A 56,767-nucleotide genomic window follows, 5' to 3' on the forward strand; every position below is an offset into this window, starting at 1 on the left:
CGGCGCTGTGACTGGTCGTGCCTGCAATCCGTAACCGCGAAACGTGAAAAGGCTTGCAGGCAATAACAGTATCTACAGTTGTAGCCCGGATAAGGCGAAGCCACCATCCGGCATCAGACAACAAATCAACTAAAAGCAGTGGCCTGCCTCAACGGCAACCGCCTCTTCACCCGCTTTAAAGATATACGTGGTGTTTGGGCCGCCAAGCACGGATTGACCGTTGCTCACTTTGATCCAGTTCCCTTCCGGCAGACCAATCACCGTCAGTTCCGGCGCCACAACCAGCAGTTCGCGAATACGCTGTTCACGCGTTTCGCCTTTGTGGCCTTCCGGCAGCGCGTTGGTAAAGTGCGGATTAATTTGCAGTGGGAACAGACCCAGGGCATCAAAGCCTTTTGGATCGACAATCGGCATGTCGTTGGTGGTGCGGATGGTCTGGCAGGCAAGGTTGGAACCCGCGCTCCAGCCGATGTACAGCGCACCACGTTTGACGACATCGACAATCGGTGCCAGCAGCCCGCGCTCACGACTCTCTTTCAGCAACTGGAAGGTGTTACCCCCGCCAACAATCACGATGTCTGCGTTTTCAATTGCCGCCACCGGATCGGCAACGGTATGAATACCGGTGACGTTAACGCCCATTGGCGCAAAGATGGCAGCCGTTTTCGCCGTGTACTCATCCCAGGTTTGCGTCACGCCGGCAAACGGAATAAACACCGCCGTGCGGCGACCATTCAGTTGCTCTGCGATCAGCGGCAGCGCATGTTCCATCCAGCCTTTGCCCGGCAGCGTCGAGTTACTCAATAAAAGCAGTTCCATCATTTCTCCATGTAATCAGAAAATTACAAACCGCGGTCATGCTAACACTATCAATCTAACGCCTTCCTGATATGGCTCACGATGTTGGAAGTGAGGTTCTGGAAAGCGGCTCGCAGACTGGCGTTTTAATTCGACTGAAAGCGAGATTGTTGATTTATTCTTCTGGCGGGTGATGGAGTTTTATACCTATATGGGTATAATCAAGGAGGAGGGATGACGAAACCACTTTACTGGGTTGGGCATGCCAGGAAAGATCTGCAGGGAATGCCTGAACATGTTCGGGATACGTTTGGGTTTGCTCTTTGGCTGGCGCAGGAGGGTAAGCAGCATTCGCAGACTAAACCGTTAAAAGGATTTGGTGGGGCGGGGGTTCTGGAAGTTATAGAGGATTATCACGGCAACACATGGCGGGCTGTTTACACTATCCAGTTGAAAAATGCAGTTTATGTTCTGCATGTTTTTCAGAAAAAATCTGTTTCCGGGAAGGCAACGCCGAAACCCGAAATTAACTTGATTTACCAGCGGCTTAAGGCTGCACAGCGGCATGCGCAGGAGAATGGATATGCCACATGATGTCGAAACCAGTAGCGGCAACGTTTACGCTGATTTGGGTGAGTATGATGCAGAACAGATGCAGTTGAAGGCGCAACTGGCAATGGTGATTGGTGAAATTTTGCAATGCAAAGGGTTAACACAGCACCAGGCTGCACAGATGCTGGGGATAACGCAGCCCAAGCTTTCCAACTTATTACGCGGGCAGTTTCGTGGCATCAGTGAAGCAAAGATGCTGGAGTGTCTGGTGAAACTGGGCCGCGATGTGGAGATTGTGGTAGGAAAAGAGGGGAATGTGCAGGGCACGCTGAAAGTAAGCTTTGGCTGATATCCTCATTCAAGCTTTAACGGTCAATCCAATACCCAGCGCCTTCATCACTGCCAGCGTGGTTTTCAGCGTCGGATTACCTTTCTCACTAAAAGAGCGATAAAGCTGCTCGCGGGATAATCCCGTTTCTGCCGCAATGTTCGCCATTCCCTTAGCGCGAGCCACCACGCCCAGTGCTTTTGCAATGTACGTTGCATCGCCTGTTTCGAGGGCATCGGCCATAAACACGGCAATTTCTTCATCATCAACCAGCGCAGTGGCGGGATCGTACTGAGTTAGTTTATTCATGGCGGAAGATCTCCTGATAATCCAGTGAACGGGCGAGCATTTTTGCCAGAGTAATATCGTTGGCTTGTGAGCTTTTATCGCCCCCGCATAACAAAATGATGATGCGGCAGCCTTGCTGTTTAAAGTAAATCCTGTAACCAGGACCGTATGAAATGCGCATTTCGCTGACGCCTTCTCCAACAGGTTTGACATCACCAGCTAAACCATTCGCTAAACGAAAAAGGCGTGTAGCAATGAGCGTTTTAGCTCTCCTGTCCCGTAGGTTGTGCTCCCAACGCTGGAAAACCATTGTCTGAAGAATTTCCATGAGTACGTTCCATGTATTTTATAAACTACATTCTGAATTGACAAGTTGAGACTAGAGAATAAAAAAATGGGGAGTATGGGGAAATGTTGGATGGAGGAAACAGGAAAGCGCCTCGCAATAATAGGTAGTTTTTCAAGACGCTGCGGTTGATACGAGAAACAATAACAGGGGACAGGGGCTGCTTTGTGCCAGAAGCGGAAGTTAACTACTGATAAAATTCAGCGCCTCACACCCAGAGCCGCTGCATAACGGCAATAAGCTACACTTGTTCATTATTTCCAAAACAGGAAAGCCTTCCGCTGCTTCAACGGTGTGTGTTTGACATCGCGCTGTTGGGACATTTTGATCAACAACGAGCAAGGCCCGCTAACGATGAAATTGATACTTGTTCGACACGCAGAAACAGAGTGGAATTTGGAAGGAATTATTCAGGGGCACAGCGATAGCTCCTTGACCTGTCGGGGTTTGCGTGAAACATCCGTCCTAATAGCAGCGTTTAGTGCAAGTGAGTATCAAATAGAGCGTGTTTACGCTTCTCCGCTTGGACGTGCCTGGCAAATGGGACAAAGCCTGGCTGAACACTTTCGCTGTTCACTGAAGGCTGAACCGGCCCTTAAAGAGCAGGCCTTTGGTCAGTTTGAAGGTATGCCGTTAGAACTACTCAAACAAAAACATCCGAACGATGCAAATGCGTTATTCAGGCTTGATGCAGAGTATTGTCCACCTGGGGGGGAGTCATTGGCGCATGCTTCTCAGCGAGTTATGCGTTTTTTACAAAACCTGGAAGATACTTCATCACATCAACAAACAATATGTATTGTGTCTCACGGGCATGTCAGTCAGGGCACTCTGGCAATTCTTAAAGAAGGGACTATCAATAGTTTCCCTCGCTATGCTCACCCCAATGCAAGTTATTCTGTTATCGACCTGATTAATGGAAAATGTATCGGCCTAAAGTGGGGGATTGCTACACATTTACGTCACCTGAATTAGTGGTCACCTTGCAATCATTGAACCCCCATTCTGTCAGAGCCATCATTATTTAAGCACAATGTCAGCTCCTCGCTCTAAACAGACCTTCAGAAAACGATACATAATGCCGACCACTAGACTTGAATCCCTTTCTGTTTCAGCTCTTTCCTGATCACACGTTTAATCCAGGCTGCCAACGATTCATCGCCATCCTGCCGCTGTGCTTCTTCCATCGCTTTGCGCAGTTCCGGATCCAGACGGAATTGAAACGGGGGATTGCCTCTTCTTTCGTTCATGTGTGTTGACACCTTAATTACACAGGAGTAGTGTGAGTATGTGTGATGACACATTACTCTCACACACCAAAAATGACAACGCCCCGAAAGTGCGGGAACACGATCAGGGCGTCTAACCACAACATTATACGAGGTAATGCTATGGCTGATGCTAATAGTACCACTAACGCCTGTTTTGCGTCTTCTTCTCCTATTCCGCAAGCCGATCTGCTTTATTTTCCACTCGCCGAGGCGTTCCGCCATCTTGATTGTAGCCGTCTTACTAGCGAAGAAAATCTGGCGCTATCGTTTGGCTGTGAAGAGGCGCTGGCAGGGTTGTACCAGACGCTGAATTTTATGGGCGAAAGCCTGCTGACCATGGCGGGTGAAGGCCAGGAACATTTTGCGTATGAGAGCATATGCCAGTTAGGACACAGTCTGGTCAACATCAGCCAGTTGATTCCCGCGCTGGCGCAATTGGAAGCGAAAGCTGACCAGCAACTGTTTGTCAGCGACTCCCTAAACTAATCTGGAAAGCGCCTCGCAGACTTCTTCTTCGGGGCGTGACAGACCTGAAAAAGCGGCATAGTTTCAATCGCACATTTACACGCTATTCTTTTTTATCGCTCGCAAGGTAGGGTATATTTCGCTTTTAATACACAAAATCATTCAAGTTGTATCAAGGCGGTAAGGGAGCGAATCCCTGGGAGCATAGATTGCTATGTAACCTGGGTGAGTGAGTGCAGCCAACGCAGAGACAGCTTGAAGGATGCAGTGTATACAGGAGAAACTATGCTGCCCGACTCATCCATCCGACTAAATAAATACATCAGTGAAAGCGGTATCTGCTCGCGTCGCGAGGCGGATCGCTTTATCGAACAAGGGAATGTCTTCCTGAATGGTAAACGCGCCACCATTGGCGATCAGGTCATGCCTGGCGACGTCGTAAAAGTGAATGGTCGGTTGATTGAGCCGCGTGAAGCGGAAGATCTGGTTTTTATCGCGCTGAACAAGCCGGTAGGAATTGTCAGTACCACCGAAGACAGCGAACGCGACAACATTGTTGATTTCGTGAATCACAGCAAGCGTGTGTTCCCAATCGGTCGTCTGGACAAAGATTCCCAGGGACTTATCTTTCTGACCAACCACGGCGACCTGGTGAATAAAATCCTGCGCGCCGGTAACGACCACGAAAAAGAATATCTGGTGACGGTTGATAAGCCTGTCACTGATGACTTTATCCGTGGGATGGGGGCCGGTGTGCCAATCCTCGGCACCGTCACCAAGAAATGTAAGGTGAAGAAAGAAGCGCCGTTTGTGTTTCGTATCACGCTGATTCAGGGGCTGAACCGTCAGATCCGTCGTATGTGCGAGCACTTTGGCTATGAAGTTACCAAACTAGAGCGTACGCGTATCATGAACGTTGGCTTGTCCGGCCTGCCGCTTGGTGAATGGCGCGACCTGACGGATGACGAACTGATCGATCTGTTCAAGTTGATTGAGAACTCGTCCTCAGAAGCCAAACCGAAGGCGAAAGCGAAGCCAAAAACCGCAGGCATTAAGCGCCCGGTAGTGAAAATCGAAAAATCTGCGGAGAAAGAGAAATCGCGCCCGGCAGCAAACGGTAAACGCTTTACCTCACCGGGGCGTAAGAAGAAAGGGCGTTAACGTCTGCCGCGCGTGGGCGTATTCGCTGACCAGGAAAACGATGCTTCCGCATCCGGTTTATAAGCCTGCTTTTTCTTTAACTGGCGGGCTTTTTTCGCTTCCGCTTCGCGCAGGGCCATCAGTTTATCGATGTACTCTTTCTTGATGCTGTTGGTCTCTGCGTTGGTCAGCAGCCGACCATGCGCAATGCGCGCGCGGTCAAGCAGCGTTTTCAGTTCACGCTGTTCGCGCTCGGTCATCTCTTTTTGGGTAATGCGGGGGAGTGCCATAGGGGTGCCCTCTGTTAGCCGATATCCTCAGTGTACGGCAAAGTGCAAAGGCTTGGTAGGCCGGATAAGGCGTTAGCCACCATCCGGCGACGTGCACGCATTAGGCCTGATGGCGCTTCGCTTATCAGGCCTACAGCCGACAATTAGCGGCGTTTTTTCTCATCAATCGGTTTACCGGACCAGTAACCCGCCAATAGCGAACCAGAAAGGTTGTGCCAAACGGAGAACAGCGCACCGGGTAGGGCGGCGAGCGGGCCGAAATAGATTTTGCCCAGCGCAGCGGCCAGCCCTGAATTCTGCATGCCAACTTCGATAGCTAACGTACGGCAGGTCGACTCGTCGAAACCAAACAGTTTTCCACCCCAGTAGCCGCCAAGCAAACCGATGGTGTTATGCAGGATAACGGCGATAATCACCACAAAGCCGACGGACGCAATGTGCGAAGCGGAGCCTGCCACGACGGCGCTGATGATCGCCAGGATGCACACCATAGAAAACGCGGGCAGATACGGCTCGACGGCTTTTACGACGCGTGGGAACAGATGGTGAATGACCAGTCCCAGGGCAATCGGAATGACCACGATCTGCAGAATACTCAGCAGCATACCCATCACATCCACCTGAATATGCGCATCGACATACAGCCGTGTCAGCAGCGGTGTGGCGACAACGCCAACCAACGTTGAAACGGATGAAATAGTCACGGAAAGCGCCACATCACCTTTTGCCAGATAGATCATGACGTTAGAAGCTGTTCCGCTGGCGACGCTACCGACCAGCACCATGCCTGCGGACAGTTCCGGCGGCATATTAAAAGCCAGCGCCAAAATCCAGGCGGCGAGCGGCATCACCAGATAATGCAGGAAAATACCCGCGGCGACCGGCGCAGGACGTGAGAGTACGCGTTTAAAGTCATCCACCTTCAAATGGACGCCCATGCCGAACATAATCAACATCAGTAACGACGGCACGAATGGCCCGACAGGCGTAAAGGTGGAGGGCGTGTAATACGCAATAACAGAGAGCAGCAGCGCCCATAATGGGAACAGCCGCGTCAGAGTAGCGAGCATGTTATATTCCTTGCGATTGAAATGTGTTGTGTTGTTATAAAAAAGCCGGGTTCGAGCCCGGCTATAGTTATTGTTTATCGCGTGATGAAATATTATTCAAACAAATTATGATGCAGCTTCTGTACCACCTGTTCGGCTTCGGTACCGGGCACCAGGAAGCACAGGTTATGGCTGGATGCGCCGTAGCAAATCATGCGGATGTTGAACGGCTCCAGTACGCCGAACACCTCTTTACCCACGCCACAGGCTTTGGACAGGTCGTTGCCAATCAGCGCCACCAGCGCCAGATTCTCTTCCACTTCAACCCGACACAGGGCAGACAGTTCCATCAGCAGAGACTGTGTTAACAACGTATCGCCGGTGGACGTTGAACCGGTGGTATCCAGCGTCAGCGCCACGCTGACTTCGGATGTAGTGATTAAATCTACCGAGATGTTGTGGCGCGCCAGGATGCCGAATACTTCCGCTAAAAAACCGCGAGAGTGCAGCATATTCAGGCTATGCAGCGTTAGCAGCGTTTGCTTGCGGCGTAGCGCCAGGGCACGGAACAGCGGTGGATTTTGGGTTTTATTGCATACCAGCGTACCGCCGGCTTTTGGATCCTTACTGGAGCCAACAAACACCGGGATATCGCTACGTACGGCAGGTAACAGGGTGGCCGGGTGCAGCACTTTCGCGCCGAAGGTCGCCATTTCCGCGGCTTCTTCGAAGGCGATTTCATCAATACGTTTAGCGGCTGGAACGACGCGCGGATCGGTGGTGTAAATGCCGGGAACATCGGTCCAGATATCGACGCGCGTTGCGTGCAGCGCTTCAGCCAGCAGGGCGGCCGTATAATCACTGCCGCCGCGTCCCAGCGTGGTGGTGCGGCCTTTGCTTTCGCTGCCGATAAAGCCTTGGGTAATCACCAGACCTTCGCTCAGACGGGGGGCCAACTGGAGCGTTGCCAGCTCGGCCAGCGCCGCGACGTCGGGTTCTGCACGTCCGAAACGATCGTTAGTGCGCATCACTTTACGCACGTCAAACCACTGCGCCTGCACGTTGCGCTCACGCAGGATCTCAACAAACAGTAGGGTAGACATCAGTTCACCGTGGCTGACCAGTTCGTCGGTCAGCGCGGTTGAGGTCGCCAGTGACGCCGCCTCTGCCAGCGTGGTGATGTTTTCCAGCAGACGTTCGATCTCTTCACGAATCACGTTTGGATAACGCAGTCGTTCCAGAATATTGAACTGAATTTGGCGAATGGCATCGAGTTTTTCGAAGCGCTCGGTTGGCTCCAGCCCTTCCGCCAGCGCAACCAGCAGGTTCGTAATACCTGCCGATGCGGAGAGCACCACTAATCGGACGTTCGCATCAGAAAGCACCACATCAGCGCTGCGATTCATGGCATCAAAGTCAGCCACGCTGGTACCGCCAAACTTGGAGACAACTACATCAGTCATAACTACCTCGTGTCAGGGAATGAATAGAGCGACCATGGCACATAAGGCAGAACGGAAACCGGTGCAGGCGCAAATGCAAATACCGTATTTATAAATAAAATGTGTAGCTTGCACTGTCAACGCTGGGATTATGCGGATTTTTCATGCTGCAACTGTGTTGAGTAACGGTACTAATAACAACGCTGATAACGGCTATACTTTTTAGCCTCGTTTGGCGGATGCCCTGGCAATGGCATTAAAACAATCACACTTTTCTGTGACTGGCGTTACAATCGATCTCAGTCACAATTCTCAAAATCAGAAGAGTATTGCTAATGAAAAACATCAATCCAACGCAGACCTCAGCCTGGCAGGCACTACAAAAACACTTTGAAGAGATGAAAGACGTTACTATCGCCGATCTGTTCGCGAAAGATAGCGATCGTTTCACCAAATTTTCCGCGACGTTTGACGATCTGATGCTGGTGGATTTCTCCAAAAACCGCATCACTGAAGAGACGCTGGCCAAACTGCAGGATCTGGCGAAAGAGACCGATTTGGCAGGCGCTATCAAGTCCATGTTCTCCGGTGAGAAAATCAACCGTACTGAAGACCGTGCCGTGCTGCACGTGGCGCTGCGTAACCGTAGCAATACCCCAATCATCGTTGACGGCAAAGATGTGATGCCGGAAGTGAACGCGGTGCTGGAAAAGATGAAATCCTTCTCTGAAGCGATCATCTCCGGAAGCTGGAAAGGCTATACCGGCAAAGCCATCACTGATGTAGTAAACATCGGTATCGGTGGTTCCGACCTTGGTCCATTCATGGTGACCGAAGCGCTGCGTCCGTATAAAAACCATCTGAATATGCACTTTGTGTCTAACGTCGATGGGACGCACATCGCTGAAGTATTGAAGAAAGTGAACCCTGAAACCACGCTGTTCCTGGTCGCTTCTAAAACCTTCACCACCCAGGAAACCATGACCAACGCCCATAGCGCGCGCGACTGGTTCCTGAAAACCGCCGGTGATGAAAAACACGTTGCCAAGCACTTCGCAGCCCTCTCCACTAACGCGAAAGCGGTCGGCGAGTTCGGTATTGATACCGCCAACATGTTTGAGTTCTGGGACTGGGTAGGCGGTCGTTACTCCCTGTGGTCAGCGATTGGTCTGTCGATCATCCTGTCCGTCGGTTTCGACAACTTCGTTGAGCTGCTGTCCGGCGCGCACGCAATGGACAAACACTTCTCCACTACCCCCGCGGAGAAAAACCTGCCGGTGCTGCTGGCGCTGATCGGTATCTGGTACAACAACTTCTTCGGTGCCGAAACCGAAGCGATTCTGCCGTATGACCAGTATATGCACCGTTTCGCGGCCTACTTCCAGCAGGGCAATATGGAATCCAACGGTAAATACGTGGACCGTAACGGCAATGCGGTGGATTACCAGACAGGCCCAATCATCTGGGGTGAGCCGGGGACTAACGGCCAGCATGCGTTCTACCAGTTGATCCACCAGGGCACCAAAATGGTACCGTGTGATTTCATCGCGCCGGCTATCACTCACAATCCGCTGTCGGATCACCATCCGAAACTGTTGTCTAACTTCTTCGCTCAGACCGAAGCGCTGGCGTTCGGTAAATCTCGTGAAGTGGTTGAGCAGGAATACCGCGACCAGGGTAAAGATCCGGCAACGCTGGACCACGTTGTGCCGTTCAAAGTGTTCGAAGGCAACCGCCCGACCAACTCCATCCTGCTGCGTGAAATCACGCCGTTCAGCCTGGGGGCGCTAATTGCACTGTATGAGCACAAAATCTTTACTCAGGGCGCTATCCTGAACATCTTCACTTTCGACCAGTGGGGCGTGGAGCTGGGCAAACAGCTGGCAAATCGCATCCTGCCGGAGCTGAATGATGATAAAGAGATCACCAGCCATGATTGCTCAACTAACGGTTTAATTAACCGTTATAAGTCCTGGCGTTAATCTGCTTCTTCCTTCGAACCGCAGCGGTGTTGGCTGCGTTCGCTAACCCCGGTCACATAGCTATCTATGCTCCCGGGGATTAACGATCTTGCCGCCTTGCTGCAATTCGCATGAATTTGCAGATTACTTATAAAAAAAGCCGATATTAATATCGGCTTTTTTTATAAGATTGCTCCAGGATATCTACGTTGTTACTTCACTCCTTAATTGAGCTTAATCCTAAAGTAATTAACTTACCGGAATTCCATCTCTGTTATTTTCGGAATTTACGGATATTGCATATCTGGCGTGTATATTTTAACTGATTGATTTTAATGTTTAATATTATTAATTAATAATGACGGTTTGCTTTCTTTTCTAATTATCCTAAATTCCCGCCTGACGTAATTTGCACACTTTGGCTTGTGTATACTCGATCTCGCCCGAAATTTTTTTGGGTAAATCTCCATTCATTAAATGAAGGGAATTTGTGATGAAAAAAGTTCTGTATGGCCTTTGGGCTATATCTGCGCTTGCGGCGACCTCTGTCTATGCTGCCCCCGTTCAGGTGGGTGAGGCTGCAGGGTCGGCTGCCGCGTCGGTTTCGGCAGGAAGTTCCTCTGCTACCAGCGTGAGCACCGTAAGTTCTGCGGTGGGGGTTGCCCTTGCGGCGACCGGTGGTGGTGATGGTTCTAATACCGGAACGACAACCACGACAACCACCAGTACCCAGTAATACCGGTACGTAGCCCCTAAATAATTCGCGTTGCAGGAAGGCGGCAAGTGAGTGAGTCCCCGGGAGCATAGATAGCTATGTGACCGGGGTGAGTGAACGTAGCTAACGCATCTGCAACGTGAAGTATGACGGGGATTAATTCTAACCACACTTCGGTGTGGTTATTTTGCCCTCTGGAGAAGCGTCGTGAAGCGACCAGCGCTCATATTGGTTTGCCTGTTACTACAGGCGTGCTCAGCCACCACCGAAGGGCTGGGTCATTCGCTGTGGGATAGCGTGTTTGGTACTCCCGGCGTTCAGATGACGGATGATGAAATCCAAAACATGCCCTATGCCAGCCAGTATATGCAGCTCAATGGTGGTCCACAGCTGTTTGTCGTACTCGCGTTTGCAGAAAACGGACAACAGAAATGGGTGACTCAGGATCAGGCCATTCTCGTTACGCAGCATGGGCGCATTGTGAAAACGCAGCTCGGTGGGGACAACCTGATTGAGGTGAATAATCTGGCGGCAGACCCGCTCACCAAGCCCAATCAGATAGCCGATGGCGCAACATGGACCCGCACGATGGGCTGGACTGAACATCAGCAGGTGCGCTATGCCACCGCCCGCTCGGTATTCACATGGGATGGCACTGACAGCATTAAGGTCGGCAGCGATGAAACGCCAGTGCGCATCCTTGATGAAGAGATAACGACCGATCAAACACGCTGGCATAACCGCTACTGGATCGACAGCGAAGGGCAAATCCGTCAGTCGGAACAGTATCTGGGAGCTAACTTCTTCCCGGTGAAAACCACGCTGATTAAGGCGGCAAAATCATGATGAAACGAGCCTTAATGGCGCTGGTTTTTAGCCTTTGCGCACCCTCTGCTTTTGCTGCGGGCAATGTCAAAGTCATGATTGCAGGCAGCGCTGAACCCAAAATATTGACCGGTGCGGAGCATCTGATCGATCTGGTTGGACAGCCGCGGTTGAGTAATAGCTGGTGGCCCGGAGCGGTCATCAGCGAAGAGCGGGCAACGGCGGCGGCAGAACGCCAACAGCAGGCATTGCTGGCTCGTCTGGCAGCGCTGAGTGCTGAAGAAAGCGGTGACGATGCCGCGGCTATCAACACATTACGCCAGCAAATTCAGGCACTGAAGGTGACCGGTAGACAGAAAATCAACCTTGACCCGGATGTGGTGCGCGTCAGCGAGCGAGGCAACCCGCCGTTGCAGGGCAATTACACGCTATGGGTTGGATCGCAGCCAACGGATATTACATTGTTTGGCTTGCTAAGCCGTCCGGGCAAACAACCGTTTGTGCCCGGGCGTGATGTTGCCAGCTATCTCGATGGGCAAAGCCAGCTCAGCGGCGCGGATCGCAGCTACGCATGGGTCATTTATCCCGATGGACGCTCGCAAAAAGTTCCTATCGCTTACTGGAACAAACGTCACGTTGAGCCGATGCCCGGCAGCATCATTTTTGTCGGCCTCTCTGATGCCGTCTGGAGCAGTACCCCGGATGAAATCAATGCCGATATTCTTCACACCCTGACCCAGCGGATACCTGAATAATGAGAAAAACTTATCTGCTCAGCTTACTGGCGTTGGGCGTAAGCGTTGCCTGTCACGGTGAAACATGGCCTGCGCCCATTGGCCCATCCCAGTCCGATTTTGGCGGCGTGGGTCTGCTGCAAACCCCGACCGCACGTATGGCGCGTGAAGGGGAAATGAGCCTCAACTACCGTGACAACGATCAGTACCGCTACTACTCTGCATCGGTACAACTTTTCCCCTGGCTGGAAACCACGCTGCGCTATACCGATGTGCGAACCAAAAAATACAGCAGCGTGGAGTCATTTTCTGGCGATCAGACATACAAGGATAAAGCGTTTGATCTCAAACTGCGGCTGTGGGAAGAGAGCTACTGGATGCCGCAGGTGGCCGTTGGCGCGCGGGATATCGGCGGGACAGGCCTGTTTGATGCGGAGTATGTTGTGGCGAATAAAGCCTGGGGGCCGTTTGATTTCTCGCTCGGTCTGGGCTGGGGATATCTTGGCACCAGCGGTAACGTCAGCAATCCGTTTTGCTCATACAGCGATAAATTCTGTCATCGCGATAACAGCTACAAGCAGGCCGGTTCTATTGACGGCAGTCAGATGTTTCATGGTCCGGCATCATTATTTGGCGGCGTGGAATATCAGACGCCCTGGCAGCCGCTGCGCCTGAAGCTGGAGTATGAGGGAAATAATTACCAGCAGGATTTTGCGGGCAAGCTGGATCAGAAGAGCAAGTTTAACGTCGGCGCTATTTATCGCGTCACCGATTGGGCCGACGTTAACCTCAGCTATGAGCGCGGGAACACCTTTATGTTCGGGGTCACGCTGCGGACTAACTTTAACGATCTGCGACCAAACTATAACGACAATGCCCGCCCGAAATATCAGCCACAGCCGCAGGATGCGATTCTGCAACATTCGGTAGTGGCGAATCAGTTAACGCTGCTGAAATATAACGCCGGGCTGGCGGATCCTAAAATTCAGGTGCAGGGCGATACGCTGTATGTGACCGGCGAACAGGTGAAATACCGGGATTCACGTGAAGGGATCGAACGCGCCAATCGGATCGTGATGAACGATCTTCCCGACGGGATCCACACGATCCGAATTACCGAAAATCGCCTTAATTTACCGCAGGTGACGACCGAAACGGAGGTTTCCAGCCTTAAGCGACACCTGGAAGGTGAGCCGTTGGGTCATGAAACAAAACTGGCGCAAAAACGCGTTGAGCCCGTGGTGCCGAAAACGACCGAGCAGGGTTGGTATATTGATAAGTCTCGCTTTGATTTTCATATCGATCCGGTGCTCAATCAGTCGGTGGGCGGCCCGGAAAACTTCTATATGTACCAGTTGGGCGTAATGGGAACTGCGGATTGGTGGGTGACCGATCATCTGCTGACCACCGGGAGTTTGTTCGCCAACCTCGCCAATAACTATGACAAGTTTAACTACACCAACCCGCCGCAGGATTCGCATTTGCCACGCGTTCGTACCCACGTGCGTGAGTATGTACAAAACGATGTTTACGTAAATAACCTGCAGGCCAACTACTTCCAGTCACTCGGAAACGGGTTCTACGGACAAGTTTACGCTGGTTATCTGGAGACCATGTACGGCGGGGCGGGGGCAGAAGTGTTGTATCGTCCGTTAGACAGCAACTGGGCGTTTGGCATTGACGCTAACTATGTGAAACAGCGTGACTGGCGTAGCGCGCAGGATATGATGAAATTCACCGACTACAGCGTGAAGACCGGGCATTTGACGGCTTACTGGAATCCTTCATTCGCCCAGGATGTACTGGTAAAAGCCAGTGTGGGTCAGTATCTGGCGGGAGATAAGGGTGGCACGCTGGAAATTGCCAAACGCTTCGACAGCGGTGTGGTGGTGGGCGGCTATGCGACGATTACCGACGCCTCGCCGGATGAATATGGCGAGGGTGATTTTACCAAAGGGGTGTACGTTTCCGTGCCGCTGGATCTCTTCTCTTCAGGCCCAACCCGCAGCCGTGCGGCGATTGGCTGGACGCCGTTGACGCGTGACGGTGGACAGCAGCTTGGACGTAAGTTTGGTCTGTACGATATGACCAGCGACAGAAGTGAGAACTTCCGTTAATGCTTGAGCGCCCGGTTACCGGGCCTACAGTGCGGTTGTAGGCCGGATAAGGCATTTATGCCGCCCTCCGGCAATTTACAAACGACGCAATAATTTTGCCGGATTGCCCGCGTACACGCCTTTCTCGGTAATCGATTTTGTCACCACGCTTCCCGCGCCGATGACTGCGCCATCGCAGATTGTGACTGCCAGAATGGTCGCCCCACTGCCGATCGAGACATCATTGCCAATAGTAATTCTTCCCCAACTGGTGCGGTCGGCATTGGGTTTTCCTTGCCGAAACATATCGTTGGCGAACATCACGCCATGTCCGATAAAACAGCGGGAACCGATGGTGACATATTCGCAGATGAAGGTGTGGGACTGAATTTTGCTGTCTGCGCCAATCTGCGTGTTGCCCTGGATTTCCACAAATGGCCCGACAAAAACGTTGTCTTCCAGTATGCAGTCGTACAGGTTCGCCGGTTCATAAACCACTACATTCTCACCGCACGTGACGTTGCGGACAGCAGATTGTCTTAGCTGCATAATTCATCCTGTGAAATGTGACGTGACATTCATCATTCCCCGCTGACCTTTCTTGCACAAAACATAAACAAAAAATGTAGATCTCTGTCACATTTTTGCGTTATACAGGAACCTTGTTACTGAACAGGAGGGGCCGTTATGACGTCGTTATCTCGTCCGCGCGTGGAGTTTATCTCCACCATCTTACAGACCGTGTTGAATCTGGGGCTGTTGAGTCTGGGCCTGATCCTGGTCGTATTCCTGGGGAAAGAAACGCTACACCTGGCGGATGTGCTGTTCGCGCCTGAACAGACCAGCAAGTATGAGCTGGTGGAAGGGCTGGTGGTTTACTTTCTCTATTTTGAATTTATCGCGCTGATTGTGAAGTACTTTCAGTCAGGATTTCATTTTCCGCTGCGCTACTTTGTTTATATCGGGATCACAGCGATTGTGCGGTTGATCATCGTCGATCATAAAGCGCCGATGGATGTGCTGATCTATTCTGCAGCGATCCTGCTGTTGGTGATCACTCTGTGGCTGTGTAACTCTAAACGGCTGAAGCGAGAGTAAAAGACAACACGCCGCAATTCGGCTGCGGCGTGTTGCATGTCAGGGTTACTGCGCAGAGGCTGGCTGGGTTTTCTCTGCTGCGGGTTCCCACAGTTCTTCAAGTTCTTCCAGCGTTTTGCCTTTGGTTTCCGGCACGAACTTCCACATAAACAGCGCCGCCAGGATACCCATACAACCGTAAATCCAGTAGGAGAAACCGTTGTGGAAATGGGAAACCAGCCACGAATTTTTGTCCATCATCGGGAAGGTCCAGGAGACGAAGTAGTTCGCCAGCCACTGAGCGGCGACGGCAATGGCGAGCGCTTTGCCACGAATCGCGTTCGGGAAGATTTCAGCCAGCAGCACCCAACAAACCGGTCCCCAGGACATGGCGAATGCGGCGACGTAAAACAGCATCGACAGCAGCGCTATCAGCCCGGAAGCCTGGGTGTAAAACGCGGTACCGAGGCTAAACATACCGATAGCCATACCCAATGCGCCAATAATTTGCAGCGGTTTACGACCAAATTTGTCCACCGTCATGATTGCCAGCACGGTGAAGCTCAGGTTGATTACGCCGACAATAATGGTCTGCAAGAGCGCCACGTCGGTGCTGGCCCCCAACGTTTTAAACACTTCCGGCGCGTAGTAGAGCACGACGTTAATACCGACAAACTGCTGGAAGATGGACAGCATCACGCCGATGACGATAACGCCCACACCAAACATCAACAGGCGCCCGCCGGTTTTACGACCATGCTCCAGAGACTGGTTGATCTCCTGCATGGCCTGGGTGGCGAGGCTGTTGCCCATAATTTTGCGCAGAATGCCTTCCGCCTGCTCGTGTTTGCCACGCGCCATCAGCCAGCGCGGGCTTTCCGGTACGGTATACAGCAGCAGTAAAAACAGCAGGGCGGGAATACTTTCGGAAGCAAACATATATCGCCAGCCATCGGTATTTAGCCAGTTAGCGTCCCCGGAACGGGCAATGAAATAGTTAACGCAATACACCAACAGTTGACCAAAAATAATGGCGAACTGGTTAAAGGAAACCAGTTTCCCACGAATATGCGCTGGAGCCAGTTCTGCAATATACATCGGTGAGAGCATTGAGGCTAAACCAACGCCAATACCACCAATGATGCGATAAATAACAAATTCGGGAACGTATCCGGCCAAATAAACAGGCACGGCATTATCTGGGTTAATCGTGGTAAATCCTAATTCTGGCCACGCGGAACCAATACCGGAAATAAAGAACAGCAGGGCGGCGATTTTCAGCGAGTCCCGACGACCAAAGCGGTTACTGCAATAACCGCCCAGCGCACCGCCGATGATGCAGCCAATCAACGCGCTGGCGACGCAAAAGCCCAATAGCGAGTTAGCGGCGGATTCACTTAAATGTTGCGGGGCGACAAACACGGTATTTAAGGATTCTACCGTCCCGGATATGACGGCAGTGTCGTAGCCGAATAATAGCCCTCCTAATGTTGCTACTAATGTAATCGAAAAAATATAACTGGAATTATATTGGGTGTTCATTCAGACCTGCCTTAGAGGATACAGCTCTTTTGATCAGTATCGTGATGGTGGATTTAACAGGCAGGGAAGACAATTATCATTTTTTACATTGCAATTATGTTTTGTCTTTTCTGTGATCTTAATTCTGTTTAATTTGTCTGTTTTCAGGCGGTAAATATAATTGCAGTGATGGGGGCCACGAAAGGAAATAATCGTAACAGCAATGCAAAATAACATAAAAAAGGGCGCTCCGTAGAGCGCCGAATAACAGTCACAGGTTGGGATAACATAAGTTGAGGGTTGCAGTGGCATTGCCCGTTGCCGGGCAGGTACTTCGATAAAACTTAACCTTTCACACCACCCGCCGTCAGGCCGTTGACCAGCCAGCGCTGTGCCAGCAGGAACACCAGAGTAATCGGAATGGCTGAAAGTACAGCTGCGGCGGCAAAGTCGCCCCACAAGTAGTTCTGTGGATTGAGGTACTGCTGCATACCTACCGCAAGGGTGTAGCTGTTCACATCACGCAGCAGCAGTGACGCGACCGGTACTTCGGTAATAGCGGCAATGAATGACAGAATAAACACCACCGCCAGAATCGGTACGGAAAGCGGCAGCAGTACCAGGCGGAATGCCTGCCACGGCGTGGCGCCATCCAGCGCGGCCGCTTCTTCCAGCGAACCGTCGATGGTTTCAAAATAGCCCTTAATTGTCCACACATGCAGAGCGATACCGCCGAGATAGGCGAAGATCACCCCGCCGTGAGTGTTCAGGCCGATAAACGGAATGTACTGGCCCAGGCGGTCAAACAACGCGTACAGGGCAACCAGCGACAGTACCGCCGGGAACATCTGGAAAATCAGCATCCCTTTCAGCAGGGTCGCTTTACCCGGGAAGCGCATACGGGCAAAGGCGTAAGCACAGGTGGTGGAAAGCGTCACAATACCAATCGCAGTAATGGTGGCGACTTTCACCGAGTTCCACAGCCACAGCAGCACCGGGAACGGCGGCGGAGTGACGCGGCCGTCGGCGTGCTCAACGCTGAAGCCCAGCGCCAGTTTCCAGTGTTCCCAGGAGATTTTTTCCGGGATCAGGCTGCCGGTAGCAAAGTTACCTTCACGCAGCGAGATAGCGATAACCATCAGCAGCGGGAACATGATCGCCGCGATAAAAATCAGCAGCAGCAGGTGCGTGGTCAAGAGACGCAGTTTCTGAGATTTGGGTTGTACCATAGCCATGTTCGTTGTCTCCCTTAATCAAACTTCATACGCGTGGCTTTCAGGTTCACGATGGCCAGTGCGCCTACCAGCAGGAAGATCAGCGTGGCAATCGCCGCCGCCAGACCGAAGTCCTGACCGCCGCCGCCTTCAAAGGCGATACGATAGGTGTAGCTGACGAGCAGGTCGGTGTAACCGGCTGGCGTGGTGGTGCCGAGACGGTCCGGACCGCCGTTGGTCAACAGTTGAATCAGCACGAAGTTATTAAAGTTAAAGGCGAAGCTGGCGATCATCAGCGGTGTCAGCGGCTTGATCAGCAGCGGTAACGTAATTTTAAAGAAGTTCTGAAACGGGCCCGCGCCATCCATTGCCGAGGCTTCATACAGATCGTCAGGAATCGCTTTCAGCAGCCCCATGCATAGGATCATCATGTACGGATAACCCAGCCAGGTGTTGACGATGATAATCATCGAACGCGCGGTGGTTGGATCGCTGAACCAGGCTGGCTTGATACCAAACAGCGCGCTGAGCATCATGTTGATTTCACCAAAACTCTGGTTGAACAGCCCTTTGAAAATCAGAATCGAGATAAACGACGGTACGGCGTAGGGCAGAATCAGCAGGACGCGGTAAATCGCTTTGCCCTTCAGCGATTCCCACTGCACCAGACAGGCCAGCACCATACCCACAGCCACGGTCAGAATCACCGTCAGGACTGAGAACACGACCGTCCAGACAAAGATGGCGAAGAACGGTTTCTGGATGCCCTCGTCGGTAAAGACGCGGGTGAAATTGTCCCAGCCGATGGTAACGGTATAGCCCGGGCTGAGTTTTTCAGTACCCCAGCTACCGTCAGCGTTAATGGCCTGATAATAACCAATATCGTTATTAGCGCGGTACTTCACGCCGCTTTGGTTGTTGGTGAGCGTCCCATCATCGGCCAGAGAGTAGAGCGGCTGCGTACCGGAGAACTGACGCAGTGAACTCATGATGACTTTGCTTTCATCCGGCAGAATGGCCGTTAGCTGGGTCAGCGCCTGACGATTCTGGGTGATGATGCGCAGCGTCGCACGTTCGCCCGCTGGCAGCGCTTCGATTTCTTTTAACTGCAGCTTCTGTTCGCCGCCAAATTTAAAGGCGTCGGAAACATAATTTTTTCCCGTTTCACCGTCGGTGAGGGCCAGTTGCCACTCATCACCCACCGGATACAGGCCAAAGTTGTAGGTTTTACCTGCCTGATAAGAACGATCCATCAGGACTTGTTGAGCACGTTCAAAGGTCAGCTGGTTGGTGCTGCTGTAGTTGGTAAAAGCAATGGCGATGGTACAAATGAGCGGAAACAGGACAAACAGCCCCATACCGGCCACGCCAGGATAAACATAGCGCCAGGCATAGGCTTTACGGTTAGCGAAAATATACAGGCCAACAGAGCTTAAAATCAGCGTCATGATGGCAAACAGGTACTCCCCCTGAGCGTACATCAAAACAACAAGGTATCCGACCAGCAGACCAAGCAGACCCATCACTGACCATTTCAGCATGTCGCTTTGCCACCAGTGTTTCTTTTTAATGACATCCATGGGGATCTTCCTCTTTACGCTTTATCCTTCGCACTACCTCTTTGTTGGCTGCGGAAGCTCACCCCAGTCACTTACTTATGTAAGCTTCTGGGGATTTGCCTCCTTGCCGCCTCGATGTAGCGCGAATGATTTCGCGTAACAACGTATTCAATAAACCTGATTCCCTAAGAAATAAGGGAAACCGTATTACTTGGTGATACGGCCCTGCGCATCTTTCAGCGCGGCATCGACGGTCTGACGACCGCTGGCGGCGTTGATCACTGCGGTACGAACGGCATACCAGAATGCGGACATCTGCGGGATGTTCGGCATGATTTCGCCTTTCTGGGCGTTATCCATGGTGGCCGCGATACGCGGGTCTTTCGCTAACTGATCCTGGAAGGATTTCAGCGCAACCGCGCCCAGCGGTTTGTCCTTATTCACTTCATCCAGACCCTGGTCGGTCAGCAGGTAGTTTTCGAGGAACTCTTTCGCCAGCTCTTTGTTCGGGCTGGCGGCGTTGATACCGGCGCTCAGCACGCCAACGAACGGTTTAGACGGCTTGCCTTTGAAGGTCGGCAGCAGCGTAACGCCGTAGTTCACCTTGCTCTTATCGATGTTGGACCACGCCCACGGACCGTTGATGGTCATCGCGGTATCGCCTTTGTTAAAGGCTGCTTCAGCGATGGAGTAGTCGGTATCCGCGTTCATGTGTTTGTTCTTGATCAGGTCAACCAGGAAGGTCAGGCCCGCTTTCGCGCCAGCGCTATCCACGCCCACGTCTTTCACGTCGTACTTGCCGTTTTCAAACTTGAACGCGTAACCACCGTCGGCGGCAATCAGCGGCCAGGTGAAGTACGGTTCTTGCAGGTTGAACATCAGCGCGGATTTACCTTTCGCTTTCAGCTCTTTATCCAACGCCGGAATTTCTTCCCAGGTTTTCGGTGGGTTCGGCACGAGGTCTTTGTTGTAAATCAGGGAGAGCGCTTCAACCGCGATCGGGTAAGCAATCAGCTTGCCGTTATAGCGTACGGCATCCCAAGTGAACGGATAGAGCTTGTCCTGGAACGCTTTGTCTGGGGTGATTTCAGCCAGCAGGCCAGATTGTGCGTAGCCGCCAAAACGGTCATGCGCCCAGAAGATAATGTCCGGGCCGTCGCCAGTCGCGGCAACCTGCGGGAACTTCTCTTCCAGCTTGTCCGGGTGCTCAACGGTAACTTTGATACCCGTGTCTTTCTCGAATTTTTTACCCACTTCAGCGAGGCCGTTATAGCCTTTGTCGCCGTTAATCCAGATGACCAGCTTACCTTCTTCAATCTTGGCGAGAGCCGAGGCGGAAAACATCATCGTCGTTAATGCAGACAATGCGAGGATGCGTGCGCCAGTTTTGATATTCATAGTTCCCATCCTGTTTGGTGATTTTGCAGAGGTGGCTTAACGGATACTAGTTTCTTTATACGGCAACCTCTTTCCATCCTCCTTACTCCTACGCCCCACCCGCTCTTTATGTGATCTGTGTTACATAAATGTGAGTATTGCGCACTGGCGCACATAAAAACCCACCCATTTTTGCAAGCTGCATCACGAAATTCCTCTGAGGCGTACGGTCCGGGTCTCAGACGCTGTTCTCTCATCCTCCCGCCTCCTCCCCCATAAAAAAGCTGGGGGGTGGAGGATTCACGCCCGTAAGGGATAACGCATAGTCAGTCCATCATGAATGTTGCTGTCGATGACAGGTTGTAACGAAGGGAGAAGGGCATGGCGAGCGTACAGCTACGAAATGTAACGAAAGCCTGGGGTGACGTGGTGGTATCGAAGGATATCAATCTCGACATTCACGAAGGGGAATTCGTGGTGTTTGTCGGACCGTCAGGCTGTGGTAAGTCGACCTTGCTGCGTATGATCGCCGGACTTGAAACCATCACCAGTGGCGACCTGTTTATCGGGGAGACCCGGATGAACGACATTCCGCCCGCCGAACGCGGTGTGGGTATGGTCTTCCAGTCCTATGCGTTATACCCCCATTTATCCGTCGCGGAAAACATGTCGTTCGGCCTCAAACTGGCCGGTGCGAAAAAAGAGGTAATGAACCAGCGCGTTAATCAGGTTGCCGAAGTTCTGCAACTGGCGCACCTGCTGGAGCGTAAACCGAAAGCGCTTTCAGGCGGACAACGTCAGCGCGTGGCGATTGGCCGTACGTTGGTCGCCGAGCCGCGAGTATTCCTGCTGGACGAACCGCTGTCGAACCTCGACGCTGCGCTGCGCGTCCAGATGCGTATTGAAATCTCCCGCCTGCATAAACGTCTTGGCCGCACGATGATTTACGTCACCCACGATCAGGTCGAAGCGATGACTCTGGCAGACAAAATTGTGGTGCTGGACGCCGGTCGCGTGGCGCAGGTCGGTAAACCCCTGGAGCTGTACCACTATCCTGCCGACCGCTTTGTCGCGGGCTTTATCGGTTCGCCAAAGATGAACTTCCTGCCGGTGAAAGTTACCGCAACGGCGATTGATCAGGTGCAGGTTGAATTACCAAACCGCCAGCAAGTCTGGTTACCCGTCGACAGTGCCCGCGTTCAGGTTGGCGCCAATATGTCTTTAGGTATCCGCCCGGAACATCTGCTGCCCAGTGAAATCGCCGATGTCACCCTCGAAGGTGAAGTCCAGGTGGTCGAGCAGCTTGGTCACGAAACACAAATTCATATCCAGATCCCCGCCATCCGTCAAAACCTGGTTTACCGCCAGAACGACGTGGTGTTGGTAGAAGAGGGTGCCACATTCGCTATCGGCCTGCCGCCAGAGCGTTGCCATCTGTTCCGTGAGGATGGCACTGCATGTCGTCGGTTGCACCTGGAGCCAGGCGTTTAAGGTCCCCATAAAAAAACGAAACGCAAAACCATTCGCAGTTTTAGAAGGTGGCAGCGTTTAAAGAAAAGCAATGATCTCAGGAGATAGAACGATGATTACTCTGCGCAAACTTCCTCTGGCGGTTGCTGTGGCAGCAGGCATTATGTCTGTTCAGGCAATGGCTGTAGATTTCCATGGTTATGCTCGTTCCGGTATCGGCTGGACGGGTAGTGGCGGCGAACAACAATGTTTCCAGGCAACAGGTGCACAAAGTAAATACCGTCTCGGTAACGAATGTGAAACCTATGCGGAAATCAAATTAGGCCAGGAAGTGTGGAAAGAAGGCGATAAGAGCTTCTACTTCGACACCAACGTCGCCTACTCCGTAGCACAGCAGAATGACTGGGAAGGGACTGACCCGGCCTTCCGTGAAGCCAACGTGCAGGGTAAAAACCTGATTGAATGGCTGCCAGGCTCTACTATCTGGGCTGGTAAGCGCTTCTACCAACGTCATGACGTGCACATGATCGACTTCTACTACTGGGATATTTCAGGTCCTGGTGCCGGTATTGAAAACATCGATCTGGGCTTCGGTAAACTGTCTCTGGCCGCGAGCCGTTCTCAGGAAGCGGGTGGTTCATACGCGTTCAGCAGCCAGAATATCTATGATCGTACCAAAGACACCGCTAACGACGTATTTGACGTTCGTTTAGCGCAATTGGCAACAAACACTGATGGTATGTTGGAACTGGGTGTTGACTACGGTCGTGCGAATACGACAGATGATTACAGCCTGGCAGACGGCGCATCAAAAGATGGCTGGATGTTCACCGCTGAACATACCCAGAGCATGCTGAAGGGCTACAACAAGTTTGTTGTTCAGTATGCGACAGACTCAATGACCACACAGGGTAAAGGTCTGAACCAGGGTTCTTATGGTTCTTCTTCCTTCACCGTCACTAATCCTGACGGTAGTAAAACCAATTACGCCAATAACGTGATTAATAACAACGGTAGCCTGGTTCGTATTCTCGACCACGGTGCCATCTCCCTGGGCGACAAGTGGGACCTGATGTACGTCGGTATGTACCAGAACCTCGATATGGATAACGATCTGGGTACCGAATGGTACACCGTCGGTATTCGCCCGATGTACAAATGGACGCCAATCATGAGCACCCTGATGGAAGTCGGCTACGACAACGTCAAATCTCAGCAGACCGGCGATCGCAACAGTCAGTACAAAATCACCCTCGCGCAACAATGGCAGGCTGGCGACAGCATCTGGTCCCGCCCGGCAATTCGTGTCTTCGCAACTTATGCAAAATGGGATGAGGAGTGGGGCTACGTCAAAAATGGTAACGACGTAACCAAATACGCAGCTGCAACGAATTCTGGTATCAGCACCACCAGCCGTGGCGACAGCGATGAGTGGTCCTTCGGTGCTCAGATGGAAATCTGGTGGTAATTCAGCACTAACCTGACGTAAAGACCGAAAGAGGGGCGTAAGCCCCTCTTGATTACGGTTTAGCGCGCTATTGCCTGGCCACCGCTGAACCCATGCTATCTGAGGTGATAACAATGAAAATGAAGAAAAGTCTCGTTGCCCTTTGTTTATCTGCAGGGTTATTTGCCAGCGCACCTGGCATCAGCCTGGCCGATGTGAATATTGTGCCGCAGAACACCACCGCGGCGCCTGCTATTCCGACAGCTGCGTTGCAACAGTTAACCTGGACGCCGGTTGATCAATCTAAAGTTCAGTCCACCCAAATTTCCACCGGTGGTCAAAGCCTGAACGTTCCGGGGATCACCGGTAACGTCGTGGCCTACAGCGTTCCCGCCAACATTGGCGAGCTGACGCTGACCCTGACCAGTGAAGTAAACAAACAAACCAGCGTATTTGCGCCAAATGTCTTAATTCTTGATCAGAACATGACGCCATCTGCGTTCTTCCCCAGCAGCTATTTTACCTACCAGGAGCCCGGCGTGATGAGTGCCGATCGTCTGGAAGGCGTAATGCGGTTGACGCCAGCGCTGGGCCAGCAAAAGCTCTATGTTCTGGTCTTTACGACGGATCAAGACCTCCAACAGACCACGACCCTGCTTGATCCGGCAAAAGCCTATGCCAAGGGCGTCGGTAACGCCGTTCCCGATATTCCGGACCCGATCGCGCGGCATACCACCGATGGTCTGTTGAAATTAAAAGTCAAAACCAGCTCTTCCTCCAGTGTGTTGGTCGGGCCGCTGTTTGGATCTTCCGGCCCAGGCCCCGTCACTGTCGGCAATACCGCAGCACCTGCGGTGACTTATGCGGCTCCGGCAGCAGCGGTTGCCGCTCCTGCGCCGCAGCCGGCGAAGAAAAGTGAGCCGATGCTGAACGACACCGAAAGCTATTTTAATCAGGCGATTAAGGATGCCGTGGCGAAAGGCGATGTTGATAAAGCGCTGAAGCTGCTTGATGAAGCTGAACGTCTGGGATCCAAATCAGCCCGATCCACCTTTATCAGCAGTGTAAAAGGCAAGGGGTAAACATCTCCCCACATTGTTGATTTTGCAACAACTGGTGCGTCTCCTGGCGCACCTTTTTTTATCCTTCGGTGCGAATTGTTAAGCTTATGTTGCTCTGCCGATCACTTAATCGTGTTTGCTCACCCCGTAATGCCTTTTCTGCGATACAATGCCTTTAGGTTATAAATCGGAGAGTAAGGCATGCCACACCCTGCGTTAACGCAACTGCGTGCGCTGCGTTATTTTGATGCGATCCCGGCGCTGGACCCGCAACTGCTCGACTGGTTGTTACTGGAAGATTCCATGACCAAACGTTTTGAGCAGCAGGGAAAAGACGTCACTGTCACGTTGATTCGCGAAGCGTTCGTTGGGCAAAATGAGGTGGCTGAAGAACTGACGCTGCTGCCTAAAGAGTCCCGCTATTGGTTACGCGAAATCCTGTTATGCGCGGATGGTGAACCCTGGCTTGCCGGGCGTACCGTGGTGCCTGAATCCACCCTGTGTGGCCCTGAACTGGCCTTACAAAACCTGGGGAAAACCCCGCTCGGACGCTACCTGTTTACGTCATCAACATTGACTCGAGATTTTATTGAGATTGGCCAGGATGCAGCGCTGTGGGGGCGTCGTTCCCGCCTGCGGCTGAGCGGTAAGCCGTTGATGCTTACCGAGCTTTTTCTACCTGCATCGCCGTTGTACTGAGAGGAAGATAAAGATGGAGTGGAGTCTGACGCAGAATAAGCTGCTGGCGTTTCACCGCTTGATGCGTACGGATAAGCCAATCGGCGCCTTACTGCTGCTGTGGCCTACGCTGTGGGCGTTATGGGTAGCAACTCCTGGCATGCCGCAATTGTGGATCCTGGCGGTTTTTGTCGCCGGCGTATGGTTAATGCGCGCCGCCGGATGCGTGGTGAATGACTATGCCGACAGGAAGTTTGACGGCCACGTTAAACGTACCGCGAATCGGCCTCTGCCGAGCGGGGCTGTCACCGAGAAAGAAGCCCGAACGCTGTTTGTGGTATTGGTATTGCTGGCCTTCCTGCTGGTCCTGACCCTTAATACGATGACCATTTTGTTGTCCGTTGCGGCGTTAGCGCTGGCGTGGGTTTACCCGTTTATGAAGCGCTATACGCATCTGCCGCAGGTGGTGCTGGGGGCGGCGTTTGGCTGGTCGATCCCGATGGCGTTCGCCGCCGTGAGCGAGTCCGTCCCGCTGAGCTGCTGGCTGATGTTCCTTGCTAATATCCTCTGGGCTGTGGCCTATGATACGCAGTACGCCATGGTTGACCGCGATGATGACCTCAAGATTGGTATTAAATCGACCGCGATTCTGTTCGGCCAGAACGACAAGCTAATCATTGGTATTCTGCAGGTGGGCGTGCTGGTACTGATGGCGCTGGTGGGTTGGCTAAACGGGTTGGGACTGGGCTATTACTGGTCTCTGTTAGTGGCAGGGGCGCTGTTTGTGTATCAGCAGAAACTGATCGTCAACCGTGAGCGTGACGCCTGCTTTAAGGCGTTTATGAACAATAACTATGTCGGTCTGGTGTTGTTCTTAGGCCTGGCAATGAGCTACTGGCATTTTTGAGTTTGGCTTAGCCTGCAAAATAAAAACCGGTCATTTCATTTCGACCGGTTTTTTTATGCTTACTCGCCTTGTGTGGCGCTCTCGATGGTCAGACGCACATCCGACGTGACCAGTTCGGCCAGCATCTGATAGATCTTCATCGTCTCTTCCGGTTCGGCATCTCCGGTATCGCTGATGTATCCCTCGTCACGCAGCGTCAGAACCAGAGAGCTGAACACGGCCTTGTCGAAGAATTCCGGCGCGTTTATGCCGTGCAGGACGGAAAGACGCTGAGCCACGGTGCGGCTCTCTTTCTCCAGCGTACCACGGTTGATAGACGGGTTAGCGCTCAGCAGCCAGAAGGTAATGGCGTAGCGCTGCAACGTCTCACGAGCACCCGCCGCCAGCAGCTGTAGCGTACGGGAACGGGCCGGATTGATATGCAGTTCGTCATCGTCCAGGGTAATGAGTCCCTGACGCTGCATTTCGCTGGCCAGTTCGTCGATCACACCTGCAAGTTCGTCACGCTCCCAGCGCAGGAACAGCTCCGCTTTCAGCATCGGGTACAGCGCTTCAATATGCTGTTGCAGCGCGGCGCGTGAAATATGACGATGCTGGGTTACGATGGCCGCCATCAACGAAGGCAGAACCAGCATATGCGCAATGTTGTTGCGGTAGTACGTCATCAATACCGCCTGCTCGCGCGGCAGAATGATGATGTCGCCGATGGTGTCTTTCTCGACCTCAAACTTGTTCATCTGCAAGGCATGGTCAATCAGCTCACTGGCGCTCTGCGCAGGAACCGTCGCATCTGAGGCATACGGTACGTTGCGCAGCAGACTCAGATAGCAATCGAGTTGTTCAGTCAATTGCTCACGGGTCAGAGAGCGCTGGCGGGAAGCCAGTAACGCGGTACAGCACAGGTTCATGGCGTTGGCCGCGCCTGCGTTGTTAATGCGTACCATCAGATCGGCGGCAATGTTATTTACCGTCGGCGTCAGCCAGGCAGGGCGGATAGACTCGATAGGATCGATAGATTCACGCCACTCCGGCACATGCTGGTTGAGGTAAGTCATCAATGGCATCGGCTCGCCAAAGTTGACGTAGCCCTGACCCAGATTACGCAGCTTGCTTAAGCCACGCAGCATTTGCGGCAGGCTCTCTTTCTCTTTCGTCGCGCCACGCAGTTCTTTCGCATACGTGCCCACTTCCATTACGTGCTCGTAGCCGATGTAGATCGGTACGAGGGTAATCGGACGCGTACCGCCGCGCAGCATCGCCTGAATGGTCATCGACAGGGTGCCGGTTTTCGGGTCGAGCAAACGTCCGGTACGCGAACGACCGCCTTCGACAAAGTACTCAACCGAGTAGCCGCGGCTGAACAACTCGCCCAGATATTCGCGGAAAACGGTGGAATAAAGCTTATTGCCTTTGAAGGTACGACGAATAAAGAACGCGCCCAGACGGCGGAAAATCGGGCCTGCTGGCCAGAAGTTCAGGTTGATGCCTGCCGCGATGTGCGGCGGAACCAGACCCTGATGGTACAGCACGTACGACAGCAGCATATAGTCCATATGGCTGCGATGGCACGGAACATAGACGATTTCGTGCCCATCGTGCGCCAACTGGCGTACACGCTCTGCATTATGAACGTTAATCCCCTGATACAGACGGTTCCAGGTAAAGCCCAGAATACGGTCTGTCAGACGGATCATCTCGTAGGAGAAGTTGGCGGCAATCTCTTCCATCAGCGCTATCGCATTTTGCTGCGCTTTTTCGTGGGAGATTTTTTTACTGCGCGCTTCATCTTCTACCGCACGCGCGATAGCTTTTGAGGCCAACAGTTTGTTAAACAGATCCTGACGGGCAGGGAGGCGCGGACCGACAGCGGCCAGGCGTTGGCGCGCAAAGTGCATACGCGCTACGCGCGCCAGCTTCTGGGCGATAATTTTATCTGTACCGTGTTCATCCGCCATGCGACGCAGGGAAACCGACGGGGAGAAGCGGACAAAGCTGTCGCGACCCAGCCAGGACACAGCAAAGAATTTTTGTACGCCGTTCAGCATACGCAGCGGCGGGTTGACCTCGCCTTTTTCGCGCCCGGGCGCACGACCAAACATCACCGAAACCGGCACCATCTGCACATCCAGGTCTGGATTGCTGCGATGCAAGTCGAGATAGTTATGGAACAGCTTAATGGACTCTTCTTTTGGCGTGTAATAGGTAAATACACGTGGACCGCCGTGAATAAACACGTAGCGCGGCAGTAGAGTTCCGTCTATCTCCAGCGGTTCCAGGGGATCCGGGAGATCGTGCGCCAGACATTGGGCGCGCAGCGTCAGCAAGTCTGCTTTGGAGTTGTACGGTAGGACGTACATAATGGGGCGAGAAGTATCGAGCCCCAATTCCGGTGCAGGTTCCGCCGGAATAGACTTGCTTTTTACCAGCACGCTTAATGGTAAATTCAGTAATTTGTAGTAAATTCGTGGCCAGCCGGACATAAACGATGTAAAGCCTCTGGTTAATAATGCAAATGCGCTGCAAGGATATCAGAAAGTTTAGTGAATTTCTGGTGTATCCGGTCATACTTCGCGCTGCTTTGCCACACCCTGAAACAAACGGGGTAACGTTACAATGACATTGACGCTAATAATGTAAAAAGGTTCTTTTTGATGGCCAATAATACCACTGGATTCACCCGAATTATCAAAGCAGCAGGCTATTCCTGGAAAGGTTTTCGCGCCGCATGGATTAATGAGGCGGCATTTCGCCAGGAAAGCGTTGCCGTTCTGCTAGGCGTTGCCATCGCCTGCTGGCTGGACGTCGACGCCATTACGCGCGTGTTGCTGATCGGTTCCGTGATGCTGGTGATGATCGTTGAAATTCTCAACAGTGCGATTGAGGCGGTGGTTGATCGTATCGGCTCCGAGTACCACGAACTGTCTGGTCGTGCGAAAGACATGGGGTCGGCGGCGGTACTACTGTCCATTTTTGTCGCCCTGATCACCTGGGGCATCCTGTTGTGGTCGCATTTGCGATAAAGATTCCACAACTTCATCATTCTCCTGTTTTTTGTGCAGTTTGCGGTTCCAAAATCACCTTTAGCTGTATATACTCACAGCATAACTGTATATACACCCAGGGGGCGGAATGAAAGCGTTAACGGCCAGGCAGCAAGAGGTGTTTGATCTTATTAGAGATCACATCAGCCAGACAGGTATGCCACCGACGCGTGCGGAGATCGCGCAGCGTTTGGGGTTCCGTTCCCCAAACGCTGCTGAAGAACATCTGAAAGCGCTGGCGCGTAAAGGTGTGCTGGAAATTGTATCCGGCGCATCGCGTGGTATTCGTCTGTTGCAGGAAGAAGAAGAAGGTTTACCGCTTGTCGGGCGCGTTGCGGCAGGTGAGCCACTTCTGGCGCAGCAACACATCGAAGGCCATTATCAGGTCGATCCTTCACTGTTCAAACCGAACGCCGATTTTCTGCTGCGCGTCAGCGGTATGTCGATGAAAGATATCGGGATTATGGACGGTGATTTGCTGGCCGTGCATAAAACACAGGATGTGCGTAACGGCCAGGTTGTCGTCGCGCGCATTGACGACGAAGTGACGGTGAAGCGCCTGAAAAAACAGGGCAACAAGGTTGAACTCCTGCCAGAAAACAGCGAATTCAAACCCATTGTGGTCGACCTGCGCGAGCAAAACTTCACCATCGAAGGGCTGGCTGTTGGCGTCATTCGTAACGGTGAATGGCTGTAATCACAGGTTGCTTTCCCGACAGCCGGATAAGACGTTTGCGTCGTCATCCGGCAACGTGCCCGGTGGCGCTGCGCTTACCGGGCATGGACAACATCTTCCAGTACGTCTAACTTCTTTTCAGGCGCTATTTCATGCCTTTCTTTACCTCCTCCGACAAAGCACTCTGGCGTCTAGCCTTACCGATGATCTTCTCCAATATCACCGTTCCCTTGCTGGGATTGGTCGATACCGCGGTCATTGGTCATCTGGACAGTCCGGTCTATCTTGGCGGCGTTGCCGTTGGCGCCACCGCGACCAGTTTTCTCTTTATGCTGCTGCTTTTTTTACGCATGAGCACCACCGGCCTTACCGCCCAGGCATTTGGCGCGAAAAATCCGCAGGCACTGGCGCGTGCGCTGGTGCAACCGCTAATGCTGGCGCTGGGGGCGGGGCTGCTTATTGCACTGTTTCGTACGCCGATTATCGATCTGGCCCTGCATATTGTCGGCGGCAGTGAAGCCGTACTGGAGCAGGCCCGACGTTTCCTGGAAATCCGTTGGTTAAGCGCCCCCGCCTCGCTGGCGAATCTGGTGCTGCTCGGCTGGCTGCTTGGCGTTCAGTATGCGCGAGCGCCGGTTATCCTGCTGATTGTCGGTAATGTTCTCAACATTGTGCTCGATTTGTGGCTGGTGATGGGCCTGCATATGAACGTGCAGGGCGCGGCGCTGGCGACGGTCATCGCCGAATACGCCACCTTGCTGATCGGTCTGTTAATGGTCCGCAAGGTCCTGCATATGCGCGGAATTTCGCTGGCAATGTTGAAACAGGCGTGGCGTGGCAATTTCCGCCGGTTACTGGCGCTTAACCGCGACATCATGCTGCGCTCGCTGTTGCTGCAGCTCTGTTTTGGTGCCATTACGGTGCTGGGTGCGCGTCTGGGGAGCGATATCATTGCGGTAAATGCTGTTCTGATGACCTTACTGACCTTTACCGCCTACGCGCTGGACGGGTTCGCCTACGCCGTTGAAGCGCATTCTGGTCAGGCCTATGGCGCAAGGGATGGCAGCCAGTTACTGGATGTCTGGCGCGCAGCCTGTCGACAGTCCGGTCTTGTGGCGATTCTGTTTTCGCTGGTTTATGCCCTGTTTGGCGAGCACATTATCGCGTTGCTGACTTCGCTCCCGCAGATACAACTGCTGGCCGATCGCTATCTTATCTGGCAGGTGATTTTGCCGCTGGTTGGCGTCTGGTGTTATTTGCTGGACGGTATGTTTATCGGCGCAACACGGGCTGCAGAAATGCGCAACAGCATGGCCGTTGCCGCCGCGGGATTCGCATTAACGTTGCTGGCTTTACCACTGCTGGGTAACCACGGCTTGTGGCTGGCGCTCACCGTGTTTCTCGCCCTGCGCGGGCTTTCACTGGCCTTTATCTGGCGACGTCACTGGCGCAACGGGACGTGGTTCGTTGAAGCCTGACGGTTAAAAATTCTGAATAGTGAGTCGAATGCCGAATCAGTGACTACACTTATTATCACGTCCAGCAGAAAAGATAGCGGAGTTGGACGAGATACTCTGGCTATTCACAACCTAACGATGAGGATTTGATGATGAATAAAGACGAAGTCGGCGGCAACTGGAAACAGTTCAAAGGTAAAGTGAAAGAGCAATGGGGCAAACTGACCGACGATGATATGACGGTCATTGAAGGCAAACGTGACCAACTGGTCGGTAAAGTCCAGGAGCGTTACGGTTACGCAAAAGATCAGGCGGAGAAAGAAGTTACTGATTGGGAAACCCGCAACGATTACCGCTGGTAATTAGTCCCCTCCTGAGAGTACAAGGATGTACGCTCTTTTGCTTAGCGACCGACTTTCTTTTTCACCAAAATTGAGTGGTCATGCTGGCATTCTCCAGGATGGCGACAGGCTTCAACCTCCACGCATGCCGGGCACAGCCCGTGAGCTTCAATCACGTTATGCCGCAGAGCAAAACCCATTTTTGCCGCCAGCATATGCATAATGTCTTCCACACCTTCCGCACACTCTTCTTTTACCACGCCACAGCGATCGCAAATAAACATCGCAGAACTGTGGGTCGGTTGATCGAACAGGTGACACAGCATGTAACTGTTGGTCGATTCCACTTTATGTACAAAACCTTGTTCCAGCAGAAAATCGAGCGCACGATAAACGGTCGGCGGCTTGGCCTGTGGCTCGGTTTCCCGTAGCAGGTCGAGCAGATCGTAAGCGCTGATTGCACCTTCCTGCAGGCTCATCAGGCGCAGCACTTCGAGGCGCTGCGGCGTTAGCCGCACGTTGCGTTGCGCACAGAGCTTTTCAGCTTGAGCCAATAACTCCTGCGTGGTGGTTTTGTCCATTTGGCGCCTCGATTTGTGTGAAAGGTTAATCCCTTACTTTATCATGTTCTGCTTAAAACGCCGAGATCCGCCGCTGTGTGCTATACCTGACGCATCGTATTCTGGAGAATCAACATGAAAAGACCCGACTGTATTCGCCACTGGCGAGAGGTGGAGGGGGCTGATGACTCCACCTACCCCGACAGCAATGAACTTTTTGCTATTGGCGCGCCGCTTGCCCGTAAACTGGGGTTAGGCAGACTAGGTATTCATCATGAACGCCTGCCGCCGGGGCGTCGCACATCTTATCCTCATGCGGAAAGCGATGAAGAAGAGTTTATCTATGTGCTGGAAGGCTATCCTGAAGCCTGGATCAACGGCTATTTATGGAAGCTCGAACCTGGCGACAGCGTCGGTTTTCCGGCAGGAACCGGGGTGTGCCACACCTTTATCAATAACACCAGTGAAGAGGTGCGCCTGCTGGTCGTGGGTGAGGCAAACAAAAAATATAATCGCATTTATTACCCGCTTAACCCGGTCTATGCCGCCACGCGCGAGGATCGCTGGGTTGACCATCCGCCGCAGTTTTTTGGCCCACATGACGGCAAGCCGGGGCGCAAATAACGCTCTGTGAGAATATGCTGTGGGAGCCACGATGATGGGGCGCACTATCACATCGGTCTATGCTATAGTAGCGCCCCTTTTTTAACCGGATGCTTGAATATTCGCCATGCTGCCTGAATCTCAGTCTACCGCTTTTCCCGCTCATCGTTTTTCTATCGCGCCGATGCTCGACTGGACGGACAGACATTGCCGCTACTTTTTGCGTTTACTGTCCCGCCAGACGCTGCTTTATACGGAGATGGTGACCACCGGCGCGATCATTCATGGTAAAGGCGATTATCTGGCGTATAGCGAAGAAGAACATCCGGTCGCGTTGCAACTGGGCGGGAGCGATCCGGCTGCGCTGGCGCAGTGTGCGAAGCTCGCTGAACAGCGGGGCTATGACGAAATTAACCTCAACGTGGGTTGTCCTTCCGACCGCGTACAGAATGGCATGTTTGGCGCCTGTCTGATGGGGAATGCGCAACTGGTCGCCGATTGCGTCAAGGCGATGCGCGATGTGGTGTCGATTCCGGTTACGGTGAAGACCCGAATCGGCATTGATGATCAGGACAGCTACGAATTCCTGTGCGATTTCATCAACACGGTATCTGGCAACGGCGAATGCGAGATGTTTATCATCCATGCCCGCAAGGCCTGGCTGTCCGGGTTAAGTCCGAAAGAAAACCGCGAGATCCCACCGCTGGATTATGACCGTGTTTATCAGTTAAAGCGTGATTTCCCGCATCTGACGATGTCGATCAACGGCGGCATTAAATCGCTGGAAGAAGCGAAAAAGCATCTGCAACATATGGATGGCGTGATGGTGGGGCGTGAGGCCTATCAAAACCCCGGAATTCTGGCGTCGGTTGACCGCGAAATTTTTGCTGCCGTGACACATGATGCCGATCCGGTCGCCGTGGTGCGTGCCATGTACCCCTATATTGAGCGTGAACTGAGTCAGGGAACCTATTTGGGGCATGTAACGCGCCATATGCTGGGACTGTTTCAGGGGATTCCAGGGGCACGTCAATGGCGTCGTTACCTGAGTGAGAACGCGCATAAAGCCGGAGCCGATATTAACGTTCTGGAACACGCGTTGAAGCTGGTGGCCGATAAGCGTTAGTTTCTCACTAAAAGTTAGTTAATTTCACCACACCCTGTGCTTTGTCACAGGGCGTTTTGTTTACAAATCAGTAGATTAACTTTGGCACGTTTCTTGTAATGGAATGGAGAGTATTTCATTTCGGGAGAGAGCCATGCTGGAACTACTTTTTGTGATTGGATTTTTTATCATGCTGATGGTCACTGGCGTATCGTTGCTGGGGGTGCTGGCCGCGCTGGTGGTAGCCACCGCCGTGATGTTTTTGGGCGGACTATTTGCCTTGATGATTAAACTGTTGCCCTGGCTGCTATTGGCCGTTGCCGTGGTGTGGGTGATCAAGGCGATAAAAGCGCCAAAAGTCCCACAGTATCAGCGCAATAACCGCCGATTTTACTAAGGTATTGAGTGGTCCGTCACAACCTGAAACATTGCCTTTAGAACCAAATAGGAATTGATTATCAAATCTGTCACTATTGCCAGGTTAACGAATTCATCGAGCTGTACCCTACATACAGCCGAACTAAAAAAAGAAAGGGCTTCCTGCGGGAAGCCCTAATTCTTTCTTTCCCCGTCATAATTCAAACTCCAGGTGTGTTGGCTGCTTTCATTCACCCCAGTCACTTACTCCAGTAAGCTCCTGGGGATTCACTCCATTGCCGCCGTCCTGGAGCATAAATTATTTAGGGGAAATGAGGGCGTTACGGGATCAGTAGACTCGATCCCTGCGTGACGCGGCTTTCCAGCACTTCATGGGCACGCTGCGCGTCGTGTAGCGCAAATGTCTGACCCGGCGCCACATCCACTTTTATCACCCCACTGGCAATCAGCGAGAAAAGCTCATTGCTGGCTTCGGTTAATTCGTGGTGATTGGTGATGTAGCCCTGCAGAGAGGGACGGGTCACGTATAGCGAACCTTTCTGATTCAGAATCCCTAAATTTACACCGGTCACTGGTCCGGACGCGTTGCCAAAACTGACCATCAGTCCGCGGCGCTGCAGACAATCAAGAGACGCCTCCCAGGTGTCTTTCCCCACCGAGTCGTACACCACCCGCACTTTTTTACCGCCGGTGATCTCTTTTACCCGCTCAACGATGCTTTCTTCTCGATAGTTAATCACCTGCCACGCGCCGGCCTGCTGCGCAATTGGCGCTTTTTGCGCGTTGCCGACGGTACCAATCAGTTTCGCTCCCAACGCTTTCGCCCACTGACAAGCGATCAGACCGACGCCACCTGCGGCGGCATGGAATAAAAACGGTTCGTCAGGCTGGATTTCATAGGTTTTGCGTAACAGGTAAAAAACGGTCAGCCCTTTCAGAAACGAGGCGGCGGCCTGTTCAAACGAGATAGCGTTAGGCAGAATAGCGGCTTTATCAGCCGGAACGTTATGCACTGAGCTGTAAGCGCCAAGCGCAGACTGAGCATACACCACGCGATCGCCGGCTTTAATGTGCGTCACTTTGCTGCCAACTTTGCTGACCACGCCCGCGGCTTCGGTACCCAGACCGCTGGGTAGAGAAGGTGGTGGATAAAGACCACTGCGGATGTAGGTGTCGATGTAGTTGATCCCAATCGCTTTGTTCTCGACCTGGATTTCGTTTTCCGCCGGGTCAACGGGCGTAAACTCCACAGCCTTGAGTACATCAGGCCCACCATGCTTGTGAAATTCAATACGTGTTGCCATGCTTCCTCCAAAAGAAATGTGGTAATCTTTCGACCCAATCATTATCTCGGTAACTCCATTCACTATGGCAGGAAATAAACCCTTCAACAAACAACAGACTGATGCTCGTGAGCGCGATCCCCAGGTCGCCGGGCTGAAAGTACCGCCGCACTCGATTGAAGCGGAACAGTCGGTGTTGGGCGGTTTAATGCTGGATAACGAACGCTGGGATGATGTGGCCGAACGCGTTGTGGCGGAGGATTTTTATACCCGCCCGCACCGGCATATCTTCACGGAAATGCATCGCCTGCAGGAGATGGGTAAACCCATCGATCTGATTACCCTGGCAGAGTCGCTGGAAGTTCAGGGCCAGCTGGACAGCGTCGGCGGTTTTGCGTACCTGGCTGAGTTATCGAAAAATACGCCAAGTGCGGCCAACATTAGCGCTTATGCGGATATCGTCCGCGAACGTGCCGTAGTTCGTGACATGATTTCGGTCGCGAATGAAATCGCGGAAGCCGGATTCGATCCGCAAGGACGTTCCAGTGAAGACCTGCTGGATCTCGCGGAGTCTCGCGTCTTTAAAATCGCTGAAAGCCGCGCCAACAAAGACGAAGGCCCGAAAAACATTACCGATGTGCTCGACGCAACCGTCGCGCGTATCGAGCAGTTATTCCAGCAGCCGCACGACGGCGTCACTGGGGTGAACACCGGTTATGACGACCTCAACAAAAAGACCGCTGGCTTACAGCCATCAGATCTCATCATCGTCGCCGCGCGTCCGTCGATGGGTAAAACGACATTTGCAATGAACCTCGTCGAAAATGCGGCGATGTTGCAGGATAAGCCGGTTCTTATCTTTAGTCTGGAAATGCCCTCAGAACAGATCATGATGCGTTCCCTGGCCTCGCTTTCACGCGTAGACCAGACAAAAATTCGTACTGGTCAACTGGATGACGAAGACTGGGCGCGAATTTCCGGAACAATGGGTATTTTGCTGGAGAAACGAAACATCTATATTGATGACTCCTCCGGCCTGACGCCAACGGAAGTGCGTTCGCGTGCCCGTCGTATCGCCCGTGAACACGGCGGTATCGGACTTATCATGATCGACTACCTGCAGTTGATGCGCGTGCCGTCGCTTTCCGACAACCGTACGCTGGAAATTGCTGAAATTTCCCGCTCGCTGAAAGCGTTAGCGAAAGAACTGCATGTGCCGGTGGTGGCGCTGTCGCAGCTTAACCGCTCTCTGGAACAACGCGCCGACAAGCGTCCGGTCAACTCGGATCTGCGTGAATCCGGTTCCATCGAGCAGGATGCCGACTTAATCATGTTTATCTATCGTGATGAGGTTTATCACGAAAACAGCGACTTAAAAGGCATCGCCGAAATTATTATTGGTAAGCAGCGTAACGGTCCGATCGGAACGGTTCGCCTGACATTTAACGGACAGTGGTCGCGATTCGACAACTATGCGGGCCCACAATACGACGACGAATAAATCTCCGTCATCCTTCATGCTGCAGATGCGTTGACTTCGCCCGTTCACCCCGGTCACTTAGTTTACTAAGCTTCCGGGGATTCTCAGGCTTGTCGCCTTCCTGCAACACGAATGATTTAGGAGATTCTTTTATTAAGGAATACAAATGCAAGCGGCAACTGTAGTTATTAACCGCCGCGCTCTGCGACACAACCTGCAACGTCTGCGTGAACTGGCTCCTGCCAGTAAACTGGTTGCGGTCGTGAAAGCGAACGCCTACGGCCATGGTCTGTTAGAGACCGCGCGAACGCTCCCCGATGCGGACGCTTTTGGTGTCGCTCGTCTTGAAGAAGCCCTGCGGCTGCGCGCGGGTGGGATCACACAGCCTATCCTGTTGCTGGAAGGTTTTTTCGATGCCACCGATCTGCCGACTATCTCCGCGCAGCGTCTGCATACCGCTGTACACAACCAGGAGCAGCTAGAAGCCCTGGAGGCCGCAAAACTGGTTGAGCCGGTCACCGTCTGGATGAAGCTCGACACGGGAATGCACCGCCTGGGCGTACGTCCTGAACAGGCCGAGGCGTTTTATCAGCGCTTAACGCAATGTGAAAATGTGCGCCAGCCGGTCAATATCGTCAGCCACTTTGCGCGCGCGGACGAGCCTGAGTGTGGCGCGACTGAAAAGCAGCTCGATATCTTTAATCGCTTCTGTGAAGGTAAACCAGGGCAGCGTTCCATTGCCGCATCCGGCGGTATTCTGCTGTGGCCGCAGTCTCACTTCGACTGGGCGCGTCCGGGGTTGATTCTGTACGGCGTATCACCGCTGGAAAACCACTCTATCGGCGCCGATTTTGGCTGCCAGCCGGTGATGTCGTTAACCTCCAGCCTGATTGCGGTGCGTGAGCACAAAGCGGGCGAACCGGTTGGCTATGGCGGTACCTGGCAGAGCGAGCGCGATACGCGTTTAGGCGTAGTGGCGATGGGGTATGGCGATGGTTACCCGCGTGCGGCGCCGTCCGGGACACCGGTGCTGGTCAATGGCCGTGAAGTGCCGATCGTGGGTCGCGTCGCGATGGATATGATTTGCGTCGATTTAGGTCCCGAGGCGCAGGATAAGGCTGGTGATACTGTGATTCTTTGGGGTGAAGGTTTGCCCGTTGAACGCATTGCTGATATGACGAAAGTAAGTGCTTACGAACTTATCACGCGCCTGACCTCAAGGGTGGCGATGAAGTATATCGACTAACTTCATGATATGCCGGACAGGCGGGAACCCCGCCATCCGGCAATATGCTCGCCAACTGCAACATCCTCTCGATCTTCTTCCGCTTCCGGTTTATTGTGTTCTTATCCTCTGCCTGTAAACCTGGAGAACCACCTCGTGTTTCAAAAAGTTGACGCCTACGCTGGCGACCCGATTTTATCGCTCATGGAGCGATTCAAAGAAGATTCACGTAGCGACAAAGTGAACCTCAGCATTGGCCTGTACTACAACGAAGACGGTATTATTCCTCAGCTTAAAGCGGTGGCGGAGGCGGAAGCCCGACTCAATGCCAAACCGCATGGCGCTTCGCTATATCTACCGATGGAAGGTCTGAACACGTATCGCCATACCATTGCGCCGCTGCTGTTTGGCGCGGATCATTCGGTTCTCCAGCAACAGCGTGTCGCCACCATTCAGACGCTGGGTGGTTCCGGTGCGCTAAAAATTGGCGCAGACTTCCTGAAACGCTATTTCCCTGATTCTGGCGTATGGGTCAGCGATCCAACATGGGAAAACCATATCGCGATTTTTGAAGGGGCTGGATTCGAAGTGAGTACTTACCCCTGGTATGACAACGAAACCAACGGGGTACGTTTCAACGATCTGCTGGCCACGCTGAATACCTTACCGGCGCGCAGCATTGTGCTGCTGCATCCGTGCTGCCATAACCCGACCGGTGCAGATTTAACCCCTGCGCAATGGGATGACGTTATTGAAATTCTGAAATCGCGCGATCTGATCCCATTCCTCGACATTGCTTATCAGGGCTTTGGCGGCGGAATGCGGGACGATGCTTATGCGATCCGCGCCATTGCCAGCGCTGGATTACCCGCTCTGGTCAGCAACTCATTTTCTAAAATCTTCTCTTTATACGGCGAGCGCGTCGGTGGATTGTCTGTGGTATGTGAAGACGCCGATTCGGCAAGCCGCGTTCTGGGGCAATTAAAAGCGACCGTGCGTCGTAACTACTCCAGCCCGCCGAACTTTGGCGCACAGGTGGTTGCTACGGTACTGGGTGACGACGCGCTGAAAGCCAGCTGGCTGGCGGAAGTCGAAGAGATGCGGACCCGCATCCTGGCAATGCGCCAGGAACTGGTTAACGTGCTGAACGCTGAAATCCCTGGGCGTAACTTTGACTATCTGCTGCAACAGCGCGGAATGTTCAGCTATACCGGGCTTAGTGCTGCTCAGGTCGATCGCCTGCGTGATGAGTTTGGTGTGTACCTGATTGCCAGCGGTCGTATGTGCGTGGCCGGATTGAATCACGCTAACGTGCAACGTGTGGCGAAGGCATTTGCTGCCGTCATGTAACCGGGTTTGTCATTTCTCACACAGTGTTGCCGGATGGCGGCGTAAACGCCTTATCGGTCTACAAGGGCAGTGATTTTTCGTTTGTAGGCCTGATGAGCGTTGCGCCATCAGGCACGCTTTTCTGTGTGATCGTGCTCTTTTTCTGTAACAAAACCAGAGAAAATCCTTCCTTTCCCTCCCCTCAGGGGGTAAGGTCAGATAGTTTTTTGACCAGTTGTTAATAAAAAAATGATAACTAACTGACTACTTAGGGAAAAATATGCGCAAGTTTACGTTGGCACTGAGTGCCGTTTGTTTATTGTTCACGTTAAATCAGCCTGCCCAGGCCTTAGTTTCTTCTCCCTCGCAGCTCAATCCTGGCACCAACGTTGCAAAACTCGCCGAGCAGGCCCCCATTCACTGGGTCTCCGTGGCGCAAATTGAAAACAGTCTGACCGGACGCCCGCCGATGGCCGTCGGGTTTGATATCGATGACACCGTCCTTTTTTCCAGCCCAGGCTTCTGGCGCGGTAAGAAAACGTACTCTCCGGACAGCGAGGATTACCTGAAGAATCCGGCTTTTTGGGAGAAAATGAACAACGGCTGGGACGAGTTCAGTATTCCAAAAGAAGTGGCGCGTCAGTTGATTGATATGCATGTGCGTCGTGGCGATAGCATTTTCTTCGTCACCGGACGTAGCCCGACGAAGACTGAAACGGTATCGAAAACGCTGGCTGATAACTTTCACATCCCGGCCGCTAATATGAATCCGGTCATTTTTGCCGGCGACAAGCCGGGCCAGAACACCAAAACGCAGTGGTTACAGGATAAAAACGTGCGCATGTTCTACGGCGATTCTGACAATGACATCACCGCCGCTCGCGACGTGGGTATTCGCGGTATTCGTATTTTACGTGCTTCCAACTCCACCTATAAACCGCTGCCCCAGGCTGGCGCGTTTGGTGAAGAGGTGATCGTAAATTCTGAGTATTAAAGGCCCAAGCTGCTATTTGGTGGCTTTTTAAACAAATTTGCGTTACTGGCTTTTACCTTTTGCGGACTTGCTGCACACTGAATAAAGGATGTTCTCATTAGGCGAGTGCTGGTAAGGGGAATAAAGATGACGAATTCGGAGTTGCTGCAATACTGCATGGCAAAAACGGGCGCAGAGCAGAGCGTGCACAGTGACTGGAAAGCCACACAAATCAAAGTCGAAGATGTACTCTTTGCCATGGTAAAAGAGGTAGAAGAACGCCCGGCGGTCTCTCTGAAAACCAGCCCTGAACTGGCGGAATTGTTGCGTCAGCAGCATAGCGATGTTCGACCAAGCAGGCATCTGAATAAAGCGCACTGGAGCACGGTGTATCTGGACGGCTCGCTGCCGGATTCGCAGATTTATTATCTGGTTGATGCCTCTTATCAGCTGGCGGTGAACACGCTGCCGGAAGATAAACGCCGGATACTTGCGCAGCCCTGATCTGTTTCGCCGGATGCGGCGCAAGCGCCTTATCCGGCCTACAAGAAATTATGCATATTCTGTAGGCCAGATAAGTGTTGCGCAATTACAACAGCGGTTTGAGGAAGCGGGCCGTGTGTGAAGCTTCACACTCAGCGACCGTTTCTGGCGTGCCGGAAACCAGAATTTCCCCGCCGCCGCTACCGCCTTCCGGACCGAGATCGACAATCCAGTCCGCCGTTTTAATCACGTCCAGATTGTGCTCAATCACCACGATGGTGTTGCCCTGATCGCGCAACTGATGCAGCACGTCCAGCAACTGCTGAATATCCGCAAAATGCAGACCGGTGGTCGGCTCATCAAGGATATACAACGTTTGCCCGGTGCCGCGTTTTGACAGTTCGCGCGCCAACTTCACGCGCTGTGCTTCGCCGCCGGAGAGCGTAGTGGCCGACTGGCCGAGACGGATATAGGTCAGCCCCACGTCCATCAGCGTTTGCAGTTTACGCGCCAGCGCCGGGACGGCATCAAAGAACTCGCGTGCTTCTTCAATGGTCATATCCAGCACTTCGTGGATGGTCTTGCCCTTGTACTTAATCTCCAGCGTTTCGCGGTTATAGCGCTTGCCTTTGCACTGATCGCACGGCACATAGATATCCGGCAGGAAGTGCATTTCAACTTTGATCACGCCGTCGCCCTGACAGGCTTCACAGCGTCCGCCGCGGACGTTAAAGCTGAAACGACCCGGCGTGTAGCCGCGCGCGCGGGACTCTGGTACGCCAGCAAACAGTTCGCGCACCGGCGTAAACACACCGGTGTAGGTTGCCGGGTTAGAGCGCGGCGTACGACCAATCGGGCTTTGGTCAATGTCGATCACTTTGTCGAAATGTTCCAGGCCCTGAACGTCGCGGTACGGCGCAGGTTCAGCCAGCGTGGCGCCGTTCAGCGCCGTTTGCGCAATCGGGAACAGCGTGTCGTTGATCAGCGTCGATTTACCCGAACCGGAAACCCCGGTAATGCAGGTGAACAGGCCAACCGGCAGCGTCAGGGTGACATCTTTCAGGTTGTTGCCGCGCGCGCCGGTAAGCTTCAGTACTTTTTCCGGATCGGCCGCCACGCGCTGTTTCGGCACTTCAATCTTACGCTTACCGCTCATGTACTGGCCGGTCAGCGACTCAGGCACCGCCATGATGTCGTCGAGCGTCCCTTCGGCAACCACCTGACCGCCGTGAACGCCAGCGCCCGGGCCGATATCGATAACGTGGTCGGCGGCGCGAATCGCATCTTCATCGTGCTCGACCACAATCACGGTATTACCCAGATTACGCAGATGGATGAGCGTGCCCAACAGACGTTCGTTATCGCGCTGATGCAGACCGATCGACGGTTCATCCAGCACGTACATCACGCCGACCAGACCCGCGCCGATCTGGCTCGCCAGGCGAATACGTTGCGCTTCGCCGCCGGAAAGCGTTTCCGCCGAACGTGATAGCGTCAGGTAATTGAGGCCGACGTTAACCAGAAACTTCAGACGATCGCCAATCTCTTTAAGGATTTTCTCTGCAATCTTCGCTCGCTGACCGGCAAGTTTCAGGTTGTTGAAGAAATCCATCGCATGGCCGATGCTCATGTCGGAAATGGCGGGCAGCGGCGTATTCTCGACAAATACGTGACGGGCTTCCCGGCGCAAACGCGTCCCTTCACAGCTGGCGCACGGGCGGTTGCTGATGAATTTCGCTAATTCCTCGCGTACCGCGCTGGATTCCGTCTCTTTATAACGGCGCTCCATATTGTGCAATACGCCTTCGAACGGATGGCGACGTACGGACGTATCGCCGCGATCGTTCATGTATTTAAATTCGATATTCTCTTTACCTGAACCATACAGCACCACTTTATGCACGGTAGGGTTCAGGCTGGCCCATGGGGCTTCAACGTCGAATTTATAATGTTCTGCCAGAGACTTAAGCATCTGGAAATAGTAGAAGTTGCGGCGATCCCAGCCGCGGATAGCGCCACCGGCCAGCGACAGTTCCGGGTTTTGAATCACCCGGTCAGGATCGAAATACTGTTGTACGCCGAGGCCGTCACAGGTCGGGCACGCGCCCGCCGGGTTGTTGAACGAAAACAGACGCGGTTCCAGTTCGCGCATGCTGTAACCGCAAATAGGACAGGCGAAGTTGGCGGAGAACAGCAGCTCTTCCGCTTTCGGGTCGTCCATATCAGCAACCACCGCCGTACCGCCGGACAGTTCCAGCGCGGTTTCAAACGATTCCGCCAGGCGCTGGGTGAGATCGTCACGTACTTTAAAGCGGTCAATCACCACTTCGATGGTGTGTTTCTTTTGCAGCTCAAGCTTGGGCGGATCGGACAGGTCGCACACTTCCCCGTCGATACGGGCACGGATATAGCCCTGGCCTGCGAGGTTTTCCAGCGTTTTGGTGTGTTCGCCTTTGCGCTCTTTAATCACCGGCGCCAGCAGCATCAGACGCTTGCCTTCCGGCTGCGACAGAACGTTGTCCACCATCTGACTCACGGTCTGCGCCGCCAGGGGAACGTCGTGATCCGGGCAGCGCGGTTCGCCAACGCGGGCAAACAGCAGGCGCAGATAGTCGTGAATTTCGGTAATCGTACCTACCGTGGATCGCGGGTTATGGGACGTCGATTTTTGCTCGATTGAGATGGCGGGAGACAGCCCCTCAATGTGGTCGACATCCGGCTTTTCCATCAGTGACAGAAACTGACGCGCGTACGCGGAAAGGGATTCAACGTAACGACGCTGTCCTTCGGCATACAAGGTGTCGAAAGCGAGTGAAGATTTGCCTGAGCCCGAAAGCCCGGTGACGACAATCAGCTTGTCGCGCGGGATGACGAGGTTGATGTTTTTGAGATTATGGGTGCGGGCGCCCCGAACTTCGATCTTATCCATTCATCTTTCCCGGATTAAACGCTTTTTTGCCTGGCTGCATGGTGCTACCGGCGATCACAAACGGTTAATTATGACACAACCTGACCTGAATGGATATACAGTATTGGAATGCAAAACATAGGTGTCTATGCAACAATGTCTATGCGGGGTTGTTTACTGGAATCGATCTCGCAACGTAGTAAAAGCGCTATTGGAAATGCTACAATCCCGCGCTTACACTTATTCAGTAACGTTTTTCAGGAGACACGATCATGGCCAGCAGAGGCGTAAACAAGGTGATTCTCGTCGGTAATCTGGGCCAGGACCCGGAAGTACGCTATATGCCGAATGGTGGCGCAGTTGCCAACATTACGCTGGCTACTTCCGAATCCTGGCGTGATAAAGCGACCGGCGAAATGAAAGAGCAGACTGAATGGCACCGTGTTGTGCTGTTCGGCAAACTGGCAGAAGTCGCCAGCGAATATCTGCGTAAAGGTTCTCAGGTCTATATCGAAGGTCAGCTGCGTACCCGCAAATGGACCGATCAGTCCGGCGTAGAAAAGTACACCACTGAAGTTGTGGTTAACGTTGGCGGCACCATGCAAATGCTGGGCGGCCGTCAGGGTGGTGGCGCTCCGGCAGGCGGCGGTCAGCAGCAGGGCGGTTGGGGTCAGCCTCAGCAGCCTCAGGGCGGCAATCAGTTCAGCGGCGGCGCGCAGTCTCGCCCGCAGCAGTCAGCTCCGGCAGCGCCGTCTAACGAGCCGCCGATGGATTTCGACGACGATATCCCGTTCTAATTTTTCTGCTTTATACGAAAAATTATGGCTACCTCAAAACAGGGGTAGCCATATGTAATTCTTTATCAGTTCAACACCATCGGCCAGTCTGGCGGTGTGTGGCTCATCACTTCAACCATCACATTTTCAATGTTATTCCAGATAGTGGACATGTCTACCAGGGTTATGCCCAGTAATCCGGTCGCAAACCAGCAAGCAAAAACCAGCCCCAAACCGCTGCTAATGACGGCCAGGCCAATATAATCTGATTTACGAAAACGGATATTGAGCGTACTGGCTAAAAACATCAGCACCGCGCTGAGTAGCTGCCACCGTAGAAGAACCACGCCAGTTGTTATCGTTGCCATGAAAAAACGTCCTCAGAAAGTCTTGATGCCCAGGACAGCGCGGGGGTGTTCACCGAGGGTGTAGTACTCTGGCTATCGACGGGCAATAACATGAATGAAACATTGTTTCTGTTACATTAATTGTGTGAACTATATCACATTCGCTCGTTTGTTCACCAGTGTTAGACGTTATTTTTGCAGTGTAATAGCCATGCATTTTATATGGTTATGTTTAATAAAAAAACCGGGAGCAAATAATCTAATAAAAAGGTGCATATAGATTACCTGTTATGTTTATCCTAAATTAATCGTTAAGAAATTTAATGAATTTCTTAAACACGACCAGGATAATGCTCATAAAAAATTACTACTTGTTGATAATAATGTTATGAAATAAGCATAACTTTAAGTTTGCCTTACGGAAAAATAATATCAGCATCATCTATTATCAGACTTTTACATAGAGAAGTCTGTTGCTAATAATGATAGATTCATGCAACTTAATCAGTCAGTGTTTATAGCATCCCGCCTAATGGGTTCTGGCATATACGAAACAGGGAAATAAGGCTGACATGAATCACAGTGCGCGACGCAAGATGCTGAAGTTCTTCGGAACTTTCATGGTGGTATTGCTCCCCGTGGTGCTGGCGTTATGGTTTGCTCACATCCGGGCGATGTCCGAAACCCGCAATCAACTCAGCTCGTTTGCTCAACTGGTGTTAAATAAAACGGAATTGGTGATCCTCCAGGCCGATTTAGCGCGTGATATGGCCCAGTTGTATCAGGGTAAGATGTGTACCCCTGCCCATCAGAAAAGTATGCTAAATATTATTCGTGGTCGTTTATATATCAGTGAGCTAATTTATGCGCAGGGCGATCATTTTTTGTGCTCTACGTCAATGACTCCGCCAGTCCCCTATATTATGGCGACAGCCGACTATAAACGCGCGCCAGACGTCTCCATCTATTACTACCGCGATACCCCCTTTTTCGCTGGCTACAAAATGACGTACATGCAACGAGGAAACTACGTTGTCGTCATCAACCCATTATCATACAGCGAAGTTATGTCCGATGATCCGGATCTGTCCTGGGGGGTGTATGACACGGTGAAGGATACCTTTTTCTCTGCCAGCGAAGGGGCGAATATTGAGCAATTCTCACCGCTGATACGCGGTGAGGCCTCAACATTTCAGCAGGGCGAGCGCTTCTATACCATCGTACATTCAGAAAAACGGCCCATCGCGATTATTGTTTCGACCTCTGACGCTCGTGTGAATCAGATTTTCTATCATGAGGCGAGGTTAACGATTCCCTTTGGGATTATCTGCAGCATCCTGATACTGCTCATGTGGTGGCGCACGCGTCAGGAATACCTGTCTCCCCGCCGCTTATTAAAACGCGCGATCAAGAAACGTCAGCTTTGCCTGTACTATCAGCCGATCATTGACATCAAAAATGGACAATGTGTCGGGGCCGAGGCTCTGCTACGCTGGCCTGGCTGTAAAGGTGAAGTGATGAGCCCGACGGAGTTTATTCCGCTGGCGGAAAAAGCGGGAATGATTGAGCAGATCACAGATTACGTTGTTGAGGAAGTCTTCAACGATTTGGGGTATTTTCTTTCGGCGAATCCTCAGTTGTATATCTCGATTAACCTCTCTGCCTCTGACTTTCATTCATCCCGACTGATTGCCCTGATTGCCGAAAAAAACCATCAGTACTCTGTGGCGGCCCAGCAAATTAAAGTTGAGGTGACAGAGCGCGGCTTTATCGATGTACATAAAATGACGCCCATCATTCAGGCGTTCCGTCAGGCCGGTTTTGAAGTGGCGTTTGACGACTTTGGCACGGGATATTCCAACCTCCATAATTTGTCAGCGTTGAATATCGATATCCTGAAGATCGACAAATCGTTTATTAGCACGCTGGCCACTAACAGCACCAGTCACCTGATTGCCGAACATATCATCGAGATGGCGCAAAGCTTAAACCTGAAGACGATTGCGGAAGGGGTGGAAACGGCGGAGCAAATCGCGTGGTTGCTTGAACGCGGCGTACAGTATTGCCAGGGCTGGTATTTTGCGAAGGCGCTGCCGCCGCAGGAGTTCATGCATTGGATACAACGCTCGCCCGCCATACTGACGCAGAGCGGGCAATAATTTTACAGGCGGTGGCGGTAATCGCTGGGAGTGCGATCAAACTCGCGGCGAAATACGCGCGAGAAGGTTTGCTGCGATACATAGCCAAGATCCATCGCAATATCGAAAATAGGCCGTTCGGTCGTCCGTAGTTCAACGGCGGCCAGCAGAAGCCGACGCTGGCGGATGTAATCACCCAATGTCTGGCGCATCACCGTGCGGAACATTCTCTGCAAATACCATTTTGAGTAACCTGATTTTTTCGCAACCGCCTCAATGTTCAGCGGTTGATCGATATGTTCATCAATCCATTCAATAAGGGTCTGAATAATCTGCTGATGGGACATAGAGTTGCCTCTTTCTCAGTATTCGATTCGTCGTTTTGTCTGTGGGCGAGTATAATTCCTCAAGTTAACTTGAGGTAAAGCGATTTATGGAAAAGAAATTACCCCGGATAAAAGCGCTGCTCACGCCAGGTGAAGTGGCAAAGCGTAGCGGTGTGGCGGTATCGACCCTGCATTTCTATGAAAGCAAAGGATTAATCAGCAGTATGCGCAACAGCGGCAATCAGCGTCGATACAAACGCGATGTGTTGCGTTATGTAGCGATTATCAAGATTGCCCAACGTATCGGTATTCCACTGGCCACGATCGGCGACGCGTTAGGCGTATTACCTGAAGGGCATTCGCTCAGCGCCAAAGAGTGGAAGCAACTCTCTTCGCAATGGCGCGAGGAGTTAGACCGACGCATTCATACTCTGGTGGCGTTACGCGATGAGCTGGATGGGTGTATTGGCTGTGGTTGTTTATCCCGCAGTGACTGCCCGTTGCGTAACCCCGGCGATCAGCTTGGCGAGCAGGGGACCGGGGCGCGCCTGCTGGAAGATGATTGATTGGTATAAAACTAAAGCGCCACAGAGGGCGCTTTAGTTTGGTTCCGGTCTTTGTCTTTCACTCTATCCCGTTGGTTCACGGGAGGGTTTCCCCCGACATCAACACCCCTCAGTCGAGCACGTTTGGGGAGGTTCCGGTCTGTGTTGATAAAATAAGTGTAAGCCACCCTTCGCTGTTTGCCAGTAAATTGATTGCTTTTTAGCCAAAAAATTTTCCGCATCTTCATGCATTTTTTTGCGCGAGCAGGCGTGAAAAATAAATGCAAATCTTGTAATAACTCAGCGAAATTTGTTGCCAGATTGCGCATTGACGATAACGTTTGCGCATCGTCTGGTTATTTCTTGCGCATTATAAGAAGAAATGAGTAAAAAGCGGCAAAGTTCAGTTGAAAACCAACGTATGATCGCTGGATAATCGTTTGCTTTTTTTTATCACCCGTTTTTTATGCGCGGAGCTAAACGTTTGCTTTTTTGCGACACCCCTATTGACGCAGAGCTGGCACAGGGAGAAATCGTTTAGCAGGCAGTGGATTGTCCACCACGCATAATGACGAAAAAATAAACTCTCAGGGGATGTTTTCTATGTCTACGCCTTCAGCGCGTACCGGCGGTTCACTCGACGCCTGGTTTAAAATTTCGCATCGCGGCAGTACCGTTCGTCAAGAAGTCGTTGCCGGATTAACGACGTTCCTGGCCATGGTCTACTCCGTTATCGTAGTTCCGGGGATGCTGGGTAAAGCCGGATTCCCGCCTGCCGCTGTGTTTGTGGCAACCTGTCTGGTCGCGGGCGTCGGTTCGATTGTGATGGGCCTGTGGGCCAACCTGCCGCTGGCGATTGGCTGCGCCATTTCGCTGACCGCGTTTACCGCATTCAGCCTGGTGCTGGGACAACATATTAGCGTGCCTGTGGCGCTGGGCGCGGTATTCCTGATGGGTGTTCTGTTTACCATCATTTCTGCGACCGGTATCCGTAGCTGGATCCTGCGCAATCTGCCGCAGGGCGTTGCGCACGGTACGGGGATTGGTATCGGCCTGTTCCTGCTATTGATTGCGGCCAACGGCGTTGGTCTGGTCATTAAAAACCCGCTGGACGGCCTGCCGGTTGCGCTGGGCGACTTCGACACCTTCCCGGTTATTATGTCGCTGATTGGTCTGGCGGTGATTATCGGCCTCGAAAAAATGAAGGTACCGGGCGGCATCCTGCTGACGATTATCGGTATTTCCGTGGTCGGTCTGATTTTCGATCCTGCCGTGCATTTCTCCGGTATTTTTGCCATGCCGTCTTTGAGCGATGAAAACGGCAACTCGCTGATCGGTAGCCTGGATATTATGGGCGCACTGAATCCAATCGTTCTGCCGAGCGTGTTGGCGCTGGTCATGACCGCTGTCTTCGATGCGACTGGAACCATCCGCGCGGTGGCCGGGCAGGCGAATCTGCTGGATAAAGACGGACAAATTATCGATGGCGGCAAAGCGCTAACTACCGACTCCCTGAGTAGCGTGTTCTCTGGTCTGGTAGGGGCTGCACCGGCGGCGGTTTACATTGAATCCGCAGCGGGTACGGCGGCAGGTGGCAAGACCGGCCTGACGGCGATCACCGTTGGCGTATTGTTCCTGCTGATCCTGTTCCTTTCTCCGCTCTCTTATCTTGTTCCTGTTTACGCAACGGCGCCTGCGCTGATGTATGTGGGGCTGCTGATGCTGAGCAACGTGGCGAAAATCGACTTTGCTGACTTTGTCGACGCGATGGCAGGTCTGGTCACTGCCGTATTTATCGTGCTGACCTGTAACATCGTTACCGGCATTATGATTGGTTTTGCTACCCTGGTCATTGGTCGTATCGTCTCTGGCGAATGGCGCAAACTGAACATCGGTACGGTGGTGATTGCTATCGCGCTGGTGGCCTTCTACGCGGGCGGTTGGGCTATTTGATTTTGCTTCGATGACGCGCTTAAGAACGGGTGGCTTAGGCCGCCCGTTTTTATTTTCAGAACACACTCGTTGTCTTTTGCGTTACTCTCAAGTAGATAGAATTAAGGCACGACGCCTTAATCACCAATCATAAGAAACATCGCAAACAGGGAACGCATGGAAATCTTTTTCACCATACTCATCATGACCCTTGTGGTCTCGCTGTCGGGGGTATTTACTCGCGTATTGCCCTTCCAACTCCCATTACCCCTTATGCAGATCGCCATCGGCGCCTTGCTGGCGTGGCCGACGTTTGGTTTGCATGTGGAATTCGATCCTGAGTTGTTTCTGGTGCTGTTTATCCCGCCGCTGCTGTTTGCCGATGGCTGGAAGACGCCTACGCGTGAGTTTCTGGAACACGGGCGAGAGATTTTCGGCCTTGCGCTGGCGCTGGTTCTGGTCACGGTGGTCGGGATTGGCTTTATGATTTACTGGCTGGTGCCGGGGATCCCTCTCATCCCGGCTTTTGCGCTGGCTGCCGTGCTGTCGCCAACCGATGCCGTCGCCCTTTCCGGTATTGTCGGTGAGGGGCGTATCCCGAAGAAAATCATGGGCATCCTGCAGGGCGAAGCCTTGATGAACGACGCGTCCGGCCTGGTCTCGCTGAAATTTGCCGTGGCCGTGGCGATGGGCACTATGGTGTTTACCGTCGGCGGCGCGACGGTTGAGTTCTTCAAAGTGGCGATTGGCGGCATCCTGGCCGGTTTTGTCGTCAGCTGGTTGTACGGACGCTCCCTGCGTTTTCTTAGCCGTTGGGGCGGTGATGAGCCAGCAACGCAAATCGTCCTGCTGTTCCTGCTGCCGTTTGCGTCTTATCTGATTGCGGAACACATCGGTGTTTCAGGCATTCTCGCGGCGGTTGCTGCCGGCATGACGATTACCCGCTCCGGCGTGATGCGCCGCGCGCCGTTGGCGATGCGTTTACGTGCTAACAGTACATGGGCAATGCTGGAGTTTGTGTTTAACGGTATGGTCTTCTTGCTGTTAGGACTGCAGTTGCCGGGCATTCTGGAGTCATCTTTGGCGGCGGCAGAAGTCGACCCGAACGTTGAAATCTGGATGCTGTTTACCGATATCGTACTGATTTACGTGGCGTTGATGCTGGTACGCTTTGGCTGGCTGTGGACCATGAAGAAGTTCAGCCTGCGCTTCCTGAAGAAAAAGCCGATGGAGTTTGGCTCCTGGACGACGCGTGAAATCCTGATTGCCTCCTTTGCGGGCGTTCGCGGGGCTATTACCCTTGCCGGTGTGCTCTCCATTCCGCTGTTGTTACCGGATGGTAGCGGCTTCCCGGCGCGTTATGAACTGATCTTCCTTGCCGCGGGCGTGATTCTGTTCTCGCTGTTTGTCGGCGTGGTGATGCTGCCGATTCTGCTACAGCATCTGGAAGTGGCAGACCACTCGCAACAGCAGAAAGAGGAGCGTATTGCTCGAGCTGCCACGGCGGAAGTCGCGATTGTCGCGATCCAGAAAATGGAGGAGCGTCTGGCTGCGGATAGCGAAGAGAACATTGATAATCAGCTGCTGACCGAGGTGAGTTCCCGTGTCATTGGTAACCTGCGTCGTCGCGCCGATGGGCGCAACGATGTAGAAAGCTCAATGCAGGAAGAGAACCTGGAGCGACGTTTCCGTCTGGCGGCGCTGCGTTCAGAACGCGCCGAGCTTTATCATCTGCGCGCCACGCGTGAAATCAGCAATGAAACGCTGCAAAAGCTGTTGCACGATCTGGATTTGCTGGAAGCGCTGTTGATCGAGAATCAGTAAACGGTACCACGATGTAGGCCGGATAAGGCGTTTAGCCGCATCCGGCGAAAGATGTGCCTGATGGCGCTGCGCTTATCAGGCCTACAAAAAATTATCCATCATGTAATTTGCGAGCCGCTTTCCTGAACTGATCTGCTTGTCTTGTCGATTCCCTCTTTTCTCCATACGGTTGAGAAAAGGGGGAAACATGTCTACTTATCGACGAAATTACATCAACGGAGGAACCTGGTTTTTTACGGTGAATTTGCAGGACCGTCGAAGCCAGCTTCTGACAGCCAACATTCACGCGCTTCGGTGTGCAATCGCTGCGGTCAAAACGGCTAGACCATTTCGGATCAATGCCTGGGTCGTATTGCCTGAGCATATGCATTGCATCTGGACGTTGCCTGAAAATGACGCTGATTTTTCATCCCGCTGGCGGGAAATTAAGAAGCATTTCACTCGATCGTTGTCTGCCCGACATATTTGGCAACCTCGCTTTTGGGAACACACTCTCCGCGATGAGCACGATTATCGCCAGCATGTTGATTATATTTACATTAACCCAGTGAAGCACGGGTGGGTAAAACAGGTACAGACATGGCCTTTTTCAACATTTCATCGCGATGTGAGGCGTGGTTTGTTCCCGCAAAATTGGGCTGGTGAAATAATGGATTTTAATGCGGGTGAACGTGCCTGATGGCGCTATGCTTATCAGGCCTACGGGGTCGCACGATGTAGGCCGGATAAGGCGTTTGCGCCGCATCCGGCATTTTACGACTCCTGCGTTAACCAAAACCCTTCGCAGCATTTCAGCCACGCCTGGGCGCTGTGCGACAGATACACGCCTTCGCGCCAAATCATGCCCAACTGCCAGCGTAAGTCGCTTTCCAGAGGGATCCAGCGCAGCGTTTGCTTATCCAGCCGCTGGCAAATCGGCTCCGGTAAAATGGCGATCCCGACGCCGGCTTGCACCATTGCCGCCAGAAAATCCCACTGCCCGCTGCGCACAGCGATGCGCGGTTTTACGTTATGCTGGTTAAACAATTCAAGCAGTTGGCGGCTCAACGCGAAATCTTCGTTGTAGATAAGCAGCGGATGCTCCGCCAGCGCTTCGGGGGAAATGGAGTCGCACGTTGTCCATTGACCGGAGCGGGGGACCAGCACGCAGAGCGGATGACTGAAAAGCGGTAAGGTCGCCAGACCACTCTCTTCTTCAACCGGCAACGCGGTCATTGCAACATCCAGATCGCCGTTCATCACCGCCTGCTGGACGGTTAAACCGCCAAATTCAGACACCTTCAGCTCAACGCCGGGATAACGCTGGCGAAAAAGGCTGATGGGGCCAGCCATCAACATACCAACCATAGGCGGGATACCGAGGCGCAGCACGCCCTTGTTGAGGTGATTGATGTCGCTGAGTTCTGCTTCGAGCTGGCGAAACTCGGCGAGGATCGCCAGACCGCGTTCGAACACGACCTGTCCGGTATCGGTCAACAACAGCCGCCGTCCGTCGCGGATGAGCAGCGTGCAATTAAGCTCGTCTTCAAGGTTCTTCAACATTTTGCTGATGGTGGGCTGGGTGACAAAGAGTTTCTCCGCTGCGCGAGTAAAGCTCTGCTGACGCACCACCTCAACAAAATATCGCAGCGTTCTGATATCCATGATTATTCCTTAAGACTATGCCTGCAATGAGTTTAATTCATTTCAGTCCTGCACGGGGGCTCTCTATACTGGCGCTCTCTATTTTTTAAGGACATACCCTCATGGCTGTGGCGATAAGCCGCGTGACGCCTGCCGTTATTCATCGACTCCAGATCCCCGTTCAGGTTCTGTTGTATGCAGGTCTCTTTGTTGTTGCTCAATATCTTGTCTCTTGGCTGCATTTGCCGCTTCCTGCCAACCTGGTTGGGATGGTGCTGATGCTGGCGTTGATTGTCTGCCGGGTTATCCCGCTGAACTGGATCCGCGCGGGCGCTCGCTGGTTACTGGCTGAAATGCTGCTGTTTTTTGTCCCGGCGGTGGTCGCCGTCGTTAACTATACGCAACTGCTACTGGTTGATGGCTGGCGTATTTTTGCCGTTATTGCGATAAGTACGCTGATGGTGCTCGGCGCAACGGCGTGGGTCGTGGATAAAGTGTATCGCTATGAAATGAGCAGGTTAAACCGTGAGTAATTTCCAGTTAAGCGTGCTGTGTCTGGTGATTACGCTGGGCATCTATTTTGCCAACAAGCGCCTGTATCGCCGCTTTCGTAAATTACCGCTGATGCCGTTAGTGCTTACCCCGGCGCTGCTGGTGCTGATGCTGGTCTTTGGACATATTTCCTGGCAAAACTATATTGGTGAATCGCACTGGCTGCTGTGGCTGCTAGGTCCCGCAACCATTGCCTTCGCCGTTCCGGTCTATGACAACCTCGCCGTGATTAAACGTCACTGGATGTCGCTGACGGCGGGTGTGGTAACGGCGACGCTGGTGGCGGTCACCAGTTCCGTCTGGTTGGCGCGCCTGTTTATGCTGCCTGATGAAATTCAGCGCAGTCTGGCGGTGCGGTCCGTCACTACGCCATTTGCGCTGGCGGCGGCAGAGCCGTTGGGCGGTCAGCCGGATCTGGTGGCATTATTCGTGGTCGTGACGGGTGTATTCGGCATGGCGGTCGGCGATGTGCTGTTTTTGCGGCTCTCTATTCGCGAAGGGATGGCGAAAGGCGCAGGTTTTGGCGCTGCATCGCACGGCGCAGGCACGGCTCGCTCATATGAACTCGGCCAACAGGAGGGCGTGGTCGCCAGTCTGGTGATGATGCTTTCCGGCGTAGTAATGGTGCTGGTAGCGCCGCTGGTCGCAAGGCTGATGTTCTGAGAAAGGCAGTAATCCTCCGGCCCGAAAGCCGGAGGAGAGGGAAGATTAGTGCGCGCGACCTTGTTCTACGCCGTACCCGGTCTGGGAACGAATGAACTGAGCACGGAACTGCTCGCGTTCGCGGTTGCCTTCTTCTGAGTTATCGGTGGCAGAGAAGAACCAAATCCCGAGGAACGCTACGCTGATGGAGAACAGCGCCGGATATTCATACGGGAAAATGGCTTTTTCGTGACCCAGGATCTGTACCCAAATTGTTGGGCCAAGCACCATCAGCACGACTGCCGTCAGCAGACCTAACCAGCCGCCCATCATCGCGCCACGCGTGGTCAGTCTTGACCAGTACATGGAGAGCAGAATGATGGGGAAGTTACAGCTGGCCGCGATAGCAAACGCCAGACCAACCATGAAGGCGATGTTCTGATTTTCAAACAGCACGCCGAGCAGGATGGCAATCACGCCCAGCACCAGTACGGTGATTTTCGATACCTTCAGCTCTTCACGCTCGGTTGCGCCTTTGCGGAATACGTTGGCGTACAGGTCGTGAGAAACTGCCGATGCGCCCGCCAGCGTCAGGCCGGCAACCACCGCCAGAATGGTGGCAAACGCTACTGCCGAGATGAAGCCGAGGAACAGGTTCCCGCCCACCGCATTCGCCAGGTGTACCGCCGCCATGTTGTTACCGCCGATAAGCGCGCCAGCAGCGTCTTTATACGCAGGGTTGGCACCAACCAGCATGATCGCGCCAAAGCCGATGATAAAGGTCAGGATGTAGAAATAACCCATAAAACCGGTGGCATAGAACACGCTTTTACGCGCTTCGCGGGCATCGCTGACCGTGAAGAAACGCATCAGGATGTGCGGCAAGCCCGCCGTACCAAACATCAGGCCGAGACCTAACGACAGCGCGGAGATCGGATCTTTCACTAGTCCGCCCGGACTCATAATGGCGGAACCTTTCGGGTGTACCGCCATTGCTTCGGTGAACAGATTGTTGAAGCTAAAGCCAACGTGCTTCATCACCATAAAGGCCATAAAGCTGGCGCCGAACAGCAACAGAACGGCTTTAATGATCTGTACCCAGGTGGTTGCCAACATGCCGCCAAACAGGACGTACATCATCATCAATACGCCAACCAGTACGACGGCAATGTGGTAGTTCAGGCCAAACAGCAGCTCAATCAGTTTACCCGCGCCGACCATCTGCGCGATCAGATACAGCGCGACCACCACCAGGGAACCACAGGCCGAGAGAATACGAATCGGACCTTGTTTCAGGCGATAAGAGGCCACGTCGGCAAAGGTGTAGCGACCAAGGTTACGCAGGCGTTCAGCAATCAGGAACAGGATAATTGGCCAGCCGACCAGGAAACCGAGCGAGTAAATCAGTCCGTCATAACCGGAGGTAAAGACCAGCGCGGAAATCCCGAGGAACGATGCAGCAGACATATAGTCGCCCGCAATCGCCAGCCCGTTCTGGAAGCCGGTGATGTTACCGCCAGCGGTGTAGTAGTCATTACGCGAACGTACGCGCTTAGATGCCCAGTAGGTAATACCAAGCGTAAAAATGACGAAAATCAGGAACATGATA

56 protein-coding genes (1 of these 56 cut by a window edge) are annotated in these 56,767 nt (G+C 52.9%); 36 read left to right on the forward strand and 20 right to left on the reverse strand.

Features of this window, described 5'->3' with window-relative positions; translation table 11 throughout:
- Window positions 1–129: 129 nt before the first annotated feature.
- A complete protein-coding gene (gene pepE, locus ACVXHP_RS19780) occupies window positions 130–819 on the reverse strand; it encodes a dipeptidase PepE (protein ID WP_008786889.1) in 690 nt (229 codons plus the stop codon).
- A 213-nt stretch (window positions 820–1,032) separates the two neighbouring features.
- Here pepE and ACVXHP_RS19785 point away from each other — a divergent pair, with 213 nt between their 5' ends.
- A complete protein-coding gene (locus ACVXHP_RS19785) occupies window positions 1,033–1,392 on the forward strand; it encodes a type II toxin-antitoxin system RelE/ParE family toxin (protein WP_316129308.1) in 360 nt (119 codons plus the stop codon).
- On the forward strand, window positions 1,382–1,699 hold the full coding sequence (locus ACVXHP_RS19790; RefSeq protein ID WP_316129309.1) for a helix-turn-helix domain-containing protein: 318 nt from the start codon (window positions 1,382–1,384) through the stop codon (window positions 1,697–1,699). Before ACVXHP_RS19785 ends, ACVXHP_RS19790 begins: the two co-directional genes overlap by 11 nt.
- 9 nt (window positions 1,700–1,708) lie before the next feature.
- On the opposite strand, the gene ACVXHP_RS19795 is transcribed toward ACVXHP_RS19790, so the two are convergent.
- Together ACVXHP_RS19795 and ACVXHP_RS19800 are read right to left on the reverse strand one after the other, a co-directional pair.
- Entirely contained in the window at window positions 1,709–1,987 is a 279-nt protein-coding gene (locus tag ACVXHP_RS19795) for an addiction module antidote protein (protein ID WP_316129310.1), read from the reverse strand.
- Window positions 1,980–2,294 carry a type II toxin-antitoxin system RelE/ParE family toxin gene (locus ACVXHP_RS19800; RefSeq protein ID WP_316129311.1) on the reverse strand — a complete coding sequence of 105 codons (315 nt, stop codon included), beginning with the start codon at window positions 2,292–2,294 and terminating at the stop codon, window positions 1,980–1,982. Before ACVXHP_RS19800 ends, ACVXHP_RS19795 begins: the two co-directional genes overlap by 8 nt.
- A gap of 372 nt (window positions 2,295–2,666) precedes the next feature.
- Between ACVXHP_RS19800 and ACVXHP_RS19805 the strand changes: the two genes are divergently transcribed.
- The gene (locus ACVXHP_RS19805) at window positions 2,667–3,287 is read left to right on the forward strand and encodes a histidine phosphatase family protein (RefSeq protein WP_447572065.1); all 621 of its coding nucleotides are present in this window, start codon (window positions 2,667–2,669) and stop codon (window positions 3,285–3,287) included.
- A 113-nt stretch (window positions 3,288–3,400) separates the two neighbouring features.
- Here the strand turns inward: ACVXHP_RS19805 and ACVXHP_RS19810 are convergent, their stop codons facing one another.
- Complete coding sequence (locus ACVXHP_RS19810) at window positions 3,401–3,562, reverse strand: hypothetical protein (RefSeq protein ID WP_316129313.1); 162 nt, start codon at window positions 3,560–3,562, stop codon at window positions 3,401–3,403.
- 141 nt (window positions 3,563–3,703) lie between these two features.
- Between ACVXHP_RS19810 and ACVXHP_RS19815 the strand changes: the two genes are divergently transcribed.
- Both ACVXHP_RS19815 and rluF read left to right on the forward strand, forming a co-directional pair.
- Complete coding sequence (locus ACVXHP_RS19815; protein WP_316129314.1) at window positions 3,704–4,069, forward strand: hypothetical protein; 366 nt, start codon at window positions 3,704–3,706, stop codon at window positions 4,067–4,069.
- Window positions 4,070–4,333: 264 nt separating this feature from the next.
- Window positions 4,334–5,209, forward strand: a complete 876-nt coding sequence (gene rluF / locus ACVXHP_RS19820; RefSeq protein WP_008786901.1) for a 23S rRNA pseudouridine(2604) synthase RluF — start codon at window positions 4,334–4,336, stop codon at window positions 5,207–5,209.
- Here rluF and ACVXHP_RS19825 read toward each other — a convergent pair.
- The 3 genes from ACVXHP_RS19825 to lysC all read right to left on the reverse strand — a co-directional run bounded on the left by ACVXHP_RS19825 (window position 5,206) and on the right by lysC (window position 7,990).
- Window positions 5,206–5,478: a DUF3811 domain-containing protein gene (locus ACVXHP_RS19825; protein WP_003826541.1), complete on the reverse strand. Its 273-nt coding sequence runs from the start codon at window positions 5,476–5,478 to the stop codon at window positions 5,206–5,208. The two genes, rluF and ACVXHP_RS19825, sit on opposite strands and share 4 nt — an antisense overlap.
- A 143-nt stretch (window positions 5,479–5,621) precedes the next feature.
- Complete coding sequence (gene panS, locus ACVXHP_RS19830) at window positions 5,622–6,548, reverse strand: ketopantoate/pantoate/pantothenate transporter PanS (RefSeq protein WP_137361102.1); 927 nt, start codon at window positions 6,546–6,548, stop codon at window positions 5,622–5,624.
- 92 nt (window positions 6,549–6,640) lie between these two features.
- Window positions 6,641–7,990, reverse strand: coding sequence for a lysine-sensitive aspartokinase 3 (gene lysC, locus ACVXHP_RS19835; RefSeq protein ID WP_304702870.1), 1,350 nt, complete (start codon window positions 7,988–7,990; stop codon window positions 6,641–6,643).
- Between the two features lie 314 nt (window positions 7,991–8,304).
- Here lysC and pgi point away from each other — a divergent pair, with 314 nt between their 5' ends.
- The 5 genes from pgi to ACVXHP_RS19860 all read left to right on the forward strand — a co-directional run bounded on the left by pgi (window position 8,305) and on the right by ACVXHP_RS19860 (window position 14,321).
- A complete protein-coding gene (pgi, locus tag ACVXHP_RS19840; RefSeq protein ID WP_262799795.1) occupies window positions 8,305–9,951 on the forward strand; it encodes a glucose-6-phosphate isomerase in 1,647 nt (548 codons plus the stop codon).
- 472 nt (window positions 9,952–10,423) lie between these two features.
- Window positions 10,424–10,666, forward strand: a complete 243-nt coding sequence (yjbE, locus tag ACVXHP_RS19845) for an exopolysaccharide production protein YjbE (protein ID WP_003826562.1) — start codon at window positions 10,424–10,426, stop codon at window positions 10,664–10,666.
- A 186-nt stretch (window positions 10,667–10,852) separates the two neighbouring features.
- Entirely contained in the window at window positions 10,853–11,491 is a 639-nt protein-coding gene (locus ACVXHP_RS19850; RefSeq protein ID WP_304702866.1) for a YjbF family lipoprotein, read from the forward strand.
- Complete coding sequence (locus ACVXHP_RS19855) at window positions 11,488–12,225, forward strand: capsule biosynthesis GfcC D2 domain-containing protein (protein ID WP_447572066.1); 738 nt, start codon at window positions 11,488–11,490, stop codon at window positions 12,223–12,225. Before ACVXHP_RS19850 ends, ACVXHP_RS19855 begins: the two co-directional genes overlap by 4 nt.
- Window positions 12,225–14,321: a YjbH domain-containing protein gene (locus ACVXHP_RS19860; protein ID WP_316129318.1), complete on the forward strand. Its 2,097-nt coding sequence runs from the start codon at window positions 12,225–12,227 to the stop codon at window positions 14,319–14,321. The genes ACVXHP_RS19855 and ACVXHP_RS19860 overlap by 1 nt, the downstream gene beginning before the upstream one ends.
- A 75-nt stretch (window positions 14,322–14,396) precedes the next feature.
- On the opposite strand, the gene ACVXHP_RS19865 is transcribed toward ACVXHP_RS19860, so the two are convergent.
- A complete protein-coding gene (locus ACVXHP_RS19865) occupies window positions 14,397–14,849 on the reverse strand; it encodes an acyltransferase (RefSeq protein ID WP_233612847.1) in 453 nt (150 codons plus the stop codon).
- Between the two features lie 138 nt (window positions 14,850–14,987).
- On the opposite strand from ACVXHP_RS19865, the gene psiE reads away from it, so the two are divergent.
- Window positions 14,988–15,398: a phosphate-starvation-inducible protein PsiE gene (gene psiE / locus ACVXHP_RS19870; RefSeq protein ID WP_003031674.1), complete on the forward strand. Its 411-nt coding sequence runs from the start codon at window positions 14,988–14,990 to the stop codon at window positions 15,396–15,398.
- A 45-nt stretch (window positions 15,399–15,443) separates the two neighbouring features.
- Here psiE and xylE read toward each other — a convergent pair whose 3' ends face one another.
- The 4 genes from xylE to malE form a co-directional block, all read right to left on the reverse strand.
- Entirely contained in the window at window positions 15,444–16,919 is a 1,476-nt protein-coding gene (gene xylE / locus ACVXHP_RS19875) for a D-xylose transporter XylE (protein ID WP_137370413.1), read from the reverse strand.
- A gap of 323 nt (window positions 16,920–17,242) precedes the next feature.
- A complete protein-coding gene (gene malG / locus ACVXHP_RS19880) occupies window positions 17,243–18,133 on the reverse strand; it encodes a maltose ABC transporter permease MalG (RefSeq protein WP_200009376.1) in 891 nt (296 codons plus the stop codon).
- Between the two features lie 14 nt (window positions 18,134–18,147).
- Window positions 18,148–19,692, reverse strand: a complete 1,545-nt coding sequence (gene malF / locus ACVXHP_RS19885; protein ID WP_447572067.1) for a maltose ABC transporter permease MalF — start codon at window positions 19,690–19,692, stop codon at window positions 18,148–18,150.
- A 186-nt stretch (window positions 19,693–19,878) separates the two neighbouring features.
- Window positions 19,879–21,069, reverse strand: a complete 1,191-nt coding sequence (gene malE, locus ACVXHP_RS19890) for a maltose/maltodextrin ABC transporter substrate-binding protein MalE (RefSeq protein WP_304702860.1) — start codon at window positions 21,067–21,069, stop codon at window positions 19,879–19,881.
- Window positions 21,070–21,429: 360 nt separating this feature from the next.
- On the opposite strand from malE, the gene malK reads away from it, so the two are divergent.
- The 5 genes from malK (at window position 21,430) to ubiA (ending at window position 26,611) form a co-directional block, all read left to right on the forward strand.
- Window positions 21,430–22,539 carry a maltose/maltodextrin ABC transporter ATP-binding protein MalK gene (gene malK / locus ACVXHP_RS19895; RefSeq protein ID WP_304702859.1) on the forward strand — a complete coding sequence of 370 codons (1,110 nt, stop codon included), beginning with the start codon at window positions 21,430–21,432 and terminating at the stop codon, window positions 22,537–22,539.
- A gap of 91 nt (window positions 22,540–22,630) precedes the next feature.
- Window positions 22,631–23,986, forward strand: a complete 1,356-nt coding sequence (locus tag ACVXHP_RS19900) for a maltoporin (protein WP_447572068.1) — start codon at window positions 22,631–22,633, stop codon at window positions 23,984–23,986.
- 113 nt (window positions 23,987–24,099) lie between these two features.
- Window positions 24,100–25,047, forward strand: coding sequence for a maltose operon protein MalM (gene malM / locus ACVXHP_RS19905; protein WP_316129321.1), 948 nt, complete (start codon window positions 24,100–24,102; stop codon window positions 25,045–25,047).
- Window positions 25,048–25,227: 180 nt separating this feature from the next.
- The gene (gene ubiC, locus ACVXHP_RS19910) at window positions 25,228–25,725 is read left to right on the forward strand and encodes a chorismate lyase (protein ID WP_200009382.1); all 498 of its coding nucleotides are present in this window, start codon (window positions 25,228–25,230) and stop codon (window positions 25,723–25,725) included.
- Window positions 25,726–25,738: 13 nt separating this feature from the next.
- Complete coding sequence (gene ubiA / locus ACVXHP_RS19915; protein WP_003826589.1) at window positions 25,739–26,611, forward strand: 4-hydroxybenzoate octaprenyltransferase; 873 nt, start codon at window positions 25,739–25,741, stop codon at window positions 26,609–26,611.
- A gap of 59 nt (window positions 26,612–26,670) precedes the next feature.
- On the opposite strand, the gene plsB is transcribed toward ubiA, so the two are convergent.
- Complete coding sequence (plsB, locus tag ACVXHP_RS19920; protein WP_200009383.1) at window positions 26,671–29,091, reverse strand: glycerol-3-phosphate 1-O-acyltransferase PlsB; 2,421 nt, start codon at window positions 29,089–29,091, stop codon at window positions 26,671–26,673.
- A 171-nt stretch (window positions 29,092–29,262) separates the two neighbouring features.
- On the opposite strand from plsB, the gene ACVXHP_RS19925 reads away from it, so the two are divergent.
- The 4 genes from ACVXHP_RS19925 (at window position 29,263) to ACVXHP_RS19940 (ending at window position 32,147) form a co-directional block, all read left to right on the forward strand.
- Complete coding sequence (locus ACVXHP_RS19925) at window positions 29,263–29,631, forward strand: diacylglycerol kinase (RefSeq protein ID WP_003826594.1); 369 nt, start codon at window positions 29,263–29,265, stop codon at window positions 29,629–29,631.
- Between the two features lie 109 nt (window positions 29,632–29,740).
- On the forward strand, window positions 29,741–30,349 hold the full coding sequence (gene lexA / locus ACVXHP_RS19930) for a transcriptional repressor LexA (protein ID WP_003826596.1): 609 nt from the start codon (window positions 29,741–29,743) through the stop codon (window positions 30,347–30,349).
- Window positions 30,350–30,480: 131 nt separating this feature from the next.
- A complete protein-coding gene (gene dinF, locus ACVXHP_RS19935; protein ID WP_204555783.1) occupies window positions 30,481–31,806 on the forward strand; it encodes an MATE family efflux transporter DinF in 1,326 nt (441 codons plus the stop codon).
- 131 nt (window positions 31,807–31,937) lie between these two features.
- Window positions 31,938–32,147, forward strand: a complete 210-nt coding sequence (locus ACVXHP_RS19940; RefSeq protein WP_006688302.1) for a CsbD family protein — start codon at window positions 31,938–31,940, stop codon at window positions 32,145–32,147.
- Between the two features lie 41 nt (window positions 32,148–32,188).
- Here ACVXHP_RS19940 and zur read toward each other — a convergent pair whose 3' ends face one another.
- Entirely contained in the window at window positions 32,189–32,707 is a 519-nt protein-coding gene (zur, locus tag ACVXHP_RS19945; protein WP_316129322.1) for a zinc uptake transcriptional repressor Zur, read from the reverse strand.
- Window positions 32,708–32,821: 114 nt separating this feature from the next.
- Here zur and ACVXHP_RS19950 point away from each other — a divergent pair, with 114 nt between their 5' ends.
- From ACVXHP_RS19950 to pspG, 3 genes are all read left to right on the forward strand, one after another.
- Window positions 32,822–33,310, forward strand: coding sequence for a cupin domain-containing protein (locus ACVXHP_RS19950; protein WP_038636260.1), 489 nt, complete (start codon window positions 32,822–32,824; stop codon window positions 33,308–33,310).
- A gap of 106 nt (window positions 33,311–33,416) precedes the next feature.
- The gene (gene dusA / locus ACVXHP_RS19955; protein ID WP_316129323.1) at window positions 33,417–34,415 is read left to right on the forward strand and encodes a tRNA dihydrouridine(20/20a) synthase DusA; all 999 of its coding nucleotides are present in this window, start codon (window positions 33,417–33,419) and stop codon (window positions 34,413–34,415) included.
- Window positions 34,416–34,548: 133 nt separating this feature from the next.
- Complete coding sequence (gene pspG, locus ACVXHP_RS19960; protein WP_003031713.1) at window positions 34,549–34,791, forward strand: envelope stress response protein PspG; 243 nt, start codon at window positions 34,549–34,551, stop codon at window positions 34,789–34,791.
- Window positions 34,792–35,092: 301 nt separating this feature from the next.
- On the opposite strand, the gene ACVXHP_RS19965 is transcribed toward pspG, so the two are convergent.
- Window positions 35,093–36,076 carry an NADPH:quinone reductase gene (locus ACVXHP_RS19965; protein ID WP_447572069.1) on the reverse strand — a complete coding sequence of 328 codons (984 nt, stop codon included), beginning with the start codon at window positions 36,074–36,076 and terminating at the stop codon, window positions 35,093–35,095.
- Between the two features lie 64 nt (window positions 36,077–36,140).
- Between ACVXHP_RS19965 and dnaB the strand changes: the two genes are divergently transcribed.
- From dnaB to ACVXHP_RS19990, 5 genes are all read left to right on the forward strand, one after another.
- Window positions 36,141–37,556 carry a replicative DNA helicase gene (gene dnaB / locus ACVXHP_RS19970; RefSeq protein ID WP_003826610.1) on the forward strand — a complete coding sequence of 472 codons (1,416 nt, stop codon included), beginning with the start codon at window positions 36,141–36,143 and terminating at the stop codon, window positions 37,554–37,556.
- Between the two features lie 145 nt (window positions 37,557–37,701).
- A complete protein-coding gene (gene alr, locus ACVXHP_RS19975) occupies window positions 37,702–38,781 on the forward strand; it encodes an alanine racemase (RefSeq protein ID WP_447572070.1) in 1,080 nt (359 codons plus the stop codon).
- 135 nt (window positions 38,782–38,916) lie between these two features.
- Window positions 38,917–40,110 carry an aromatic amino acid transaminase gene (gene tyrB / locus ACVXHP_RS19980; RefSeq protein WP_447572071.1) on the forward strand — a complete coding sequence of 398 codons (1,194 nt, stop codon included), beginning with the start codon at window positions 38,917–38,919 and terminating at the stop codon, window positions 40,108–40,110.
- A 259-nt stretch (window positions 40,111–40,369) separates the two neighbouring features.
- Window positions 40,370–41,083 (forward strand): acid phosphatase AphA, encoded by a 714-nt coding sequence (gene aphA, locus ACVXHP_RS19985; RefSeq protein ID WP_038636269.1) that lies wholly within the window; start codon window positions 40,370–40,372, stop codon window positions 41,081–41,083.
- Window positions 41,084–41,209: 126 nt separating this feature from the next.
- Window positions 41,210–41,566, forward strand: coding sequence for an MmcQ/YjbR family DNA-binding protein (locus ACVXHP_RS19990; protein ID WP_038636271.1), 357 nt, complete (start codon window positions 41,210–41,212; stop codon window positions 41,564–41,566).
- 85 nt (window positions 41,567–41,651) lie between these two features.
- Here ACVXHP_RS19990 and uvrA read toward each other — a convergent pair whose 3' ends face one another.
- Window positions 41,652–44,474, reverse strand: a complete 2,823-nt coding sequence (gene uvrA, locus ACVXHP_RS19995) for an excinuclease ABC subunit UvrA (RefSeq protein ID WP_061547501.1) — start codon at window positions 44,472–44,474, stop codon at window positions 41,652–41,654.
- A 251-nt stretch (window positions 44,475–44,725) separates the two neighbouring features.
- On the opposite strand from uvrA, the gene ssb1 reads away from it, so the two are divergent.
- On the forward strand, window positions 44,726–45,250 hold the full coding sequence (gene ssb1 / locus ACVXHP_RS20000) for a single-stranded DNA-binding protein SSB1 (RefSeq protein WP_003826621.1): 525 nt from the start codon (window positions 44,726–44,728) through the stop codon (window positions 45,248–45,250).
- A 65-nt stretch (window positions 45,251–45,315) separates the two neighbouring features.
- Here the strand turns inward: ssb1 and ACVXHP_RS20005 are convergent, their stop codons facing one another.
- Window positions 45,316–45,597 (reverse strand): YjcB family protein, encoded by a 282-nt coding sequence (locus ACVXHP_RS20005; protein WP_200009389.1) that lies wholly within the window; start codon window positions 45,595–45,597, stop codon window positions 45,316–45,318.
- Between the two features lie 551 nt (window positions 45,598–46,148).
- On the opposite strand from ACVXHP_RS20005, the gene ACVXHP_RS20010 reads away from it, so the two are divergent.
- Window positions 46,149–47,735, forward strand: coding sequence for an EAL domain-containing protein (locus ACVXHP_RS20010; protein WP_447572072.1), 1,587 nt, complete (start codon window positions 46,149–46,151; stop codon window positions 47,733–47,735).
- Window positions 47,736–47,737: 2 nt separating this feature from the next.
- Here ACVXHP_RS20010 and soxS read toward each other — a convergent pair whose 3' ends face one another.
- Window positions 47,738–48,061, reverse strand: a complete 324-nt coding sequence (gene soxS, locus ACVXHP_RS20015) for a superoxide response transcriptional regulator SoxS (RefSeq protein ID WP_005132611.1) — start codon at window positions 48,059–48,061, stop codon at window positions 47,738–47,740.
- An 86-nt stretch (window positions 48,062–48,147) separates the two neighbouring features.
- Here soxS and soxR point away from each other — a divergent pair, with 86 nt between their 5' ends.
- The 4 genes from soxR to ACVXHP_RS20035 all read left to right on the forward strand — a co-directional run bounded on the left by soxR (window position 48,148) and on the right by ACVXHP_RS20035 (window position 53,020).
- Window positions 48,148–48,606: a redox-sensitive transcriptional activator SoxR gene (soxR, locus tag ACVXHP_RS20020; protein WP_003826630.1), complete on the forward strand. Its 459-nt coding sequence runs from the start codon at window positions 48,148–48,150 to the stop codon at window positions 48,604–48,606.
- A 582-nt stretch (window positions 48,607–49,188) separates the two neighbouring features.
- Window positions 49,189–50,538, forward strand: a complete 1,350-nt coding sequence (gene ghxP, locus ACVXHP_RS20025) for a guanine/hypoxanthine transporter GhxP (RefSeq protein WP_200009391.1) — start codon at window positions 49,189–49,191, stop codon at window positions 50,536–50,538.
- 156 nt (window positions 50,539–50,694) lie between these two features.
- The gene (locus tag ACVXHP_RS20030; protein ID WP_043018087.1) at window positions 50,695–52,341 is read left to right on the forward strand and encodes a Na+/H+ antiporter; all 1,647 of its coding nucleotides are present in this window, start codon (window positions 50,695–50,697) and stop codon (window positions 52,339–52,341) included.
- Between the two features lie 187 nt (window positions 52,342–52,528).
- Entirely contained in the window at window positions 52,529–53,020 is a 492-nt protein-coding gene (locus ACVXHP_RS20035) for an REP-associated tyrosine transposase (RefSeq protein WP_316129820.1), read from the forward strand.
- A 74-nt stretch (window positions 53,021–53,094) separates the two neighbouring features.
- Here ACVXHP_RS20035 and ACVXHP_RS20040 read toward each other — a convergent pair whose 3' ends face one another.
- Complete coding sequence (locus ACVXHP_RS20040) at window positions 53,095–53,985, reverse strand: LysR family transcriptional regulator (protein ID WP_200009392.1); 891 nt, start codon at window positions 53,983–53,985, stop codon at window positions 53,095–53,097.
- A gap of 101 nt (window positions 53,986–54,086) precedes the next feature.
- On the opposite strand from ACVXHP_RS20040, the gene ACVXHP_RS20045 reads away from it, so the two are divergent.
- Entirely contained in the window at window positions 54,087–54,497 is a 411-nt protein-coding gene (locus tag ACVXHP_RS20045; RefSeq protein ID WP_200009393.1) for a CidA/LrgA family protein, read from the forward strand.
- Complete coding sequence (locus tag ACVXHP_RS20050; RefSeq protein WP_003031745.1) at window positions 54,490–55,179, forward strand: LrgB family protein; 690 nt, start codon at window positions 54,490–54,492, stop codon at window positions 55,177–55,179. Before ACVXHP_RS20045 ends, ACVXHP_RS20050 begins: the two co-directional genes overlap by 8 nt.
- A 45-nt stretch (window positions 55,180–55,224) precedes the next feature.
- Here ACVXHP_RS20050 and actP read toward each other — a convergent pair whose 3' ends face one another.
- Window positions 55,225–56,767 carry the 3' portion of a cation/acetate symporter ActP gene (actP, locus tag ACVXHP_RS20055; RefSeq protein ID WP_103015263.1) on the reverse strand. It continues 107 nt past the right edge of the window, so 1,543 of the gene's 1,650 nt are visible here — the last part of the coding sequence; its start codon lies off the right edge, out of view; the stop codon is at window positions 55,225–55,227.

The organism is Citrobacter freundii complex sp. 2025EL-00176 (genome assembly GCF_053309355.1).

Coding starts and splice junctions, on each gene's coding strand:
- ubiA (WP_003826589.1), top strand. CDS start 25,739: ATGGAGTGGAGTCTGACGCAGAATAAGCTGCTGGCGTTTCACCGCTTG.
- dinF (WP_204555783.1), top strand. CDS start 30,481: ATGCCTTTCTTTACCTCCTCCGACAAAGCACTCTGGCGTCTAGCCTTA.
- lysC (WP_304702870.1), bottom strand. CDS start 7,990: ATGACTGATGTAGTTGTCTCCAAGTTTGGCGGTACCAGCGTGGCTGAC.
- ACVXHP_RS19990 (WP_038636271.1), top strand. CDS start 41,210: ATGACGAATTCGGAGTTGCTGCAATACTGCATGGCAAAAACGGGCGCA.
- psiE (WP_003031674.1), top strand. CDS start 14,988: ATGACGTCGTTATCTCGTCCGCGCGTGGAGTTTATCTCCACCATCTTA.
- aphA (WP_038636269.1), top strand. CDS start 40,370: ATGCGCAAGTTTACGTTGGCACTGAGTGCCGTTTGTTTATTGTTCACG.
- uvrA (WP_061547501.1), bottom strand. CDS start 44,474: ATGGATAAGATCGAAGTTCGGGGCGCCCGCACCCATAATCTCAAAAAC.
- ACVXHP_RS20005 (WP_200009389.1), bottom strand. CDS start 45,597: ATGGCAACGATAACAACTGGCGTGGTTCTTCTACGGTGGCAGCTACTC.
- ACVXHP_RS20035 (WP_316129820.1), top strand. CDS start 52,529: ATGTCTACTTATCGACGAAATTACATCAACGGAGGAACCTGGTTTTTT.
- panS (WP_137361102.1), bottom strand. CDS start 6,548: ATGCTCGCTACTCTGACGCGGCTGTTCCCATTATGGGCGCTGCTGCTC.
- malM (WP_316129321.1), top strand. CDS start 24,100: ATGAAAATGAAGAAAAGTCTCGTTGCCCTTTGTTTATCTGCAGGGTTA.
- ACVXHP_RS19855 (WP_447572066.1), top strand. CDS start 11,488: ATGATGAAACGAGCCTTAATGGCGCTGGTTTTTAGCCTTTGCGCACCC.
- plsB (WP_200009383.1), bottom strand. CDS start 29,091: ATGTCCGGCTGGCCACGAATTTACTACAAATTACTGAATTTACCATTA.
- pepE (WP_008786889.1), bottom strand. CDS start 819: ATGGAACTGCTTTTATTGAGTAACTCGACGCTGCCGGGCAAAGGCTGG.
- ssb1 (WP_003826621.1), top strand. CDS start 44,726: ATGGCCAGCAGAGGCGTAAACAAGGTGATTCTCGTCGGTAATCTGGGC.
- ACVXHP_RS20045 (WP_200009393.1), top strand. CDS start 54,087: ATGGCTGTGGCGATAAGCCGCGTGACGCCTGCCGTTATTCATCGACTC.
- ACVXHP_RS19825 (WP_003826541.1), bottom strand. CDS start 5,478: ATGGCACTCCCCCGCATTACCCAAAAAGAGATGACCGAGCGCGAACAG.
- ACVXHP_RS19965 (WP_447572069.1), bottom strand. CDS start 36,076: ATGGCAACACGTATTGAATTTCACAAGCATGGTGGGCCTGATGTACTC.
- ghxP (WP_200009391.1), top strand. CDS start 49,189: ATGTCTACGCCTTCAGCGCGTACCGGCGGTTCACTCGACGCCTGGTTT.
- ACVXHP_RS20030 (WP_043018087.1), top strand. CDS start 50,695: ATGGAAATCTTTTTCACCATACTCATCATGACCCTTGTGGTCTCGCTG.
- pspG (WP_003031713.1), top strand. CDS start 34,549: ATGCTGGAACTACTTTTTGTGATTGGATTTTTTATCATGCTGATGGTC.
- dnaB (WP_003826610.1), top strand. CDS start 36,141: ATGGCAGGAAATAAACCCTTCAACAAACAACAGACTGATGCTCGTGAG.
- ACVXHP_RS20010 (WP_447572072.1), top strand. CDS start 46,149: ATGAATCACAGTGCGCGACGCAAGATGCTGAAGTTCTTCGGAACTTTC.
- ACVXHP_RS19860 (WP_316129318.1), top strand. CDS start 12,225: ATGAGAAAAACTTATCTGCTCAGCTTACTGGCGTTGGGCGTAAGCGTT.
- ACVXHP_RS19810 (WP_316129313.1), bottom strand. CDS start 3,562: ATGAACGAAAGAAGAGGCAATCCCCCGTTTCAATTCCGTCTGGATCCG.
- ACVXHP_RS19900 (WP_447572068.1), top strand. CDS start 22,631: ATGATTACTCTGCGCAAACTTCCTCTGGCGGTTGCTGTGGCAGCAGGC.
- ACVXHP_RS19800 (WP_316129311.1), bottom strand. CDS start 2,294: ATGGAAATTCTTCAGACAATGGTTTTCCAGCGTTGGGAGCACAACCTA.
- lexA (WP_003826596.1), top strand. CDS start 29,741: ATGAAAGCGTTAACGGCCAGGCAGCAAGAGGTGTTTGATCTTATTAGA.
- alr (WP_447572070.1), top strand. CDS start 37,702: ATGCAAGCGGCAACTGTAGTTATTAACCGCCGCGCTCTGCGACACAAC.
- ACVXHP_RS19795 (WP_316129310.1), bottom strand. CDS start 1,987: ATGAATAAACTAACTCAGTACGATCCCGCCACTGCGCTGGTTGATGAT.
- dusA (WP_316129323.1), top strand. CDS start 33,417: ATGCTGCCTGAATCTCAGTCTACCGCTTTTCCCGCTCATCGTTTTTCT.
- malG (WP_200009376.1), bottom strand. CDS start 18,133: ATGGCTATGGTACAACCCAAATCTCAGAAACTGCGTCTCTTGACCACG.
- soxS (WP_005132611.1), bottom strand. CDS start 48,061: ATGTCCCATCAGCAGATTATTCAGACCCTTATTGAATGGATTGATGAA.
- ACVXHP_RS19790 (WP_316129309.1), top strand. CDS start 1,382: ATGCCACATGATGTCGAAACCAGTAGCGGCAACGTTTACGCTGATTTG.
- ACVXHP_RS19925 (WP_003826594.1), top strand. CDS start 29,263: ATGGCCAATAATACCACTGGATTCACCCGAATTATCAAAGCAGCAGGC.
- ubiC (WP_200009382.1), top strand. CDS start 25,228: ATGCCACACCCTGCGTTAACGCAACTGCGTGCGCTGCGTTATTTTGAT.
- yjbE (WP_003826562.1), top strand. CDS start 10,424: ATGAAAAAAGTTCTGTATGGCCTTTGGGCTATATCTGCGCTTGCGGCG.
- rluF (WP_008786901.1), top strand. CDS start 4,334: ATGCTGCCCGACTCATCCATCCGACTAAATAAATACATCAGTGAAAGC.
- pgi (WP_262799795.1), top strand. CDS start 8,305: ATGAAAAACATCAATCCAACGCAGACCTCAGCCTGGCAGGCACTACAA.
- ACVXHP_RS20040 (WP_200009392.1), bottom strand. CDS start 53,985: ATGGATATCAGAACGCTGCGATATTTTGTTGAGGTGGTGCGTCAGCAG.
- ACVXHP_RS19785 (WP_316129308.1), top strand. CDS start 1,033: ATGACGAAACCACTTTACTGGGTTGGGCATGCCAGGAAAGATCTGCAG.
- soxR (WP_003826630.1), top strand. CDS start 48,148: ATGGAAAAGAAATTACCCCGGATAAAAGCGCTGCTCACGCCAGGTGAA.
- malF (WP_447572067.1), bottom strand. CDS start 19,692: ATGGATGTCATTAAAAAGAAACACTGGTGGCAAAGCGACATGCTGAAA.
- zur (WP_316129322.1), bottom strand. CDS start 32,707: ATGGACAAAACCACCACGCAGGAGTTATTGGCTCAAGCTGAAAAGCTC.
- xylE (WP_137370413.1), bottom strand. CDS start 16,919: ATGAACACCCAATATAATTCCAGTTATATTTTTTCGATTACATTAGTA.
- ACVXHP_RS19815 (WP_316129314.1), top strand. CDS start 3,704: ATGGCTGATGCTAATAGTACCACTAACGCCTGTTTTGCGTCTTCTTCT.
- ACVXHP_RS19805 (WP_447572065.1), top strand. CDS start 2,667: ATGAAATTGATACTTGTTCGACACGCAGAAACAGAGTGGAATTTGGAA.
- ACVXHP_RS19940 (WP_006688302.1), top strand. CDS start 31,938: ATGAATAAAGACGAAGTCGGCGGCAACTGGAAACAGTTCAAAGGTAAA.
- malE (WP_304702860.1), bottom strand. CDS start 21,069: ATGAATATCAAAACTGGCGCACGCATCCTCGCATTGTCTGCATTAACG.
- ACVXHP_RS19865 (WP_233612847.1), bottom strand. CDS start 14,849: ATGCAGCTAAGACAATCTGCTGTCCGCAACGTCACGTGCGGTGAGAAT.
- malK (WP_304702859.1), top strand. CDS start 21,430: ATGGCGAGCGTACAGCTACGAAATGTAACGAAAGCCTGGGGTGACGTG.
- ACVXHP_RS19950 (WP_038636260.1), top strand. CDS start 32,822: ATGAAAAGACCCGACTGTATTCGCCACTGGCGAGAGGTGGAGGGGGCT.